Here is a 56,310-nt window from a genome sequence, read left to right as displayed (position 1 = left end):
ACAGCGTCGTGCGGCACATTCGCGACTGCGACAGCTGGCCTGTCCGTGACCGAAGTTTGGGAGCGTCGCCGAGCGAGCGGTATTCGCCCGGAGCGAGGAACGGCTTGACAGCGTGCGGGATCCCATGCTCGTCGTCTTCGACGAAGAAGATCTCGTGGTGCGGCACCGTTGCGAACGTCAGCGTGCCGCCCGGCAGCCAGCGAACACCCCCAGTTGACTGGAGTATCGCCGTGAGACGACTTAGGAACGCGCAGGCTGAACAAGATCGACTACGGCACCTTTCGGGCCCGTCACTGTCCGTGGCGGGCCGCGTGCGGGCTCGTCAGAAAGCGGTCCAGTTCCAGGGCCGGCTCACGTTCCCGCGCAGGCACGCGATCCGGTGCAGGGCTTCCCGCTGGGCTTCGGGGGTGGTGGTTTTGCCGGGGACGAACGCGGTCCAGCGCAGTTCCTCGGCGTCGGCGAGTGTGCGGAACAGCGGTGTGGCGGTGATGTCTGGTCCGCCCTAGGCGGTGACGAACGAGCGGTAGCCGGTGTCGGTGATGCGGGCGAAGCCGGCGTGGTCGGCGGTCAGGGGGACGAGGTCCCATGCCGGGTGGCCGAGTGACGGTGTGCTGCGTGCGGGCATCCTGCCCTCCATCGTCGTCAACGAGCAGAGACTCTCTGCCTGCGGCGGCGACGCCGGATCGGGCAAACACAGCTCAAGCATCTTCTAGAGATCCGCTCGGCAGGCCTGGTGTCCCTAGCTCCGTATTGCCCAGAGCGAGCGGCCCCCACCGGCCTGCGCCCGCGGTCGTCTCGCGCTGCTGGACGGGCGGACCTGATGCCAGGCGGTGCGGGCTTGCCGGAGCCGGCCGCTTGCCGCCGGCCCTGCACCAGCCGTTGGCGCGTGCTCCGGCGATCCGGTCGGTGAGCGTTCAGTCGCCCGGTACGGTCAACCGCGTCTCATAGGCGGCGATCACCGCCTGTGCGCGATCGCGCAGGCCGAGTTTGGTGAGCACCTTGCTGACGTGCGTTTTCACGGTGTGTTCGCTGACCACCATCGCGTCGGCGATCTCCGCGTTGGACAGCCCGCGGGCGATCAGCGCGAGAGTTTCCCGTTCCCGCGCGGTGAGTGCGGCGAGCCGTTCCTCGACCGGGGCGGGCTTGGCCAGGGTGCGCGCGGTGAACTCGCTGATCAGCTTCCTGGTGACGGACGGCGCCAGCAGCGCGTCGCCCCCGGCGACCACCCGCACCGCGTTCACCAGGTCGTCCCGGCGCACGTCCTTCAGCAGGAACCCGCTCGCTCCCGCCCGCAGGGCCTGGTAGACGTAGTCGTCGAAATCGAATGTGGTGAGCATCAGCACCCTGCACCCGGTTTCCGCGCAGACGATCTTCGCGGCTTCGAGCCCGTCGACATTCGGCATCTGGATGTCCAGCAGCAGCACATCCGGCCGGTGCTCGCGGACCGCCGCGATCGCCTCGGCCCCGTCGCTCGCCTCGGCCACCACGGTCAGGTCCGGTTGCGCGTCCAGGATCATCGCGAACCCCGCCCTGACCAGTTCCTGGTCGTCGGCCAGCACGATCCGCACGGTCATCTCATCCCTCCGGTCGTGAATGGCAGGGCGACGAAGACCCGGAACCCCGGCGAGTCCTCGCGGGGCCCGATGTCGGCCGTGCCGCCGCAAGCGGCAGCGCGTTCCCGGATGCCGATCAGCCCGTGGCCGCCGGACACCGGGGACGGCACGAAATCGCCACCGTCGTCGGTGATCTCGATCGTCAACGCGTCGGCCCGCCACGTGAGCCTGACTTCTGCCTTCGCCGTGGCCGCGTGCTTGACCGTGTTGGTGAGAGCTTCCTGGACGATGCGGTAAGCGGCGACCTCGGCGTCCTGCGGGAGCGACCGGGCTTCGCCGTCCTCGGCGTAGCGGACGGTCAGGCCCGCACCGGACACCTGCGCGGCGAGCGCGGGAAGGTCCGCCATCGTCGGCTGCGGCGCTCTCGCGTCGTCGGTTTCTTTGAGCACACTGAGCATCCGGCGCAACTGGGTCATCGCGTCCCGGCCGGCGGAGGCGATGGTGTCGAACACCCGCTCGGCTTTCGCCGGGTCGCTGCGCACCACCACCGGGCCCGCCTCGGCTTGCACCACCATCAGACTGACCGCGTGCGAAAGGATGTCGTGCATGTCCCTGGCGATCCGGGCCCGTTCCCGCTCCGCGGCCCGCTCGGCCTCCAGCCGCCGCTCCTGTTCCAGCCGGACCGCCCGCTCCTCGAGCGCCGCCGCGTAGGCACGGGACACGCCGGACGCCCGGCCGATCGCGTAGGCGCTGACGAACAGCACCGCGGTGCGCAGCGCGGTTTCCGAGGAACCGGCCAGCAGAAGGCCGCCGCCGACGGTGAAAACCAGCATCGCCAGCCCCAGCCGCCGGGAGGTGTGCGCGGCGACCGAGTACATCGCGACCAGTCCCGCGTACCAGATCGGTTGCGCGGGAACATCACCTGCCGCGTCATAGCAGGCGGTCGCGATCAAGCTGGCCACCAGCGCGACGACCGGGGCCCGGCGGCGGAACAGCAGCGGCGCGGCCGAAGCGAACACCACCAGGTAGCCCCATCCGTCCCACGGCGTGCCCAGCACATTGGCCCTGGAAAAGAACGGCCAGAGCTGCACCACCAGAACCAGGACGGTGAGCGCCGCGTCCACCCCGGACGGGGGCAGGGCACGCACCAAGACCCGTAATCGGGCGACGACCGGCGGTTCGGACACGGAGTTCATCTTGCCTTCTCGCTTGGCCGGCCGACGGGACCGGGCGGTGCCGGTTGTCTTTTCGCGTCACACCAGGGCGGGGGCCGGCTTGGCGCCGGGCCGCCCGGCGGGCAGCGTCCTGGCGATCGAGACGAACGACACCAGGAGCAGCACCGAGCCGAGCGGGATCAGGTCCTTGTCGACGAAGGGCATGGCCATGTCGACGAAAACCAGCGCGGGCGTCCAAATCTTGACCTTGCGGCCGACCGCGAGCTGGATCACCAGCGCGAGCTGACCGAGGTAGAAAAGGTACGGGCCGGCGTCGTAGGCGAACAGCGTCAGTCCCGGGAAGTTGCGGAGTTGCGCGGTCAGCATGCTCATTTCCGCGTGATCCGCGGCCTGGAAACCGGAGATCAGATCGATCGCGAACTGCATGGCCAGCGCGACCGCGCCGGTGATCGCGGCGACCGTGGCGACACTGGCCAGCCGGGTCCGCCCGGCCAGACGCCGCATCCGCAGGAACACCGGAACGAACATGGCCAGTGCGCCGAGGAAAGCGAGGTGCCCGGCAGTCCAGGCCGGACCGGGACCCCTGCTCCCGTCCAGACCGTCCAGGATGCGGACGATCCCGTATGTGAGGACAAGCAGCGGCGCGGCGATGAAGGGGAGACGAGGGTTCATTGGCAGAGGCTCCTTGCTGTGCTTTTCTGTCGCCTCTGATCTTGGCTGTCCCCACCGCCGAGCAAATCACCGTCACGACCGATCTTCGCCCTCACTCTCAAGGACTACTTTCAGCGCTGCCGCGGTGCCGCAGCCAGGCGATCGGCATTCCTTGCCCCGTACTTCAAACTAGGCAAGGCGGCCCGCGTTCGGGTGCAACACCGCCGAAGACGGGGAGTTGTAGTGCGTGGTCAAGGCCGGCCAGGCTGGGCGGTAGCGGCACGAAAGGCTCGTGGCTCCGGGCCGAACGGTGGATAGCCGCGTTGGCGGTCGGCTGGGTTCGGGCTGCCAGACCCATATCAGTCGTGTGTCAGTCTGACCGGCTTCGTCGACTCCGGCGAGAGTCCACGCTCGAAGATCGCCACTTGCCGGGCGGACGCGGCGTTGGCGCTGAGGTCGACGTACCTGCTCGGAGTCTTGTTGGTAGTCCAGGCATCGGGCGGTCCGCGAGAACCAGTGCCTCCGGCGGCAACGAAAATCTGGCCTGTGGTGCGAGGAATGCGGTTGCCTGTGGTCAGATGATCGTGGTGGTCTGATGCTGTGATCGAAATCGGGTGGGAGCGGCCGCTGCACCAGCGCGGCGTTGCCTCGGGTCTTGCGGTGACGAACGGTCATGTCATCGTTCACGAGCGCGGCACCAGGCTGGTGAGTCTTGACCCGGAAGATGGTTCTGTGCGGTGGGATGTTCCCGTCGGCACGTGGCCGCGCGGGGTTGTCATCGCCGGTGATCGGTGTTTGGTGATCCCGCAGGACGACCCTCGACTGTCCTGTTTGGATCTCGCGACCGGACGGCAAATCTGGTCCGCTGACGTTCCCGCTGTCCCCGGGCATCTGGTCGTTTCAGCGAACGTGGTGCTCGTCGGCGGCTGGCGCGGATACACGCCGCTGCGCGCGTTCGATCTCGCGACGGGGCAGCTTCGCTGGGAAACCGAGCGTCGAATCCACACCGTGCTGCCCGTGCCCGCCGGAGACGGTTTCCTGATCGGTGAACCGGGAGACACCCGGGTTCGCTTGATCGATCGGCACGACGGCTGGGAGCTGTCCGCGTGGCAGTTGCCGCAGCCGCTCGCGGACAACGACGCCGGAGCCAGCGTCTCAGAGGTCGGGCCCGGCCGTTTCCTGCTGCGCTGCGGCCCGCGCGCACTGGCTGAGATCGTCCTGTCAGCCGACACCGTCCGCGAGTTCGTCCGGGCCGAGACCGACCTTGCGGCCGTAGCACCGGAATTTGCCGGAGGATTGCTGTGGTTGCCCGAGGTCCGTGGCGGCTACACCGTGGTGGATCCCGCGGTGGGACGCCTGCGGTGGCGTGTCGATGTCGGGCAGCGACTGGTCGGCCAGGTCGCCCCGGCAGCCGACGGCTTCCTGGTCGCCAGCGCCTCCGGGTCGCTGTTTCACCTGAATTCCGACGGCCGAATCACCAAGCGCACCAGCGTGGCACGGCGAATCTGGGCACTGCGCGGAGCCGCGACTGACCAGGTGTTCGCTGTAACCAAGGGTGCCCTGCTCGCCATCACGATCGGGAGCAGCGTGTGCTTGGAATAGGTGCGCTTGACCCGTAGCGGGGCAAGGTCTTCTGCCCGCTCTTGCGGAGTGTGCGGTGGTTGGCACGCGACCACACCGCTCCCGAGCACAGCGGCCCCTGACGCCCACGAGCGACCCGTGCCCGACCGGGCCCTGGAATCGTGCGCGGCGGGTGCGAGCAGGTTGTGGCCGCGTGAGGGAACCAGAGGCGTGATGGAGCGGCGGACCGGTTCGTCGTGCGGAGATCCCGTTTCAGGACGTCGATCGTGGGGTGGCACGGCGCAGAGCCGGTAGCCGTCGCGCCGGATACGGGTCATGGTCGCCGCGGTCATGGAGATCTTCGTGGCTGACGAGGGTCGATGCGCGTTGTCGCGAACCGAGATCAGGTGCCGACTTGTGCCGGATGGGCGCGACGACCGTGCTGTCGGTGCTCGGGGAGCTGTGCTCGTGGTACCGCGACGTGATCCACGGTTTCTGGGGTGAAGTCCCGCTCGGTGCTGCTGTTTACAGGCTTCCGGAATAAACGGCAGCAGCCTGGGCGAAGTCTGCGAGTGTGGTTGCTCATTCGCTTGGCAGGGCGGCGCGACGCGCGATCACCTCCGCGGTTCCCCCTGTCGCGTCGAGGAGGTGGGCCAAGACTTGGCGGGCTGCTTCGGCGGCGTCCTTGCCCGCCGATTTCGTCAGCCGCTCGTTCAGTTGCTGTCGTATCCGCCGGCTGTCGTCGACGAGCTGCCAGCCGTGGTCGGTGAGCTGGGCGCGTCGCACTCGACTGTCGGCGGGATCCGGCACCCTCGCGACGTAGCCGAGACGCTCCAGTTCGAGAAGGTGCTTCGAGGCCGCTTGCTGGGTGATGCCGAGAAGACCGGCGAGTTCGGAGACTGTGGGCGCCCGGTCGATCAGGTGCTGGACAACGTACCCATGGGAGTTGCGCACGCCGGGGTGGCCCGCCTTGTGCAGTTCCGCCAGGATCGCCCTGTTCGCGGAAGCGCCCGCCAGCCAGGCGAGGGTGGCGAGGTCGAGGTCGGCCGGGTCCAGTGGAGTCACGGTGCCACCATGCAATTGACAACCCAGGTTGTACAACTATGGTTGTTCTTATGGTTGGTGACCCGGTTGCCGTTGCGACCTTCCTGCTGCGGGCGCTTGAGGGCGGGCAGTGCGGCGAGGATCTCCGGAAGTTCTTCGCCCCGACGGCGTTGACCGTCGAATATCCGAACCGGCTCAAGCCCGAGGGCGCTCGCGCGACTCTGGACCAGATGCTCGCGGCGTCCGAGGTCGGTGCCGGGCTGATGTCCAGCCAGCGGTATGAGGTGCGCTCGGCGGTCGCGGTCGGGAACACCGCGATCCTTCGCCTCACCTGGAGCGGGGTGATCGCGCGTGACGCGGGCCCTTTCCGGCGCGGCGACGAACTCGTCGCGCACATCGCCCAGTTCGTCGAGACGGCCGACGGCTTGATCACCTCGATCGAGACCTTCGACTGCTATGAACCATTCGACATCCAGTCGTGAACCTGCTGCAGCAAAGTGGTCGGGAGCGCGCAAACGCTGAAAGCGGCGCTTTCCGGTGTCTGTGACTACGCGGCACGGAACGGTAGAAGAGAACCCTATCCGCGTTATCGGGTGAATACTGCGAAACGGCGTCGATCTTCTTGTCAAATTGCGTGCGTACGTGCCGATGCGGGACGTGGTGGGCTACGGGCGGGTCTCCGACTGCTCCGGTGTCGGTTACGTCGGCGAAATGCGCACCAAGCACGGTCCGGGTGTGATGATCCCCGCTACTCCTTGCAGCCGCCAGTAACAATCCGCGGCACCAACAACAAGTTTTACCGCTGAGCGCAACACTAGGGAGTCGTTTCAGTGCTGACGGTGCACTACTGCCGGGCGTGGGGCGGTGACGACCGCGCCATGTGGCAACCGCTCACGGAACGGACCGCGAAGCGTCGCTACGAAGGCGGGGGAAAGTGGTTCAGCGCGGTCATCGGGGACGTGTCCGATCCGGACTGCGTGCTGGAGATCAATCCGCAGTCCCCGTACCGGATCACCGTCAAATTCTTCGACGGCCGCGGCAGCACGCGATTGTCCTACGGATTCTGGCTCATGGAACCGGGAAAGCTGTTCCTGAAGCACGTGGTGCGGTGAGAGTATCCCGAGGACGGCGGTTTCCACAGCATGAACGAGGCTACGCTCGTCGAGGATGTTTTCTGGGAGAAACCTGACGGTGTCGTGCGCCGCGAGTTGCACCAGGGGAACTCGGTGAGCGCCGCGGATTACCGGGAGGTGTCGATCGACGCGAACTGGGAACCGTATCCTGTGTTCGGAGACTTTGCCTCGATCGCCCGCGAGGACCGCGGCCAGCCGCCCGGGCAGGCGTGACGCGGCTCTCTTCCGTCCCGCCCAGAACAAGGAAACATGATGAGCGACCAGGACTCCGGTGTGGAGCAGGAGCCCGAGAGACCGGAGGCGACGGCCCCATCGTTCTCTGTGACACCGCGCACGGCTCGCCGGTACCGGCTGGCGACGGCGACGGCGACGGTGACGGTGGCGTTGGCCGCCGTCGCCGTGCTGGCCGTATCGGGCTGGTGGCTGTTCAGCGGACGCAACGTGGGCGGGTATGCGATCCCGGAAGGTGCGGTCCCGATCGGTGATCGTGACGTCTGCGCCAACACCGTGAGCGTCATGCTCAGCACGGATGCCGAGATGGCGGCCGTCGCCCGGGAGTTGCGCGGCGATCCTCGGGTTTTGCGGGCCTACACCGAGACCAAGCAGGACGGCTACGCGAGGTTCCGGAAGATGTTCGCGAACGAGCCGGAGCTGCTGGAGATGATGTCGGTGGACGCCATGCCGGCCTCGGTGACCGTGGTGCCGAAGGACCAGACCGACACCGAGGGCATCGCCGAGCAGTTCCGCGTCCAGTTTCCCGCTGCGCGGAATGTCAACGACAGCACCTATTTCAGCAGCAGGATCACCGGGCCGGGTTACCGGGACCCGACTTGCCCGCCTAACGGCGAGCGCTCCCCTTGACCACGCGGGCGGCACATCGAACTGCACCTGTCCCCGGATCTCGCCGGATTTCCCGCGCTCGACGTTGCCGGTAGCCGAGAGATGACACCGATTCTCCTGATCTGGCGGCAACGGAACTCGACCGCGGTGCGGTGTCCCGCTGATCCGCTTCGGTGGTTCCGTGCACCGGCCAGGGACCACGCCGCACGTTCAGGCTGCGGTCGTCGGGGTGCCGGAACATCGCAGTACAGCCTGGCTTTGTCGTCGTGGGGGAGTCGTTGCGCCGCTGGGTGCCCTGGCGTTGCCTATCCTCGCAATGCGTGAGGAGTTGGCGCAGGCGACCCGCTGGGCGCCGGGATCCTTGTGCTGAGCCTGATTGTCCGGGCGCGCAGATCTTCCTCGGCGGGATGGGTCCCGGTATCGGACTGGGCAGCGTTTTGTGTGGCAGGCATCACGAGCGAGATGACCGTGGAAGGCAAAAGAGAGTGGTTCGATCGACAAGTGCGACGTGAACGACCCGGCTGGAAAGAGGCCGTGACCTACGCCCTGCTGGGAATCCTCATTTTTTCGACAGGGTTCTTGTGGAGCGTGGGCATATACCCGCCCGTGCTCGGCGCGATAGCCCTTGTGGCGCTTGTGGGAACTTGGCTCTGCAGCGCGGTCTACTGGAACAGAAAAGCTCAGCTGCGGAAAGAAGAGAACAAGAAATAACCGCGGTTCTGTCGCGCCATGCCTGCGGGCTCACGCCACTTCCTCGGCCGACCTGGTGCGCTTCAGCTCCAGTGGCTGTGAGCGGCCGTGGAATGTCCACCGCCGCTCCGTTGACGAGGGGTTCGCGGTCACGATGAAACCGGCTCGCCGACGTGCGCTCTCCTAGCGGCCCAGGAAGCGCAGGTGTACCAAATCGAAACCAGCAGCCAAAATGCGTAGAAGACTGAGCTGAGGATCGGCGGCGGAGGGTCTGAAGGGGGATCGGCGACCACCGCGGCGGCGATCATCGCGGTGGCCGCGGTGAACAATGCGGTCGCGGCCGGGCTTTGCCCGGGGCGCAGTCTTCCCTCGCGGCGACTGGCGAGGACCAATGTCGGCAGCAGGCTGGCGGCCAGCGCCATGGTGAGCAAACCCCTGGGGTCGTGGAGCAAACGGCTCGCGGCAAGGATCACCAGGCACGAAATCGCGAACACCGTGATCGCGTACGCCGCCAGCCCGCGTGCGGAGATTCTTGGGTAGTGGCGTGCGCGGTGGGCGAAGCACAGGTACAGCAGGAGGGATTCGATCACGAGGAAGCCGGGCTGGAGAAGGTAGTCGAATTGGTACCTTTCCAGGAAACCCAGGATTTCCACTGAGTCCCAGGCTGCGCAGACTGCCAGGACGGTGATCGGGAAGGGCGCACAGCGCCGGGCGAATCCGGTGCGCAGGTAGAGCCCGCCGGCTACCGCGAACAGCACTGCGGCGAGACCGAAAAGCGCAGCGAACAGGGACATGGCGACTCCGAAGTATGGTCCGCGTCGGTACTTTCTCCTGGAACCGGCTGGCCGGTGCCGACCTGGTCAGCGAGCCGAAGGCCGGACCTTGCGGGTCACCGCGAAATGCATCAGGCCGGACAGGTCGTGATGGATCTTCGCGGGGAGACCGATATCGTCCAAAGTAGACTGTGCGCGTTCGAGATATTCGCGTGCGGTGCTTTCGGCCGCGCTCCTGCCTCCGCAGATGTCGAGGAGTTCGGCGATGCGCGTCAAGTCCGCTTCGCTGCGGGCGGGCTGCTCGAGGAGTTCGACGAGGCGGCCGGTCTCGGGATGACCCGACTGTGTCGCGGCGATGACCGGCAGGGTGTTCTTGCGCGTGCGCAGGTCTTGGAAGCCGGGCTTGCCGACGAGGGCCGCGTCGCCCCAGATGTTTTCGAGGTCGTTGACGGCTTGCCAGGCGATGCCGGCGTAGTGGGCTGCCTGGCGCAGGCCGTCTGCGTCTTCGGGCGGTTTTCCGGCCAGGACTGTTCCCAGCGTGGCCGCTGTCCCCAGGAGCGCGCCGCCTTTTCCCTCGCAGACGCTCAGGTAGTCGTCGAGGGCGACGTCCTGAGGGCGGGCCCTGTCGAACGCCGGTTCGCCGAACCACGCGCGGATCAGGTTCGCGATGCCGTCGGTGAATACCGTGATCGCGGTGAGAGCGGCAGGTCCTGGCACGGACGCGAGGGTCCGGACCGCTTCGTTGAGCAGGGCGTCTCCCGCGACGAGGGCGGGGCCGGTGCCGAACGCTACCCATGCGGTGGGACGGTCGCGCCGGACATCGTCGCCGTCGGCGATGTCGTCGTGCAGGCAGGTGAAATTGTGGGCTAGTTCCATCGCGACGGCACCAGGCTTCGCGAGCAGCGGGTCTGCTCCCGCGGCTTCGGCGGCCAGCATGACCATGGTGGCTTGCAAAGTCCTGCTGCCGCGGCGTTGCGCGGGGCTTCCGTCGGCTTCGCACCATCCGAAGTAGTAGCGGCAGATGCGAGCGGCGTCGGGGTGGAGGCCGTCGAGCACGTCCTCGAGACCTTCCCGGGTGTAGTCGCGGGCACGATGGTTCACGTCGGGCAAGGGCGGGGGACCGGCGGGTTCCGTTTCGCCGGTAGCGTTCTCAACGGCCATTTCTGCTTCCTTCGTGCGAAGGGGTGTCGGCAGCGAGTTCTCGGGCGGTGCGGTGCGGGAGCCGGGTGTCATCCGACTTCGACGGGGACAGCCAGAGGGCTGTGCGAGAGCCACAGGCCGGGGTCGCGGGTGACGGCGTAGAGAAAGATGTCAGTAAGATCTTTTCGTTGCGGTGCTGGCACAACAGGGTCGTTCAACGCTTGCAGGGCAAGGCGGACTTGCTGGTGCGCCACCTGTTCGGCTTGCTCCCGGCCGCCGGCTTCCTGGACGAGGTCGGCGGCTGCGGCTAGGTCGGCGGTGGTGAGGCGTGGTGTTTCCAGGAGCCGGGCGAGCTTGCCGGCGAGCGGGTGACCGCTTTGCAGCGCGGCGATGAGGGGGAGGGTGTGTTTGTGCTCTCTGATGTCCTGCAGCCCGGGCTTGCCTATCCGGACGGGGTCTCCCCAGATGTCTTCGAGGTCGTTCGCGATCTGCCAGGCCGCGGCGATATGGCCGGCTGCCTTGGACAGGCAGGACGCCGCCTTCGGGTCGGCGTCGAGGAGGGTGATGGTCGTGGTCGCGGCAGCGGGAAGGAACTCGACTTTCGCGGCGCAGTTGGCGACGTAGTCGTCGACGACGATGTCTTCCGCCGGAGCCCGGTCGAACACCGCTTCGTTCGCCCAGGCGTAGGTGACTCGCTTCACGACCGCTGTCAGACTCGCGGCAGCGGCCAGGGCGCCGGGAGCTCCGGATCGCGCCAGAACGTCGAGCGCGCTGGCGAAAAGGGCGTCGCCGGCCAGTACAGCCGGCCCGGGACCGAAGGTCTTCCACGAAGTGGGCCGGCCGCGGCGAAGTTCGTCGCCGTCGATGAGATCGTCGTGCAAGAGCGTGAAGTTGTGCACCAATTCGATGGCGACTGCCGAGGGGACCGCGTCGGCGGGGGCGGCGCCGACTGCCTCGGCCGTCAGAACCGCCGTGCAGGCGCGGACCATCTGACCCGTGCGGCTGGAGACGGGGTGCCCCTGAGCGTCCGCCACGCCGAGGTGGTAGAGACAGATCGTCCGCAGGTCGGGATGAAGCTCGTCGATTTCCCGCAGCATGCTCTCGTGAACGGACGCGGACAGCCGCTGGAGGCACGGCGGGGGAGGTGTCTTCGCCATCGCTGTTTTCGCCATTGTTCAGACGCCTTTGCGCGACACGATCCGGATGTAGCCGAGCCGGCCGCTTCGATAGCCGTCCAGGAAGGCGGTTTCGACCCCGGTGGCCAGTTCGGATTCGACGCGGAGCTCCCAGTACGGAATCGCCGCGGTCGTGAGGTCGTCGACCTGGTAGGGGTGCAAGTTGGCGTCCCGGAGGCGCCGCAGGTACGTGCTCCGCCGGTGGGTGTGGCAGTCGTAGTGCTTGTCGATCGCCGCGACTTCGGGCGAAGTGGCGGCCACCGCGTCGTCGTGGCACCAAGTGACCAGAACGTAGCGGCCTCCCGGCTTCAGCAGCCGCGCGAACTCGGTGAATCCGTCGATGAGCGGATCGAGGTACATGGTTGTCTCATTGGTGACCACGTAATCGAACGACTCCGGCGGGAGCCCGGTGTCGACCATGTTGCGGTCGTGGAACCGGACGCTGTCCGCGCAGCCGTGCTTGACGGCTTGGGCGCGGGCGAACTCGTTGTGGTGCGCGCAGAAGTTGATTCCGTCCACCTGACAGCCGAACGCCCGGTGCAGCAGAAGGGAAGTCCCGCCGCGTCCGGAGCCACCGTCGAGGATTCTGGCGTCCTCGGCGACCGGCGCGAGCGCTTCGATGAACAGGTCGACCTGGCGGGTTTCCATCCGGTGGATTTCGGCCTGGACGGCCCGCTCGCGCGGGTGTCCGGGCAAGGAGAGGATGCTGCGGTCGAAGTCGCCTACGGCGAAATGATGGTGGTAGAAGCCGTCGGCGTGGCCGAGGTCGAGATTGATGGTGTCGTCGCGCTTGGTCTCGTACGAGAGATAGGCGCGGCGCTCGAATTCGTTGCGTGCGAGCGTGATCTGGGCGTCTGTCGGGATGGTCGAGGTGCTCACAGGTATCACCCTTGTCAGTAACGAAAGCGGAGTGGTTCGCGGTCGTCCGGGGCTACGAGCATGCGGCGGCATAGCGGTCTGTGACGTCGTACCAGTCGTAGGCTCCTCGAACCCACCGTTGAAGGACGGCGACGTGTTGTGCGATCGCTGCGCGCGCGGTCCGGGAAAGACCCAAGCGGGAAGAGAACGGCGCGATCTCGCAACTCAGTGCGCGGAACTGGTTCATGTGCTGGTCGGCTTGCCGTGCGATAACGCTCAATGCGCTGTCGAAGGCGATTCCTCTTTCCTTGGCGAGCAGCGCGACGAGATTGTCCCGGTGTGCGGCCGAGTCCTGGTCGTAGGACTGGATTTCGTTCGCCAGGATGATGTGCCGGGTGGCGTGGTGGCGCAATTCGGCCAGATAGCCGGAATGCCAGACGTCGGAGGGGACCTCGAAACCGTTCGTGCGCTCGGAGACCGCGAACATCACGCCGGCGGAGACGGACGTGTCCTTGATGCGAAGATGTTCGTCGCTGGTCGGTTCGCGGCCCTCCCGCCGATTGACGGTCTCGGTGAAGTTGCCGTAGAAATACTCTTGCCACAGCCAAGCCGCCCGATGGCGCCAGTCCTCCGACATGCCGGACCTGAGGTGCGCCCAGAGGTCCGAGAACGCCGATGCCAGCGGATGGGCCGACGTGGACGGGCGATGCAGAATAGCCACGAGTTCCGAGGTCACCGCCAGATCCGCGGCGCCGTCCGCCGCGACGTCCATCCAGTCGTCGTGCAGGAAAGTCCACCCGAGCACATGGTAGGAAAGGACAAGATCCCTGCTGGCCGGGTCGCAGTAGGCGGCGACGTCCGCGAGCCGGGATTTCACGTACCGGTCAGTCGCGGCGCCGGAGGCCAGAAGCTCGTGCCGACGCAGCCAGGACAGGTGTGCGTTGCGCGCGTCGTCCATGCCAGGCGGCAACGCGTGCTCGGCGATCGGCATCGTCAGAGGGACTGGCCACGGCATGGCTATTCTCCTCTCGCTGGTCTTTCCGGGGAATTCCGGCCGCTGCGGAGTTTCGTTGAAGAACAGTCAAGTCCTCGGTGCACCTCCGCGGAAGCCCTTGGCACGCATGGGTTTGTTGAAGCCGTCGTCATGTTGAAGGCCCGGCCCGGCCGGTCCTGGCGAGTCCGACGCTGTTCCGCCAGGGTGCGGACCGAGTTCTGTTTCCGGTGGTGCGGGGCCGCTTTCAACATGACGCTGTCTTCATCAAGTCGATCACCGGGAACGGGTTGGCCTTTCGCGTCCGGGGAAGCTCTACTGGACCGATGGACAACACCCGGCCGTGAAGCGGAAAGAAGGCCGGTCGTGTTCGCCTTCGCCAGAGCATCGCTTTCGACGCGGAACCTGGAGGTGAGTTCGTTGACTGTGCCAGCGCCAGTGCCTCGCGAGGCGGGTGCTAGCAGCGGTCCGGCCGGATCGGGACGTGCGTGCGCGAAGGTCATTCTGCTGGGGGAACACGCAGTGGTGTACGGCGCTCCCGCGTTGGCTGTTCCGGTTCCGGAATTACCGGTCTCGGCCACAGCGACCTGGTCCGCGGCGCGTCGGGACGAGATAGCGTTCGTGCTTGAAGAACCCGTCGACCCGTTGGTGATGGCGCTCGCGACAGCCGGGCTTGACCGCCTCACCGGGAAGTTCAAGGGACTCGCCGGTGTCGACGACCGTGCCTCGGTGAATGTTCGCATCGACTGCCGCATCCCGCTGGGGCGTGGACTCGGCGCGAGCGCGGCCCATGCGAGGGCGGCGGCTCTCGCACTGGCCGATCTTTTCGGCTGCCGCCTGGAGCCCGGAGAGCTGTATGAGCTGGTGCAGACGGCGGAGATGGTGGCACACGGGACGGCAAGCGGAGTCGACGCCGCCGCGGTCGGGGCGACGGCACCGATCCTGTTCTGCAACGGCGCTGCCGAACGAGTGCGGGTCGGCGTGCGGTGCACGGTGGTGATCGCCGACAGCGGGGTTGCCGGAGGGACCAAGGACGCGATCGACCTCCTCCGCCGAGGATTCGCCGGGGCGGCCGACCGGCGAGCGGACTTCGTGCGCCGTGCGGCGCGGCTGACTCGTGCCGCGGTGCGCGATCTGGAAGCCGGGCGGGCGTGGGATCTGGGCACGTGGCTGACGGCCGGTCACGAACTGCTGCGTGCTGCGGGCCTGAGCACGCAACCGATTGACCGGCTGGTCGACGCCGCCCTCGACGCCGGGAGTCTCGGCGCGAAGATCACCGGCGGCGGATTGGGCGGATGCATGATCGCGCTGACAAGCGGACCCGATGCGGCGCAGGCGATCGCGCGGAGACTGGAGAACGCGGGCGCGGTCCGGACCTGGACCGCGCCGCTGGGGAGGTGTTCCGCGGATGCCGGCTGACTTTGGCGTGACCGCGGTCGCGTATCCGAACATCGCGCTGGTCAAATATTGGGGCAAGCGCGACGAAAACCAGATCATTCCCTGGGCCGACAGCCTGTCTGTCACGCTTGACTGTTTCCCGACGACCACCACTGTCCACGTGCGACCGGAGGCGGACGCGGATTGTCTGACCTTCGACGGGCGACCCGCCGACCGCGGAGCGTTGCAGCGGGTCACGGCGTTTCTGGACGTGGTGCGCAAGTTGGCCGGGCGCGCCGAACCGGCGATGGTGGCCACCGTCAACGCCGGTCCGACCGCGGCGGGGCTGGCGTCCTCAGCGAGCGGCTTCGCGGCGCTGGCGGGTTCGGCTGCAGCTGCCTACGGCCTGGAACTCGACGGGATCGGTCTGTCGCGCTTGGCCCGGCGAGGGTCAGGCTCGGCGGCCCGGTCGGTTTTCGGAGGCTTTTCTCTTTTGCACGCCGGCGAGGACGACCACAGCTCCTTCGCCGAGCCGATCCGCGCGGAGGTCGATCTCGCGATCGTGATCGTGCTGACCGGCACCGCTCCCAAAACTGTCTCCAGCCGCGCCGCGATGCGACACACTGTCGAGACTTCGCCGTTGTACTGGTCGTGGATCGAGTCCGGCCGCGACGACCTCGCGGCCATGCGGGACGCGCTGGGACGCGGTGACCTCGTCCAGGTCGGGGAGATCGCCGAACGCAATGCGCTGGGGATGCACGCCACGATGCTGGCCGCGCGTCCGGCGGTGCGCTACCTGTCGCCGTCGACGCTCGTCGCCCTGGACGGGGTGGCGCAGTTGCGGCGCGACGGCATTCCCGCCTACGCGACGATGGACGCGGGGCCGAACGTGAAGGTGTTGTGCCGCCCGGAGGACGCCGGCCGAGTGGTCGGGATGGCCCGAGACAAGTTGCCCGATTGCCCGACAGCGGTCGCCCGGCGCGGCCCGGGCGTCAGCGTGCGCATCGAGGAGGCGCGATGAACACGTCGCGGAAAGTGGTCCGGCGGGTGCCGGGAAAGCTGTTCGTCGTCGGCGAGTACGCGGTGGTGGAGCCTGGGCATCCGGCGATCCTGGTCGGCATCGACCGGCAGGCGAGCGTCGCGGTGTCCGCGGCGTCGGAGGACGACGTGGTGATCGCTTCCGATCTGTGCCCGGGTGCCACGCGGCTGCGGCGGGAGGGGAAGAAGCTGGCCGGACGCACCCCGGGCGACGAGCGGCGTGCCCGCGAGGACTTGGCGCACGTGGTGTCGGCGATCGACGTGCTGCACGAGCTGCTGGACGAGCGACGGATGCCGGTTCCGCGGTTGCGCATCGCGGTCAGCAGCGACTTGCACGAACAGGGCACGAAACTGGGGCTCGGGTCCAGCGGCGCGGTGACCGCGGCGGCCGTCGCGGCGGCGGCCGGCTACTGCGGGCTCGCGCTGCCCGATCATGCCTGGTTCCGGTTGGCGCTGCTGGCGACGGCTCGGATCGACCCGAGCCTGTCCGGTGCCGACCTCGCGGCCGGCATTTGGGGAGGCTGGATCGCGTACTACGCCCCGGACCGGGCTGAGGTGCTGGACCTCGCGCGCCGCCGGGGCATCGAGGAATCGCTGCGCGCGGCGTGGCCCGGTTTCGGAGTGCGGCGGTTGACCCCGCCGGAAGGACTGACGACAGAAGTGGGCTGGACCGGGCACCCGGCCAGCACCAGCTCGCTGATCGCTTCGCTCACGGCAAAGCGGAACGGCCCGGAAGACAAGGCGTACCAGGGCTTCCTGGCCGACACGACTGCCTGCGTCCGGGCGTCGCTGCGCGCGCTGGCGCTGGGCGACAACCGCGCGCTGCTGCGGCAGATTCGTCGCGCCCGGACCACGTTGGCACGGCTGGACGACGCACTGGGACTGGGCATTTTCACCCCGAGGCTGACGATGTTGTGCGATGCCGCGGAATCGGTCGGCGGCGCGGCTAAGCCGTCCGGTGCCGGCGGCGGTGACTGCGGCATCGCGCTGCTGGAGGCCGGTGCCGCCCGGAAACACGCGCAACTTCGGGCGCAGTGGGCCGCGAAGGGTGTTCTGCCCGTTCCGTTGCGCGTGCCGGCGCTGCCGCGGGACGCCGCATGATCGGCGGCTCAGGCAGTCCGGGCCGCGGGCAACCCCAACGGCAGCTGGCGAGATCGAAGGGAGCGCACCCGTGAACGAGATGCCCGATGTCGCAGGGATCCCGATGAACTGGGTGGGGCCGGTGAAGATCTCCGGCAATGTAGCGACGACGTGTACCGAGGTCCCGATCGCCACCTTGGAGTCGCCGCTGTGGCCCTCGATCGGCCGCGGCGCGAAAATCTCGATGCTGACCGAGCACGGGGTCGTCGCGACCCTGGTCGACGAGCGCATGACGCGTTCGGTCATCGTGGAAGCTGTTGACGCGCCGACCGCGCTCGCCGCGTCCCGGCAGTTGCACTCGATGCTGGCCGAACTGCGCGAGATCACCCGCAGCCGCAGCAGGTTCGCCCAGCTGGTCGGCGTGCGCCACGAGCTCACGGCGAATCTTTTGTTCATCCGGTTCGAGTTCACCACTGGCGACGCGGCCGGGCACAACATGGCGACGCTGGCGGCCGACGCGCTCCTGGCGCACCTGCTGCGCACCGTCCCGGGAATCTCCTACGGGTCCATCTCGGGAAATTACTGCACCGACAAGAAAGCGACCGCGATCAACGGCATCCTCGGCCGCGGCAAGAACGTCGTGACGGAACTGCTCGTGCCCCGGCGTCTCGTCTCCGACCTGCTGCACACTTCGGCGGCCAGCATCGCGCAGCTGAACGTCCGCAAGAATCTTCTCGGCACCCTGCTCGCCGGCGGAATCCGTACGGCGAACGCGCATTACGCGAACATGCTGCTCGGGTTCTACCTGGCGACCGGCCAGGACGCGGCCAACATCGTCGAAGGCTCGCAAGGCGTCACCGTCGCCGAAGATCGCGACGGGGATCTCTATTTCTCCTGTACGCTCCCGAATCTGATCGTGGGGACCGTGGGCAACGGCAAAGGGCTCGGCTTTGTCGAGGCCAGCCTGACGCGTCTCGGCTGCCGTGCCGACCGCGCCCCGGGCGACAACGCGCGCAGGCTCGCGGTCATCGCGGCCGCGACTGTGCTGTGCGGCGAACTTTCCCTTCTGGCGGCGCAAACCAACCCCGGGGAACTCATGCGCGCCCATGTCCGGTTCGAACGCGGTCCTCTCTCGGCGAAGGCCGAGGTGTGAGCCACGCCGGGCGGGCGCGTCAGCCGGCTCCGGTATCAGTCACCTTCGGGAGACTTCGGACCCGCCGCTCTTGTCTTTCCACGGTTCGCTGCTGTCGCGAGTCGCTGTGTCTCCTCGAGTACGCCAGATCGGCAAGGCGGAACCCGCTTTCTATCGCGAGCGCGACGACACGCTGGGCCGGGCGGGTTGTGCCGGGCCGGAAACTTCGGAATACCCGGGACGATGGTGTTTGATCCGGATCGCGCGGAGTTCCGCGGCATTGCCGGACGAATGATCGGAAATGCCCCGCCGGTTCGATGTGTCGATCACGGGTCCTGCCGGCAATGCCAGGGAGTCCGGCCGTGCGCGGTGTGCTCGGGAACTTCCGGTGCCGCCGTGTTCGTGCGGCCAGGAGACCGCCGGGAGCAGAGGATCCTGGCAATCGGCTCGGCCGGGCCGCGCCGGTTCTGCGGCCCGGCGGGGTCACGGGCAGAACATCGCGGTCAAGATCCGGCCTTCCGTGCCGTGTGCCGGGTTTTTGTCGGTGGTGACGGAAAACGCGCCCTGGCGGGTGCCGTCGGCGGTGGCGAAGGCGTGGGTCGCGTATCCAGGAATGCCGCCGGTGTGGCCCCAGACCGTGGTCCCGCACGGCATCGCGATGCTCATGATGCCCAGGCCGTAGCCGATCCCGAGGTTCGTTTCGCGGGGCGTGAGCATCTCGGTCAGCTGCTCGGGCAAGAGCAGCCGTCCGCTCAGCAGGGCGCGGAAGAAGTCGTCGAGGTCGGCGGTGGTGGAGATCATCGACCCGGCGGCGCCTGCCACGGTGGGGTTCAATTCGGTCACGTCGACGGTTTTGCCGTCGAGCCGGGAGTAACCGCGCGCGTACGGCCACGGCAGGGCGGGGTTGTCGCCGGGTTCGCTGGTGGCGTGCAGGCCCAGCGGCCGGATGATCCGGTCGGCCACCTCGGTTCCCCAGGTGCGCCCGGTGACCTTCTCGACGAGCAGGCCGGCCACGATGTAGTTGGTGTCGGAGTACGACCAGTCTTGCCCCGGCTCGAACAGCAGCGGTTTCGCGGTCGCCATCGCCACGAGCTGCCCGGGAGTGAAGTGCCGGAACCGGATGGCGGGGAAGCCGTGCGCGATCTGGGTCGCGCCTTCTCCGAACGGCAGGTCGTCGGAGTAGCTGTACAGCCCGCTCGTGTGCTGCAGGATCATGCGCACGGTGATCCGGTTTCCGCCGGGCAGCAGGCCGGGCAGGTAGTGGTTCACCGGGGTGTCGAGCCCGATTCTGCGTTCTCCGGCCAGTTGCAGGACCACGGTGGCCACAAAGGTTTTGGTGACGCTGCCGATCCGGAACCTTCCGTCGGCCGAGGGCGGCTGGTTGCTGCCGAGCGCGCGGACTCCGGCGCTGGCGGACCAGTCGCCCTGGCTGTCGCGTATCCGCGCCTGGACTCCCGCGACCCCGCTGGCGACGACTCGGTCCATTGCCTGCCGCAAGGGTGTCTCGTCCCAGCCGGCGGCGGACGCGGCGGGTGCGGCGAGGACGCTGAACGTCAGAACGCCGGCGGCCGCCGACGAGAGAAATTTCTGCCATCTCTGTGCGAGCACGAACAACTCCTGCGGAATCGGTGGGAAGCAACGATCGCTGCCGACTCAAGGATGTCCGGACGCGGCTGCCCGTGTCGTTGTCCCTGGCCCCCGTTTTGAGGTAGTGCTACCCATACCGGGTTCTGCCTGCCTGCCCGCCGCGCCGCCGGAGTGTTCGCTCGAGCGGCGAAATTCGCGTGACCGACAGCTTTCTGACGCTGGGCTGCCGGGCAAACAGGTGCTGGGTAACGAAGAGTGTTGGTTCCGGTGACTGGGTGTACCCGTTTGGCGCTGCTTGCTGGCTGGGGGCAGTGGGTAAGCGATGACGTGAGGTTGTTACTTCCGAGTCTGTTTCACGGCTCGTCGGGGCCGGTCGGGAGGCGGGCCCGGGCGTTGGGGCGTGGCGTGTGGCGGGAGGGAGCGGTGGTGTCGAATCAGGGTTTGCGGCGGTTGATCGAGGAGGCGGGGTGGACGGGTCAGAAGCTGGCGGAGCGCACCAATGAGCTGGGCGCGGAGATGGGGTTGCGGCTGCGTTATGACCGCACCGCGGTGGCGCACTGGCTTTCCGGGACCCGGCCCCGCCCGCCTGCTCCGGAACTGATAGCCGAAGCCTTCACCCGTCGTCTTGGCCGGCGGATCACCGTTGCGGACACGGAACTCGGACCAGCTCCGTCCGCGGAACTCGCCCCTCGGTGGTGCACCGACGTTCCTGCCGAGCTGGCGGAGCTGGCCCGCAGCGGCGCGGCGGGCCGTCGTGCGGTCGCCGGGTGCGTCTACAGCTTGGCGGCGCTGTCCGTGCCGGGCTGGACTGAGCTCGCGGGCACGGTGGCGCGGGCGGGGGACGGGCCGGGCAGGATCGACCGGGTCGAACTGGATGCCGCACAGTCGATGCTCAAGCTGTTTTCGGCTGCGGATATGGCGTACGGGGGAGGTCATGTCCGTCCGGCGTTGGTGCGGTATCTGCACACGACGATTGCTCCGTGGTTGCGTTCGGATGCCGCGCCGGCGGTGCGCGCCGGGTTGTTGGATTCGGCGGCGCAATTGTGTTATCTGTGCGGCTTTTTGTGCTTCGACGACGAGATGAACGGAGTCGCGCAGCGCTACTATCTCGCCGCTCTGCAGCTGTCCCGTGCCGCGGGCGATGCCCTGCACTACGCGATCACGTTGCGCGCCTTGAGCGTGCAGGCTCGGATGCTCGGCCACCGAAGACACGCGGTGAATCTGGCGATCGCGGCGACCCGGGCTCTTCCCGGGGACGCTCCCGCGCGGGTCCGCGCGTTCTTGGCGGGGCAGGCGGCGGTGGCCGAGGCCGCCGCCGACGATCGTCGTCAGGCTCTCGTGCATTTGCGCGCCGCCGAGAATTACCTCGAGCATGTTGACGCCGAGACGCCTCCGGTGGGGGCTTATCATCGCGCGGCGCTGTCGCATCATCACGCGGCGGTCGAGGCGTGCCTGGGCAAGCGGCGTGCGGCGATCGTCGCGTTGGACCGCTCGTTGCGGGAGCGTCCCGCTTCGGAACGCCGGGCGCGGGCGATCACGCGGGCGCGGCTGGCCGAACTGCACCTGGACGCTGGTTGCCTGGACGAGGCCTGCCGGACGTGGAACCGGTTTCTCGGCGATTATCCGCATCTGGTGTCGGGGCGGGCGGACGCCGCGCTGGCGGCTCTGCGCGCCCGGTTGCGTCCGCACACCGCGCACCCGCCCGCACGCGCCGTGGCGCTGCGGGCCGCGGAACTCCGGCGCACCCCGGCTTCCAGTGCATGAGCGGCACACCGGATCCGTGCGTGGGCGCTGGTCAGCCTGGAAGACGCAGGACGCCCTCGTCGCCAGTGCCGGGCAGCATCAGGAAAACCGCCGATCCGAGGTGCTGGATGAAGTCGTTGAGGGCGTCCTGGCGGGCGAGCCGGGTCTGCACCCTGGCGAACAGCGCCGGGTCTTTCATGAAGGCCAGGAACAGCAGTCCGTGCTCGTCGCCGGACGAGTAGGTGAAAGCCCGCCGCAGCATCTGGCGGCCGCCGTCGAAACGCGCGTGTGCCCGCCTGCTGTGCGCGTCGACCGGCAGCACGTAGGTGCCGTCGGGGTGTTTGGCGAACAGGTCGATCTCGTCGAACTCGCTGTGGCCGGTCAACGGAGCCCCGCTGTCCCGCCGGCGCCCGATCACCGCCTCCTGGCGTTGCTTCGGCAACGCGGCGAAACGCCGGATGTCCATCGAGATCCGGCGCACGACCAGATAGGTGCCGTGGCGCCATGGGCCGTCCGGTATCCACACGGCGTCGTCGACGTCGGCGGCCGCGCGCGGGTTTCCCGTTCCGTCCTTGAAGCCGAACGCGTTGCGCGGCGTCGCCGGCCCGGGCTGGCTGAATCCGGGCAGCTGCCACCGGGCGGTCAGCGTGTCCTGGCTCAGCCGGGCGAGTGCCTGTGCGGTCTGCAACGAGACCAGCGGGTCGGGCGAACAGATCTGGACGGCCAGGTCGCCGCCGCAGAAAGCGGGCCGCAGCCGGTCGTTGGGCAGGGCTGGGATCGGCGCGAGTTCCGGGGGAGCGTTCAGGCCGATCCGTCCGGGCAGGCCGGGCCCGACACCGATGGTCACGGTCAGCCCGGCGGTGTCCAGATCGGCGAGTTCGGGAACGCCGGGGTTGCCTCGCGTCGCGGGCTCGACGGCCCGCGACCAGCCGGCCAGCACCCGGTCGACAGCCGCTCGGTCCGCACCCTCGGCCAGGTCGAGCGCGACGAACAGAAGGCTGCGCGGCGCCGGGTCGGTGATGCCGGCCTGGTGCGTGCCGCGGAAGGACGGCCGGGCGGCGTCGCTGGCGCCGGGGGCAGGCGCCCGCGGTGGCGGCGAGGCGCAGGCGCTCAGCCCCCATCCCGCGGCGGAAGCGGCCGCACCGAGAAGAAAACTCCGGCGGCCGGTGGCCGCCTTGTCCGGTGAATCGTGCGACATGAAGGAATTTCCTGAAATCGGGCCGGGAATGCGCGTCGACCGGACATTGTGCGGAACGATCGGCACGGGACGGCCTTGAGGCCTTTCGGCAATGCTATCCGACCTGGCGCGGTCCGGTCCGGGCACGCGGGTCCGGCGCGTGCTTGACCGGTTGCCAATTGCTGGTTCCGTCCAGTGTGGACCGCCACCGTCGGCAAAGCCGATGCCCTGCCGCGAGATCTGTGCGCGCGGTGCCCGGAGCCAGGGGATGCTTGGCCGGCTGGTTCGGCTCCGGCGGATATCCGCGAGACAATGCCCGCGGGCCGGCCCTACCCATTCGGGTGTTCGTGGCCCGTTGACCCTAAACCCGGAGACTTCTCCGGCCGATTTGGAGAACGGTGCCCGCACGACAGCATTTCGCGGGCCTTTGTATATCGCGGAGAGCGGGAGATCTCGGATCGACATGTTCAGGTCTGGCCATCGATGGCACCGTTCCGTGGCAGCTGGCCTCGCCGCGCTCGGCGTCGCGTCGGCCGCCGGATGTGCCGGCGGTGACGCCGCTCCGCTCACGCACTCGAGCCCGGGAGTCATCCGTGTTCCGGCGGACGCCAAGACGATCCAGGAAGCGGTGGACGCCGCCCAGGCAGGCGACCTGGTCCTGGTTTCGCCGGGGGAGTACCACGAAAGCGTCACCATGACCAAACCGCGAGTCGTCCTGCGGGGCACCGACCGCAACACCGTGGTCGTGGACGGGGATTTCGCGAAAATCAACGGCATCACCGTCACCGGATCGCAGTCGGCGGTGGAAAACCTGACGGTGCGCCGGTTCTTGGCCAACGGCGTGCTGTTCACCGGCGTCACCGACAAGAAGCTGCAGGGCCCCGGTGCCGGCGGCATCCGCTACGACCCGCTCAACCCGCAGAAGTTCCCGCCGCTTCAGGGTTTTCGCGCCTCTTTCGTGACGGCGTACAACAACGCGCTGTACGGAATCTATTCTTTCGACGCCCGCGACGGAGTCATCGAGAACTCCTACGCCTCCGGTCAAGCCGACTCGGGGATCTACGTCGGTCAGTGCCGGCCCTGCAACACGCTCGTGCGCGGCAACCTTGTCGAGCACAACGCGGTGGGCATCGAGATCACGAACGCGTCGGAGAACCTGTGGTTCCTCGGCAACCGGGCGGTGCGCAACCGGGTCGGAGTGACCGTCAACTCCAACGACTTCGAGTCCCTCGCCCCGCAGCACGGCGCGGTGCTGGCCGGCAACGTGGTCGCCGACAACAACGATCCGCACAGCCCGGCGCAGGCCGACGGAGGGTTCGGGATCGGCGTCGGGATCGGCGGGGGAAGCGCGAACACCCTGGTCCGCAACCTGGTCAAGGACAACAAGGCCGCCGGGGTCATCATCAGCGATGTCCAGGGCTACGCGGCCGACGGAAACACGGTCGCCGACAGCCTCGTGGCGGGCAACGGCGCGGACCTGGTCCTCTCCGCGGCGGGCAAGGCGAACCAGATGGGCGGTCGGCCCGGCACGGCGCCTGCCGCGATCGCCGCTCCGCCCGGGGCGGATTTCCGCGGGCTGCCGCGGCCCCCGGCCCAGCCTCGGCTCCCGGGCCCGCCCGGCGCGCCGGCCAAAGCCGCCGCGGGATTGCCCGGTCCGGTGGATCTCGGCGGCTATCCGCTGCCCGCGGCGCCGTGACGCCACGCCGATCGGAATGAGGTGCGCATGATCCGGGGATCTCGACGAGCCCGGTGGCTGGCCGGCGCGCTGGTCGCCGCCGCGGCAGTCGGCTGCGGGGCGTGGGCGCTGACGCCGAAAGCGGAGCCGGAGGCCCGGCCGGTCACTCTCGACGAGGCCGGGCGAATGGCGATGGCGCGATACACCACCTACCAGAACAGTCCCGCGCGAATACGAGTGCGAGCTCCGATGGCGGGCAGCGTCGTCGTGGTCGATGCCGTGGTGGACTACCGGCAGCACCGCGCGGTCGGGTCCTACGAATTCGCCGGTTCGGCGAAAGGACTGGTGGCGTGGGACGACCGGGGCCTGGCAGTCGCTCCGGGCCGGCAGGCGGACCCGCTCGCCGCCGCGGGAACCCTGCGGCCGGCGGACTGGTCGCCGCGCTCGTTCACCACCGATCCGCTGGACGCCGCTCTCCGGCTGTCCATGCTCATGGGCCAGGACCGGCCGGACAACGCGCAAGTGCTGGCCGAACAGGGGCCGCGGTGGCTGCGCGGCGACGAGATCGACGGCAAGCCCTGCGAAGTGTTCGCCGGCCCTCGTCCGAGGTCGGCGGACGGCTCCCGGCAATCGCCGCTCACTTACTGGATTGACGACACCGGCGGGCTGCGCAGGGTGACCGCGCAACTGGCGGGCGTCGACGGCGTCCTCGAACTCGATTTCCCCGGAGGACAGGCGGGACCGGTGCCGGGCACTCCGTGGCAGCCCCGGTAACGCGCCGCGCGGAAAACCGAATCGACGCGCGGAAACAGATTCATAAATCTTCCCGGAAGCGTGAACCCCTGTTCTTCTGCCTGAAAGTTATTCGGTTCAGTCCGGTGTCAGTTCCCGGGAACCCGTCGGCGGAATGAAGATTCGGAACTGTCCGATCTGACTCTATCGGGTGGGCTTGCCGATTTCCGGTTGATTCGAATAGCGAATTTATCTGGTTTCGGGGCATGCTGCCTACGCGTGCCGCGTCCGGGGAGTTATCGCGCCTGCGCATGCGTCCGCACTTTCTTGCCCGAAGTCAGACCCCTGACCTGATATCGGATGTGATGCGATGTCCCGCTCCGTACCCGCGTCGCGAATCACGGCGTCGCGCCGGAAACCGCGTCAGCTGTCGTGGCTTCAACGGTTCGGGATCATGGCTCTGTCTCTCGCGGCGGTCGCCGCGCCGGGCCTGGCCGGCGGAACCGCCGCCGCCGCGAAGCCGGCCGCCGCTCCTCGGGCGGACGGCGACGGCACTGTGACGGTGCGGGTGGTCCGGGCAGTGGACGACTCCGGCAAGTACACCCCCGTGCTCGAGCCGGGAATGGCCGGGATCACGGTGAACCTGACCGACGACGCGGGAGCCGCGATCTCCGGGACGACCGCCGCCGACGGCACGGTCACCTTGTCGCCGGCGGGCAGCCCGCTGTCCGGCGGCAAATATCGCGTCCAGGTGATCAACCCGAAGCCGGGCCTGTTCTTCTCGGCGTTCGCGGACCGCGCCGGCCTGGACGGCGCTCCGGACAACCTGAGCAACACCGAAGAATTCGTGGATCTCTCGGGCGGCAAGAACGTTTCGTACACCACCGCGTTCTGGAACCCCGGCGACTACTGCCAGAAGAACGCGACACTGGTGACCGCTTGTATCCGCAACAACGTCACCCCCGAGCCGTCGTCGTCGCGGACGCTGGTTTCCTTCCCGTACAACGCGCGCGGGGTCAACAACCGGACGACGGACCTCGCCACGCAGGCGGAAACCGGCGCGCTGTACGGCATCGGGTACAGCAAACAGAAAAAGTGGGTCTTCAGCGGTGCGACCGCGCACCGGGGATCGGCCTACGGGCCGTCCGGCGCCGGCGCGATCTACCGCACGGACATGAAGACGAACGCCACGTCGCTGTTCACCACGGTCCCCGGCGCGGGCGGCTCGCCGCACGACTTCGCCACGGACATGGACCTCGCGTTCGCGCCTCATGTCGCCAAGGAGTCCCTCGGCGACGTCGAAGTCAGCGAGGACGGCAAGGACCTGTACGTCGTCAATCTGGCTGACCGCAAGCTTTACCGCTACGACGCGACGCAGCCGGCCGCTTCCGCGCCGAAGGCCAGCTACGCCATTCCCGGGCCGGACACTCCCTGCGCGGACGCCGGGGATTGGCGTCCTTACGGTCTCGGGATTCAGGACGGTGTCGTCTACGTCGGCGGCGTGTGCTCGGCCGAGTCGAGCCAGCAGCGGTCGGACCTGCGCGCGATCGTGCGCAAGTTCGATCCGGTCGCGGAGTCCTTCGGCCCGGTGGTGATGGACCAGAAGCTGGACTACCCCCGGCCCGTCACCTACACCGTGGCCCCGTGCAAGGGCGCGGCCTGGTATCCCTGGTCGGACACCATCCCGCTGAAGCAGGACGGCGTCACGTGCGGCAACACCTACTCCTCCAACCCGGAACCGATGCTCGCCGACATCATCGTGGACACCGACGGCTCGCTGATCCTCGGTTTCCGCGACCGCTACGGCGACCAGATCGGGAACGCCCAGCGCGCGGTCGCCGGCGGCGGCCTGGTCACCCCGTCCGCGGGCGGCGCGCTGAGCCGGGCCTGCCCCGATTCGACCGGCATGTTCGTGATGGCGGAGAACACCGGCTGCGGCAAGACGACCCGCGGCGCGGGGTTCTACGACCAGCAGCGCACTGCTTACCACTTCAACGCTTTGTTCGCCGGCGTCGCGTTGTCGAAGGTCGAGACCACGATCGCGAGTTCGGCCATCGACCCGGTCGGGGCCACGTTCACCGGCGGCACGGCCTGGACCAACCGGGACGGCAGCCGTCCTCCGGAAGCCAGTTCGGGCAACCAGTTGAGCAGCAGCTTCGGCAAGGGCGCCTCGATGGCCGACCTGGAGGTGCTGTGCGACGAGGCTCCGCTGCAGATCGGCAACCGGGTCTGGTACGACGTCGACAAGAACGGCGTCCAGGACCCCGGCGAGCCGCCGGTGCCCGGGGCGACGGTGCGGCTCTACGACGCGGACGGCAAGCTCGTGAGCACCACGACGACCACCAGCCGCGGCGAATACTACTTCGACAATTCCAACGTCCCGGGCGGCCTTCTGCCGCACACGCAGTACACGATCAAGGTGGACAATCCGGAGGACTACCAGCCGGGCGGCCCCCTTTACCAGTGGTACGTCACCAAAAACGACGCCGGAACGAACCGGTTCGTCGACAGCGACGGCGTCGTGCCCCAAGGGGGCTCCTACCCCGAGAAGACCGTCACGACGGGCGGCCCCGGCGAAAACAACCACACCTACGACTTCGGGTTCCACCAGCCCGAAGGCAAGGTGAGCGTGCTGAAACAGGACAGGACGGCAAACCCTTGCCCGGCGCGGTCTTCCAGCTGTGGCGAGAGTCCAACGACACGCCGGGCCTCCAGCCGGACGGGACGGAGCCCGACACCAAGGTCGGCTCGCCTTGCACGACAGGAACGGACGGCGTCTGCGGCGAGACGGTTCCCCTCGGCACCTACTACTGGCAGGAAACCGCGGCGCCGGACGGGTACCTGCTGCCGGATCCAGCGGTCTTCGGGCCTCTGGACCTGACGGCCGCCAACCACGCCGACGGGGTCAAAGCGACTGCCGTCAACCGGTTGATGATGGGCGACGTCAGCGTGCTCAAGCACGACGAGGCCGGGAAACCGTTGCCGGGTGCGGTGTTCCAGTTGTGGAAGAAGACCAATGGCGACGGTGGCGGGCTGAAGGTCGACGGCCCGAACCCGGACACGAAGATCGGCGACCCGTGCACGACGGGCGCGGACGGTGTGTGCGCTTCGCACCAGCCGCTCGGCGAGTACTACTGGCAGGAGACCGCGGCGCCGGACGGGTACCTGCTGCCGGACCCGGCGATCTTCGGACCGTTGACGCTCACCAAGGACAACTATTCGCAAGGCGCCCGGACGACTGCGGTCAATAAGCTCGGCACCGGCACCGTCAGCGTGCTCAAGCACGACGAGGCCGGGAAACCGTTGCCGGGTGCGGTGTTCCAGTTGTGGAAGAAGACCAATGGCGACGGTGGCGGGCTGAAGGTCGACGGCCCGAACCCGGACACGAAGATCGGCGACCCGTGCACGACACCGGCCACCGGCCTCTGCACGGAGACCGTGCCGCTGGGCGTCTATTACTGGCAGGAGACCAAGGCTCCCGACGGATACGTCCTGCCGGAACCGGCGGTGCTCGGACCGCTCGCGCTGACCAAGGAAAACTTCGCCAAGGGCGTCAGCGTCACCGCCGTCAACAAGCCGAAGACCGGCGAGATCCGCCTGCTGAAGAAGAGCGAGGGCGACGGGAAACCGTTGGCGGGCGCGGTGTTCCAGTTGTGGAAGAAGACCAATGGCGACGGTGGCGGGCTGAAGGTCGACGGTCCGAAACCCGACACCAAGGCCGGCGACCGGTGCACGACGAACGCACAGGGCGTCTGTGACTTCCGGGGCCTGGGACTGGGCGACTACTACCTGCAGGAGATCTCCGCGCCTCCTGGCTATCTCCTGCCCGCCGACCCGATCAGCGGCCCGCACACGGTGAGCGAGGCCAGCATCGGGCACGTGGTGGAAGTGACCCGGCTGAACCGGAAGACGCCTCCGCCACCGCCGCCTCCGCCGCCGTTGACGCCGCCCCCGCCGGCGCCTCCGGGCCCCCGGCCGGCCCCGCCGCTGGCCAAAACCGGTTTGACCATGCCGTTCTCCGGTCTCGCCGGACTGTGCCTGTCGTTCCTGGGCGCGGGCGTGGCGATGCTGGTCGCGGCAGCTCGCCGCCGCCGACGGCGCGCGTGACCGGCTGAGGGTGTCTCCCCGTGCTTCGGCCGGGGAGACACCCTCGCCCGGGCGACCTCCCGGAACGTCCGGCCCGGCGAGCCCGGGGACGACAAGACCCTCGTGTCCGCACATCCATCTCGGAACGGAGAGTTCAGCAATGCCAAGCACCCGGTCGCACACCGACGGAGGGGACCGGCGGCGAACGGCGAGCGCGTGCGTGGCGGCCGCGTTGCTCGTCGCCGGTGCTGTCGCTTCGAGCCAGCCCAGCGAGCCGAGCCGGCCCGGCCGGACCGAGGACAGTGCCGTTGCCCGCCACCCGCTGGGTGCTGTGCAGCCGCCGCGGGCTCCTGAACCCGTGATCGCCAGCCCGCTGCCGCCTGGTGAGCTGCCCGTGCCCGTCGCACCGCGGGTGCAGCTGGTCGCGGCGTCCCGGTCCGGCTCTTCCGGGTCGCCGAGCGGATCGGCGACGGGCATCCCCGCCACCGCACTGGCCGCCTACACCAACGCCGCCTCAGTGCTGGCCCGCCGCGACTCGTCCTGCGGCCTGCCCTGGTCGATCCTGGCCGGCATCGGGCGGGTCGAATCCAACCACGGCCGGTTCGGCGGCGCGACGCTGAGCGCCGACGGATACCCCAGCCCGCCCATCCGGGGCATCCCGCTGGACGGCAGGCCGGGCGTCGCGCTGATCCGCGCCACCGACGGCGGCACCTGGACCGGCGACCCCGTGTTCGAGCGAGCGGTCGGTCCCATGCAGTTCCTCCCGTCCACCTGGCGGGCGGTCGCCGCCGACGGCAACGGCGACGGCGCAGCCGACCCGAACAACATTTACGACGCCGCACTGGGCGCGGGCGACTACCTGTGCTCCGGCGGCGGAGACCTGCGCGCCGCTGCCGGAGCCCGCGCGGCGGTGTTCCGTTACAACCACTCCGAGTCTTACGTGGACACCGTCCTCGCGCTGGCCCGCGACTACGAGCACGGCATCGCTGCCCAACTGCCGGACAACCCCGTGGGCAACGTGCCTGAGCCTGGCCAGGTTCACGACTTGCCGCCAGCGTCGGTCACCGTCGTCGATCCGGAACCTCCCGCGGCCGCGGTCCTTCCGCCGTCAACTCCCGCTCCCGCGCCGCTTCAACCCAAACCGGCCGACAGCCCGCGTCCGTCGCCCGGCGACCGTCCCGCGGTGCCGTCCTCCGCCAACCACCACACCGCTGGCAGGCCGACGACCGGAGCCACTGTGGCTGCTTCGCCCGCGTCATCGGCCGGAAAACAACTCTCGCAGGACATTCAGAGCACAGTCCACGCGGCGATCTGCGAGATGACCGCCAACCTTCCCCGGCCTGAGCACGAGGCCATCGGCCAGATCTCGGTCGCCGCGCTGCGTCAGCACGGGCTGAAGCTGGTCAAACCGGCGGCTGCGGCTCCGTGCCGGGCTGAGGGGCCTCCGCCGAGCCCGCAGCTGAACGGTGCGGCCGCTGCGTCCCCGGGCGAACCAGCTGAGCGGCGGCAAGGTGCTGACGTGTCGAAGACGGAGGAGTAGGAGCGGTTTTCGTTCGGTGTCGCGGGGTGGTCGCGGGCGTGGTGGATTCGTAGTCGCTGCGGCCGGTGCCAGGCGAGAGGGGAGGGCTGGCGGAGTGCTGGATCCCGCCAGCCACCTTCCCGGTGGCAAGCTGAACGGGTGTTTGGCGATAATCCGGCCGTGTCCGTCCTCTGGCGGGAGAACCGATGACCGAAGCCCGTGCCGCGTCCCTCGTCGACGAGATCGCTCGGCTCCTCGGCTGGCGCGAAGAGTTCACGCCGGAAAAAGAGTGGGCAGACGTGGAACGCGAACTCCGTACGCCGCTGCCATCCGACTACAAAGAACTGTTGAATCGCTTCCCGGGCGGGATATTTCGCGGGATCATGGTTTGCAGTCCGGTTGCGACTGAGCATGAATGGGTTGACTACAAGCGCGATCTTGACGAACTCCTGAACATCCTCGGCGACGAGGACCTCGAATACCTCGCCGGCGTCGACTACGGCCTCTTCCCCGAACCTGGCGGCTTGCTGCCTTGGGGAACCGACGGTCAAGGCGGAACCCTCTGCTGGATCACCTCCTCGCCCGATCCGGATGCCTGGAGGATCGCGTACCACAGCCAAGGCGCGGACGAGTGGCGCGAACATCCGGGCCCCGCCACGCGGCTTCTCCGCGAAATCCTGGCGAACACCGGCGAGGGCAACCTTCTGAAGTGGGATTTCGCCAGCATCCCCGTGGAGTTCATCCGATCGTATTCGCGCTAGGCGGGGCTATTCCGGACGCGGCTTTTCCTTCACCGCTGTCTGGCGACGGCGATAACCATGCTCAGGCGACTGGGCCGCAAGAGTTCAGTGCGAACGGTCTGAAGCGCAGGACTCCGCGACGACCTCCGCTGGCTCGGCGAGCCGCTCGGCGCGGCGCGGCGGCCGCGTGCGTACGAAACCGGGTCGGGCGGCCACCAGGCCGCATCCGAGTTCGGGCACCAGCAGCAGGACGAGCAGCCAGATCGACGCCTCCCAGCCGCCGGTGAGAGTGTGCAGCATTCCGAAAGCCGCCGGGCCGCACGCGGCGAGCAGGTACCCGCCGCACTGGGCCATGCCCGAGAGCCGTGCCGTGACGGTGTGCGTGGCTGAGCGCAGGTTGAGGAGTGTGAGGGCGATCGGGAACGCGCTGCCCGTGGCGAGCCCGAAAATCGCGACCCAGAGCCATCCGGCCCGCGGAACCAGCAACAGGCCGAGGAGCCCGATCGCCATCAGGGCGACGACGCCGAAGACGAGCGGCCTCTGGTCGCGCAGCCGGGCGGCGGCCATCGGCACGACGAAGCCGAGCGGGATGCCGATGACGATCACGGCCGAGTTCATCGTCCCGGCGGTGGCGGGGGCCACTCCCTGGCCTTGCATGATCTCGGGCAGCCACGACGTCAAGGTGTAGAACATCAACGACGCCATGCCCATGAAGATCATCACGCACCACGCCAGCGGCGAGCGCAGCAGCGAGCCCCCTTCGGCTCCGTCAGTAGCCGCGGTGGACGGGCTTTCTGGCTGTCGCGTCCGTCCGCGCAGCCCGAGCGGGCCCCACACGAGGACCGCGATCGCGGCCGGGACCGTCCACGCGGCCAGAGACAGCCGCCAGCCGCCCAGGTGTTCCAGCGGGACGGCCAGGCCCGCCCCGGCGGCACCGCCGACCGACAGCAGCATCATCGACAGGCCGGTGAGCGATCCCACGCGGTCGGGGAAGAACCGCTTGATCACCGCGGGTAGCAGCACGTTGCCGGCAGCGATCCCGGCTCCGGCGAGCACGGTCCCGGCGAACAGCGCCGCCTGGGCGGAAACCGCCCGCAACAGCAGCCCGAACGCGATCGCCAGGAGAGCCGCGGCGATCGCCGCCTCGGTGCCGATCCGGCGGGCGAGCACGGGGGCGAGCGCGGAGAAGGCGCCTACGCAGAGTTCCGGCAAGGCGGTGAGCACGCTGACCCCGAGCCCGCTCAGCCCGAACTTGTCCTGGAGTTCGCTCAGGACCGGGGGAACACCCGTGATGGCTGCCCGCAGGTTGACGGCAAGCAGCACCAGCCCGAGGAGAGTCCAGGCCGCAGTGGAGCGAGTGACGCCGGAAGCCGGACCGCGGCGTCGGGCTCTGGCGACAGGGCCTGGCCAGCGGGCGGCCCAGCGGGCCAGGCCGGCGGCGACACCCGTCGCGACAACGGCTTCGGCGAACAAGGACAGCCACACCGTGTTCATCGGCACTTCCTTTCCGGTCGGCCTCGCTTCCAGCGTCGTCCGCCTAACCGCACCGGTCCAGGTTGTGTTTTCCGTCGGCATTGTGAAGAATCGACTACATGATTGATCTGCGGCGGCTCCACGTGCTGCGCGCGGTGCACCACTACGGCACCGTGACCGCGGCGGCGCGGGCGCTGCACTTCACTCCGTCGGCGGCGTCCCAGCAGATCCGTCAGCTGGGCCGGGAACTCGGGGTGACCCTGCTGGAACCGCAGGGCCGCCGGGTGCGGCTCACTCCTGCGGCACAACGGCTTCTGGCCCACGCGGACGACCTCGAGGCGCGCTGGGAATTGGCCGAGCTGGACCTGCGTGCCGACGGCGGTTCGCCCGCCGGGCTGCTGCGCCTGGCCGGTTTTCCCGTCGCGGTGGCCGCGCTGCTCGCCCCGGCCGCCGCCGCGCTGGCCGCGCGCCATCCCCGGCTTGTTCCGAGGATCAGCGAGGCCGAGTCCGCGGCCTGCTTCGACCGGCTGTTCGACGGCGACATCGACCTGGCCGTGGTCGAGGCCGCCCCGGACGAGCCGCCGCGCGACCGGGCCCGATTCGATCAGCAGCCGCTGCTGGACGATCCGTTCGACCTGGTGGTCGCTGAAGGTCACCGGCTCGCCGGTCGTGACCGGGCAGACCTCGCGGAGGCCGCCGACGAGCCGTGGATCGTGCCCAGTGCGGCGTGCACTTGTCGCACGCACGTCCTGTCAGCCTGCGGTGCGGCCGGATTCGCCCCGGACGTCGCGCACGACTCGCTGAACTGGAACGCCACCATCGCTCTGGTCGCTCACGGGCTCGGGGTGGCGCTGGTTCCCCGGACTGTGCAGGCTCCGGAGAACGCTGCCGTGGTCCGGCTTCCTTGCGTCGGCGAGCCACGCCGCAAGATCCTCACCGTCACCCGGCGCGGCAGCCGGACCAGTCCGGCGATCGCCGCCGCGCTCGAGGAACTGGAGCGGCTTGTTCCGGCGTTGCTCGCCGTCTGAAAAACAGTATTCGCCGGTACCGCGGGCAAGATGATGAACATTGCCTGCACCCGCTTGGCGGCGACGCGTTTTCCGAAATGAAATAAGTCCCGCAGCGATGACGGGCCGTCCTTGTTCGTCGGCTGCGAAATATGCCGCGGACGCCTGCCATGGCCGGTGGCGGTCAAGTCACGGGATCCGGCTACCGGGAGCGCGGTGCCGGGTCTTCGGGACTACCAGGCCCGGCCAGCCGGGCTTACGTTGAGGATTCGCGACAAACGCTGAAGAGGAATACCTCGCCGCGGTCGCCCTGAGTCGGCCGACCACGAAATACCCGGCTGGACAACTGAAACCGGAGCAGTGGCGAATGCAGATCAACACCACCCCCGCGCGGTCGTTCGGTTCCGCCTTGCGGGCCGCGCGCCAGGACCGGGGGCTCTCGCTCGTCCAGCTGGCCCGGCTGGTCAACTACAGCAAAAGCCATCTCAGCAGAGTGGAGACCGAGGACAAAGCACCGACCGACATGCTCGCGCGCCGGTGCGACGACGCGTTGCGCACCGGCGATCTGCTGAGCAGCCTTGTCGGCACCGGCAGGCCAGGCCGTCGCGGTCCGTCGGTCAACCAGTTGCCCAGGGCGGTGCCTGGTCTGGTCGGGCGCGAGGGGACGAGGTGCGAACTGGACCGCGCGCTTCCGGGAACGCGGAGCGACTCGGCGCAGAGCACGGTCGTCATCGTCGACGGACCGGCGGGGATCGGCAAAACGGCGACAGTGCTGAACTGGGCGCACGACGCGGCAAGCCAGTTCCCGGACGGGGTTCTGTTCGCCGATCTCGGCGGCTTCGGCCCCGGCGGGCCTGCCGACGAGAGCGATGTCCTGCGCCACTTCATGAATTCCCTCGGCGGGCAGGCGGGGGCCGAAGTGCCCGCGGAACACCTCTCGGCCCGGTACCGCAGTCTGCTGACCGGAAAACGAGTGCTGATCATGCTGGACAACGCGGCTGGCGCGGGGCAGGTCAGGCCGTTGTTGCCGGCAGCGGGCGGGTGCCATGTGGTGGTGACGAGCCGGGACCGGCTGTCCGGACTGGTCGTGCGGGACGGCGCGGAGCGGGTCACGGTGCCGCCGATGGCCGAAGACGAGGCGGTTCGGTTGCTCGAAGTCGTTGCGGGGCCCCGATTCGACCGATCGGCCGCGTCCGAGCTCGCGCGTTCTTGCGGTTACGTCCCGCTCGCCTTGCGCGTCGCCGCGGGGGATGTCGCTGGCTGGCAGCGGTCTCCGCTCGACGGTCACGGCGATGAGACGACCACATTGCGGACCGTTCTGTCGTGGTCCTACCGCAAGCTGGCACCTGCGGCGGCGCGTGCCTTGCCACGCCTGGCGAGCATGGGCGGGGAGCCCTTCTCTCCGACGGCCGCGGCCAGTCTGCTCGGGACCGAAGTGGACGAAGCCCACGTGTTGCTGGACGCTCTCGCCGAAATCCATCTGCTGCAGCAGATTCTGCCCGACGCTTACCGCCTCGACCGGCTCACCGCGGCATTCTCCGCCGAGCTGGACTCGACCGGCCCGCTGCGGCTGGCGTCCGACGGGCTCCGCGCCCAAGTACGCCGTCTGCCGGATTCCCGTGCCTCCCAACCGGCTGTGCGCGCCGGGGACGCGGTCGTCGGCGGCAGCGCCTGACATCTCAGAGCCAACAGAAAGAGGTACGTCATGCCCAGCAGAGAGATACCAGTCGTGTCCGTTGTGGACGAAAGGCTCAGGACGGCGAGCATTTCCCTGGCCGTGGACTACGGCGGGCGGCACGATCCGGCGGAGCGGGGCGGTCTCGCGCACTATCTGGAGCACCTGCTGATGTCGTTGCCGGTCGCGGGCGCCGGGCCGCTGTGCGAGTACGTCGAACGCCGGGGCGGCCAGGCCAACGCCGAGACCGGGCTGGAGCACATGCTCTTCCATGCCCGGGTGCTCGCCGAGGACCTGGACGTGGCGCTGCGGTCGCTGGTGCGCGCGGTCGCCGAACCCGGATACGAGCCGGCGGTGCTGGAATCCGAACGCACCGCGGTGCTCCAGGAGCTGACCGCCGCTGCCGCCGATCCGCTCGAGGTCGTGCAGGACGCGTTCCTGGCCGACCTGTTCCCGGACCATCCGCTGGGCCGTCCGGTCGGCGGGACCGAAGCCGAGATCCAGGGCATGGACCTGGCTTCCGTGCGGGCCGGGCACCGCAGCGGCTTGCTGAGCAGCCAGATGACGATCGCGGTGGTCGCGCCGTCTTCCCCGGGCCCGTTGCCCGCCGTCGACCTGACTGAGGTGTGCGTCCGGAAGCCGGTGCCGCTCAAGTCGGTCGCTGCCACGAAACCCCGGTGGCCCAACGGGTTCGCCTGGGTGTCGGTCGGCGGTCGCTCCGCGGCGCGCGACGATCCCCGGAGCTACGGCTTCGAGGTGCTGGCCCAGTTGCTGGGCGGCAGTTCCGCCTCGCCGCTCTACCGCTTCCTGCGCGGCGAGAAGGGGCTCGCCTACTCCTTCCAGGCGTGGAACCGGGGGTACCTGGAGGTCGGTGCGTGGCGCGTGCTCGTGGGCACGGACGGCGAAAACGGTGCCGCGGTCACGGAGGTCGTCTGCGAGGTGCTGAACCGGCTGGCCAAGGACGGCCCGTACGAATCGGATCTCGCCGACGCCCGGCGCCGAGCTGTCGGCGAGATCGTGTGCGCGACCGAATCGCCGTCGGAACACGCGCGAATGCTGGCCGAGCGGGCGCTCGTGGGCGGGGCCGGGTGGACTGTCGCCGCCGAACTGGAGGCCATTCGTTCCGTGAGCGTCGACGACGTGCGGGAAGCCGCGGCGGAGATCCTCGACGGTCTCGTCGTGACGGTGAGGCCGGAAGCCGCATGAACCACGACAGCGCGAAAAAGGAACCGGCACTGGACCTGGCGATGATCTACGAGGCGTTGGACGTGCCGGAGGAGGACGGGCTGGGCCTCTTGATGGCCCATGCGCGCAATCAGCACTACATGCTCCCGGGTTTGGTGCTGTCGGTGATCGAGCGGGCGGGCGTCGCGATGGGCCCAGTGGCCGCGGCGGCGCTGGCGCGCTGGAGGCAGCGGCAGGACCACTACCGCCGCCTGCTGGCCGAGGTGTCGGAGCACGTGCCGGTCGAGGTGATCAAAGGGCCGAACGTCTCCCGGTACTACCCGGACTGGGCGCTGCGGCCGCAGGGGGACCTGGACCTGCTGACCCGGGACGAACGGGATTTGTGGGCAGCGGCGAAGCTGCTCGCGCGGGACGAACCGCTGCACGTCGCCGTGTCGGTTTTCGGTCGTGCGGAACGGCACCTGATGGTGACGATGACCTGGGACCCGCCGGAGCCGCTGATCGACCCGCGGTTCAAAGTGGAGATTTCGACGGCGGCGCTGACGGGGGATTTCGGCTCCGTGCCGATTCGCCGGACGCTGCCCCGATCGGTGCCGGTCGGGACGCTGCTGTGCGTCGCGGAGGAACGGCTGCAGCGTTCGTTCCACGCGCGGGACGCTTTGGACTTGTCGATGCTTTCCCGCGCCGGAATGACGATCGAGGAGATCGTCGAGGCGGCGGCGGAGTACCGGTTGGCTCCGGAACTCGCCGAATTGGTGCGGTACAGCGAATCTCGCGTCCCCTTGAACGGACTGGCCGGGCTGGAAGACGCCCTCGCGGCCGAGGCTGAACGGGAAAACCGGCGGCGGGCCGCGGCGGACGACCGGCCGGTCCGGACGGACGGGTCCGCCGGAGCGTTCGAAGAGGGCAGGCTGTTGCACGGCATGCCGCTGGGCCGCTCGGCCGGCCAGGCGGAGCGAGAGACGTCGGAAGTGCGCGTTGTCGGAACGGAAGCGCTTTTGCTGACCCCGCTTGGGGATTACCTCCTCGTCGAAGGTGCCGTGGTGGACCCCGAGCGCTACGCGGCAGTTCTTGAGGCATGGGAAGGGGTACGGGCATGACCCTCCCATCCTCTTCTGGCACGGCGACCGCTGCCGTGCAAACCCAGGGACTGACCCGCTACTACGGGCCGCCACGGCGTTCGGCGAAGGACCGGGTCTGCGCGTTGGACAGCGTGGACCTGGTCGTGGAGCAGGGGGAGGTGCGCGGCCTGCTGGGACCCAACGGCGCGGGCAAGACCACCCTGTGCCGGATCCTGTCGACGGTGCTGCTGCCGGCGAGCGGGACCGCGCGCGTGCTCGGCCACGATGTGGTGCGGGATGTGCGAGAAGTACGGCAGTCGGTCGGCATCGTCTTCGGCGGCGAGCGAGGGCTGTACGGACGGCTGACCGCCCGCCAGAACCTGCGTTTCTGGGGCGCTCTCTACGGATTCTCCGGCCGTGACCTCAAACGCCGCACCGACGCGTTGCTGGAGCGCCTCGGCTTGACCGGCCGGAGCGACGACCGGGTCGACTTCCTTTCCCGGGGCATGAAACAGCGCCTGCATCTCGCGCGCGGCTTGATCGCCGATCCGCCGGTGCTGATCCTCGACGAGCCCACGCTCGGCATGGACCCCGTCGCCGCCCAGGATTTCCGGGTGCTGGTCGGCCAATTGCGGGCCGAACGGCGCACGATCCTGCTGACGACGCACGACATGGCCGAGGCCGAGGCCGTGTGCGACCGCGTCACCTTGATCGACCACGGCACCGTGCTGGCCACCCGGTCGCCGGGCACGATCGGCGAGCTGGTCTCCCGCACCGAACGGATCGAGGCGGACGACGTGCCCGCAGCGGCTTTCGAGGCGGTGCGCGACTTGCCGGGCGTGGCCGAGGCTGAGCGCGCGGCGTCCGGTCGGGTGCTCGTGACGACCGACGGTTCCGCCGCGTCCGCCGCCGTGCTCGGAGTGCTGGTCGACGCCGGGGTGACCCGGCTGGTCACCGGCCCGCTGGGGCTGGAGGAGGTCTATCTGCGGCTGATCGGAGACCGGGGCATGGCGGTGAAACAGTGATCAGGCAGCTGCTGGCCGCCTTCCGGTTCCAGTCCGCGCTGGCCCGCAGATCCGTCGACACCCTCCACATCTGCGTCACCACGCCGCTGTTCACGGCGGTCATCCTGATGATCACCCAGTCGGGCGGGCGCACCGATCTCGTGCCCTACGCCGTCGTGGCCCCGACGCTGATGTCACTGTGGACGTTCGGGCTCTCCCTGGCGGGAGAGATCATCTTCGACGACCGCGTCCTCGGAACCCTCGAAGGCCAGGTCGCGGCACCCGCGCCGTTCTCGGTGACCGTGCTGGGCCGGATGTGCGTGGTGACGGTCGCGGGACTGGCGTCGTTCGCCGAGGCGTGGCTGACCGTCGCGGCGCTTTCCGGGCACTGGCCGGAGATCCCGCATCCGCTGGTGCTCCTGGCCGGCGTGCTCGTCACCGGATTGGCCACCGCGGGAACTGCCTGCCTGCTGGCTCCGCTGTTCGTGCTGTCGTCCTCGGCTCGGACACTCCAGAACACCCTCACCTATCCGTTCTATCTGCTCAGCGGCGTTCTCGTACCGGTGTCGTTCCTGCCGGACTGGCTCCAGCCGCTGGCGCGCGCGGTGTTCCTGTTCTGGTCGGCCGACCTGCTCCGGGAAAGCTTCGCGGTGCCTGCGGTCGCGGACGTGCTGCCGCGGCTCGCGACGATCCTCGTCCTCGGCGCGGCGGGCTACGGCATCGGAATGATCCTGCTGAGCCGCGTGGTCGGCCACGTCCGCCGCACCGGCACCCTCTCCCACACCTGAGGTCTATTCCATGCGACCACTCGGCATCATCAAGCACAGCGCCGCCAACGCGTTCGCGGACATGCGGGTCATCTACACCTGGCAGACCTGGCTGTTCGGCTGGCTCGGGCGGATGCTGGCGCAAGTCACCTTCTTCACCTGCCTCGGCAAGCAGGTGGGCGGCGACGCGACGACGTTCCTGGTCATCGGCAACAGCGTGATGACGTCGACGATCGAATGCATGTCGGTCGTCGCGTCGTCCATGTGGGAACGCAAGGCGGGCACACTGCCTCTGCTCGCGGCGGCGCCGGCGCACCTCGCGTGGGTGTTCTTCGGGCGCAGCGTCCAATGGCTCATCAGCGGTTCCGCGACCAGTTTGGTGGCCTTGTTCGCGCTCGGGCCCGTTTTCGGCGTCCGTTTCCATCCGTACCAGATCGTCCCGGTGGCGGTGCTGGTTCTGCTCAACGCGTTGGGCACCTATTGTTTCGGGCTGTTCCTCGCGGCTGTTTTCCTCAATACGCCGGGTTTGCGCAACGTCATCTCCAACAGCGCTTATCTGGTCATGATGGCTATCTGCGGCGTGCAAGTGCCGGTGGACCATTGGCCGCGGGCGGTCGGTCTCGTCGCCGACGCGCTGCCATTGACCCACGCGCTCTCGGCGATCCGGACGATTCTCGGCGACGGCGAGGTGTCCGACGCGGTGCCCGCGGCGGCTGTCGCGGTGCTCTGCGGCGTGTTCTGGTTCGCTGCCGCCTACTTCGCTTTCCGGGCGTCGATGAGCCGAAGCCGTCGTTCCGGCGGGCTCGAACGCTCCTGAGACGTTGTCCTCGACGGGAATTCCGCGGGTATTGCCGCTGAATGCGGGGTTGTCTTCCCGGAGACAACCTTCAGGCACCGGACAACCCATTGTGCCACCGCCGCGGCGGGACGAAACTTAATTGCGAAAGGGCGGCCGGAACCGATCGCCCGAGAACTGAAAACCGAGACCCGCGAGAGGAGGACCCTCATGATGAAGCACAAGTCGAACCTGCGCCCGAAGCTTGACAAGATCAAGACCCGCTGAAGTGTTCCGGGGTTGATCAGCTAGCGCCCGACGCGGCGGGCACGGCCACCGTGCCGCGCCCGCCGCGTCGGACGGACCGGACCTTCGTTTCCTGGAGTTGAACGCACATGAACGCGACATCGGCTTACCTCGAAGCAGCGCGGGACGCTGGTGCGCTTCACGACACCGGCACCGGCGTGTTCGTCGCGGGCGGCTACTCCGACCGGTCTCGCGGCGTGACCCAGTATCTGGTGACCTACTGCGACGACGCCGCGGTACGGGACGGTTCGCTGTTCCGGGCTTTGCCGTCGGTGGCCCGCGCGGACGCGCCCGAGGCGGAGACGGTGGTGGTACGGCTGGCTCCCGAGGTCGCTCCGGAAGCCCCGTGGAGCAAATTCGTCAGCTACGTCCGGCACGCGGGCAAGTCCTCCGATCAGTCCGAAAAGGACGGTGTGACGATCGAACTGGCGGATCTCGCGCGCGACGGCGGCGCGGTCCGCGGCTGGCTGGCCGACGCTCTCGCCGCGGCGGTGACCTCCCAGGGCGACGAACTCCCGCCGGAGGTCCCGGAGTCGATCGCCGACGACCTGATCGCGGCCGAGGGGCGGCGGACGTACGTCGCCCGGCACCGCGGCGAGCCGATCGGGCACGCCACATTGCTGTGCCAGGAGCAGGACGAGGTCACCGGGGCGGACTTCATCGAGCTGTTCGACATTCTGGTGGCCCCAGGGCATTCGCTGCACCGCACGGCGGTCCGCCTGCTCACCGAGGCTTCGCTCGGCTACGCCGCGCACCGCGGGCTTCCCCTGCTGGGAAACGTCGTCCACCCGCTGGCCGGCAACGAGCGGGCGCACGCGGACCGGGTCGTGAGTTCGCTGCTCGCGGCGGGCTGGGAAGCCGATCACGTGCTGTGGAGATGCGCGCTCGGCGAGCTGGCCGATGCCTGAGCGCCGTTTCGTGCCGCCGCACCTTACCGAACCAGGAGCGTTGAGCGTGCATCAAGCCGAAAAAGCCTGCGCCGTACCGGAATGGCTGAGCCGGGAGAGCCGCAAACGGAAGATCTACGCGGGCGACCCCTACTACCGGGACGTCTGGGACGAGCTGACCGCGCTCCCCGGAACCGAACTCGCGGTGGCCGGCCAGCTCTATCGCCTCGCGCCGCTGATTGTGAAGCCGGACGCGATAGCCGTCCGGGGCGGAGCGAGGATGCTGGCCGCGGCGCGGACCGCGGGCTTCGTCCCGATCGCCTGGAGCACGTTCCGCTTCGACCGGCATGTCGTCCGCGAACTGTGGCGGTACCAGCTGAACGTCGCGACCCGCGAGCGGATAGACGTGATGGACCTGATCATGCCGGCGGGGGAGTCGCTGTACGTTCTGCTCCGGGACACGGCGGAGGCGGGCATCCCGGCCACCGCCCGGCTGAGCGATCTGAAGGGGCCGACCCGCCCCGCGGACCGGGAAGAACACCACCTGAGGCGGATCGCGGGCGGGGCACAGGCGTCGGTGCTCACCTACATCCACGTCGCGGACGAACCCGCCGACATCCTCCGGGAGCTAGGCGTCGTCTTCGCGCGGCCGGAGCGGCAGCGCCTCCTCGCTGCTCTCGGCAGCCGCGAGGACGTCACGCAGCAGGTGCTGGCGGCACTGGCCGGAATCGAGGCCGGCACCGAAGCGTCCGACCTGTTCTGGAAGCCGGCGTTGGACCGGCTGGAAGCGCAACTGCCCGGCTGTCCGGACGGCGCGGAACTGGCCGTGCTGCTGCGCCAAGTGCGCCGCGGCCAAAGCAAAGACTGGCAGTCGGTGCTCGTGTGGGCGGACCGGCTCGGACTGCGGTGGTCGCATTGGGACCGGGTGGCGGTGGCGGCCGAACTGAGCGCACAGCACCTCAAAGCCGAACCAGTCATTCCCGACGTGCGCCGGTCCGCTTGGTCGGCCGGTTCGCGAGCACTGGCAACGGACCGCGCGCGTCCGAAGATCCTCCAGAAAGGTGGGGCAGCGTGACTTCGCAGATCACTCCAGCCTCGGTCGAACCGAATACGCCTGATCCCGTGCGGGACGCTCTCGGCCGCCGCTATGCGATCCGGTCGTCCCGGGCGATCGACCTCAATCTGTTCAAGGTCCGCGTTTCCAGCAACATCGAAGACTTCGCCGGATACGCCTACTACACCCGGTTCGCGCCTCCGGAAGAGGCTTGCGCGTACGAGCTGGTCTTCGTGGATCTGGACCGGGACCCGATCGATCTCGCGTCGCTGGAGCCGCTCGCGGACCGCGGATACCGCGCCGACCGTTTTCGCGGCGGCTCCTACATCACGCACCATTTCGGCCCGCCCGCCTATCTGGTGACCCGCGGGAACCGGATCTATGTGTTCGGTCGCGAGCTGGAACGCACTCTCTGGCCGTACTTCACCAAACGGCTGCTCACCAGTTTCGCCGTCGACCACGGCCTGGTGCATTTCAAAGCCGCGGGTTTCGTTCAGCCGCAGGGCGCCACGCTTCTGTTCGGCCGGCAGAAGGGCGGCAAGACGGTCTTCCTTTCCCAGGCTTGCGCCGCGGGCGCGCGGTTTCTCAGCAATACGCACGTGCTCACCCGCGGCTCCACCGCCTACGGCGTGCCGTCCGCGATGCGGGTCCGGCAAGGCGCGGTCTTGGACCGGCTCGCCGGTTCGGGCAAGCTGGAGAAACACTTGGGCGCCGCCGAATACCGGCTCGATCCCAGCGTGGTCTTCGGGCACGAGGTGCTCGCCGAAGCCACGGTCCGCAACCTGTGCGTCATCGACTACAACCCGGATCGCGCCCCGTGTTTCGACGAGGTCGACGAGGAGTCGTTCTGCGCGTTCTTGGACCTGTTCGCCTGCGCGCCCGGCACATACGGGCTGAAGGACGACATGCATGCCCATCTGGGCAACGACTACTACCGATACACAGCCGCTGTCACGGCGATGAAGCGGCGCATGAGCGACCTCGTCCGGAGCTCGCGGCGCTTCTATCTGAACGTCGACATGCTCGACCCCGTCGTCCGCGACGAGACGATGGCGCGTCTCGCGGAGCAGTAAAAAGCTGGTTCTTTGCGGTTCGAGAGAAAAGAAGTTTCCTATGCAGGCAAATGAACTTGTTCGGACGGACACTCGCTCGGCCCGGGTCCGGGAGATCCGCCGGCAGCTGGCGGCCGACGGCCCGGCCCGGACACGGGCTTGCGAAAACGACTTCGAGTACATCACCCTTCCCGAGCGCGACTGCGATCTTCTCCGCGACCTCTTGATCGCCGAACGCGCCTCGACAGTGGTCGAGGTCGGGCTCGCCTACGGCAGTTCGGCCCTCGCGGTGGGCGAGGCTCTCGTTTCCGGGGACCGCGTCCGCGCCCGGCACATCGTGATCGATCCGTTCCAGGACACGATGTGGGCCAACACGGGCTGGGAGCTGCTGTGCGCCGCCGGTCTCGACTCGATCGCCACGCTGGTCCCGGACCTGTCGTCGGTCGCGTTTCCGCGGCTCATCGCGGAAGGGCTGATGGCCGACGCGGCTTTCGTCGACGGAAACCACGTATTCCACGAGGTCTTCCTCGACTTCTACTATCTGCGGAAGATCGTGAAGCCGGGCGGGCTGGTGATCATCGACGACGCCGACAAGCCCTCGGTCCGCACCGCGGCGCACTATTTCGAAACGAATCTGGGCTGGACCGCGCTTCCGGAGCCGTTCGCGGCCGGGACGTGGCGCCGCGACGATCCGGGCGTGGAAGCCGTGCCGCGGTGCCGGGCCTTCCGGCTTCCCGAAGTCTTCCCGGAGCCGCGCTCCCGCGACTTCCTCCCTTTCTAGTATCCCGCCGGGAACCGTGCTCAGGCGGGAAGGGCGTCGATGAAGACGGGTGTCGAGGACACCGGGATCCGCAGGATTCCATTGTGGACTTCTGCGGGGACACCGGTTCCGAGGGCGTCCACCGCCTGTGCGCCGGGACAGGGCCATTCCCAGGCGAGTTCAGGCGGCTCTTCGCTCGGGACGCCGCCGGGCCGCCGCCAGGCGATCAGCAGCGGTGTGCGGCCGGTTCGCCGGGCTTCGAAAAGGTAGAGGTCCGGCTGGCCGGGCACGGCTGTCCGGTCGACCCGGCCGACGTCGCCGAGGCGGCTGGCCATCAGCTCGAACGTGTCAGCGGCGGGATACCGGTGGCAGAGCGCGCCGCCGGCGTAGTCCATCAGTTTGAGCTTGCCGAACATCAGGATCGGAGTGATGCGGAGTTCGCGTTCCAGCTGCCACTCCGGCCCGAGCGCGTAGTAGAGGTTGCGCCGCACGCCCGCCGACAACGCGAGCACGGTGCGGACGACCAGGTCTTCGCAGGCCAGGCGATGGCGTTCGGCGTCGAGTTCCGCCGGGCACCCTTCCAGGAACATCTGCAGCGCGGGCGGCAGCTCGTCCCGGCGGGCGTAAAGGGCGGCCACGGCGGGATCCTCGGTTTCCCGCAGTTCCTCGATCGTGTCCGGTAGCGGCTCTTCGCCGAGGAACTGCCGCTGATGCGCCGCGAGCGTCTCGGCCAGATACGGAAGATTCTCCGGGAAGTCCGTAGGCAGGGGACCGGCGTGCTCACTGGCGACGACGGGCTGCCCGCACCCGTGCGCGGCCAGCTGGGTACGGCAAGCCTCGATCAGCGCCGGAACTTCGTAGGCGTCGCCGTACGGGTGGATGTCGAAGACGTCGAAGCGCTCCGACCCGCCGCGCAGCACCTCGCCGAAGAATTTCGCCCAGGTGCTCGCTCCGGCCGCGCCGTCGCCGAGCATCGCGCCCGGCACCGCGCCGCCGAGCACCACCAGCGCGGCGGGGTCGGCGGCCTTGACCGCGCTGTGAAACACGCCCAGCTGCGCCACATAGTCCTCGGCCGTGCCCGCCCAGAACAGCGGCAGGCAAGGTTCGATCTCGCACTGCCAGAACCGGATCGCTCCCGGGCGGCGGCCGGCCAGTTCGGCAACGAACCGGCGGTACTGCCCGAGGTCGAGCGCCGGCGACGCGGGCAGCCATCGAGTCTTCCGCCGCGTGGCCCATGGCGAGCTGGCACAGACCGTCACCCAGGCCTCGTCGTCCTCTCCGAGCTGGTCCAGCAGCGCGTCGACGGCTTCCCACGCGAACCGGCCGGGTTCGGGTTCCACCTGCGACCAATAGAGGTTCACCCGTACGATGCCCGCGCCCAGCGCGCGGGCCCGCGGCACGAACCGGTCCGGCGGGCCGAACATTCCGTAGGTCGTCGCCCGGACGACGCCGAGACGGGTGTCGCGCAGCACGTTCCCCTCCGGTGCGGCGGTCGTCATCGCACCCTCCTTCTCCGGTCGATAGGAGACTGTACGTCCCCTATACTCACTGCCACGTTAGCGATAAACAAGGGTTTTAGGGTACTTCTAGTACCCTAAAATGGAGAGGGAGTGCAGGCGTGCCCGCTTCGGACCGTGCCGAGGACCCGCGAAAAGGGCCGCGGCGCCGCGGAAAAGTGCTGGAAGAGGCGATCCTGCGGGCCGCGCTCGACGAACTGGCCGAGGTCGGCTACCGCGGCCTGACCATCGACCGGGTCGCCGCCCGCGCCCAGACCAACAAGACCGTGATCTACCGCCGCTGGCCCAGCCGGACCGCCCTCGCGGTCGCCGCGTACCTCCACGTCGCGACGGCCGGCGAACTGCCCGACACCGGCGATCTTCGCGACGACGTCCTCGCGCTGCTGCGCGCCGCGGCCGAGCGGATCAGTTCCCCGCAAGGGGAGATCCTGCACATCCTCGCCGCCGACATGGGCGCCGAACCCGATCTCGTCGGCGCGGTCCGCGACCAGCTGGCGGAAACCAGTCTCGCGCGCTGGCTGACCGTGCTCGGCCGGGCGGTCGCGCGCAGACAGGCGCGGCCTGAAGCGCTTTCCCCGCGGATCGCCACGGTCGCGGTCGACCTGCTCCGCCACGAATACCTGTTCCGGGGAGCCGCCCCCATCGCTGACAGCGTCATTGTCGAGATCGCCGACACGATCTACCTGCCTCTCGTGCGAACGGACGTTTCCGCTCAGTCTCCGGAGGCCGCGGTTCCGCCGGTTCGTTGACGATCTGGCGCCGGGGTCATTCCCGTACCTGGTAATCGCGTAGCCGACCGGGTGGGAATTGCTTGCGCGGGTTGTCCCAGACCTGCGATTTCACAAGAATTTCATCGGCAGGGGACACTATTGCGCGGCACGTCCACGAATTGCTCACACTGGGCAGAAAGCGAAGGGGGCTCATGTATTTCGGGCGAAAATCTCGCGCCGCGGCAGCGGCGCTGATGCTCTGGAGTGTGGTCGCCGCGACCGGCGCCGCCGCTGCGAGCGCCGCTCCGGCCAGGGCGGCGAACGCGTGCGGGCCGGTCATGTTCGTGGTCCCGGGTTACCGGGACGGCGGCCACGAGATGCTGGACCACGCTCCCCCGGGGGTCAATCCGGTGCGGATCCCGTATCCCAACGCGGAAACCGACATCAACCTCTATACCGATGTGGACGCCGGCGTCGCGAACCTGCGCACCGCGTTGTACAACCTGTACGTCACCTCTGGCTGCGACCTCGACACGAAGGTGTACATCGCCGGGTTCAGCCTCGGCGCGCTGGTCGCGGGGACCGTGCTGGAAACCGAACCGCCCGGGCGCAACATCCAGGGCATCCTGTTCTCGGACGGCCGCAGGCAGGCGCAGGAATCCAACTGGCCCGGCGACCCGGGCGGCCTGATCGGGCACATTCCGGTCCCCGGCCCCGGCGGATCCGGGCTCCGGCCGCTCGACGGTTTCAAATACCCGACGCTCAGCCTGTGCAACGGCCCGCGGGCCGGCGGCGGTGCCGACGGCATCTGCTTCATGAGCACCATTACCGACCTCGGCGGTTATTTCAGCTCGCACCCGTTTTACACCTTCGACGTCGCCAATGAACTGAATATCCACGGCGAAGGCCCGTACCCGAACAACTTGCGCAACCGCGTAATCCCGTAACGGGGGAGGCGGTCGGAAAGCCGTCTGTTGTGCCGGGGTTGTGGTTCGCGCCTCGGCACGACAGGCGGTGAAGTGTTTCTGGGGGGCTGGGGCTTCGCGGCGACGCCCGTTTCATGAGCCGGGTCGCCCCGCACCCGCGGGGATGATCCAGAGCTGCCCGTCGCTTCGGAAACGGCAAGGTCGTCTTCCCTGCGCACGAGGGTGTGCCGGACCGGCGGTGATCGGCCAAGCTGGGCGGGTGGCGACGTATCGGCAGGTGTTCGGCAGAGCCGAGTTCCGGGCGCTGTTCGCGAGCATGGTGGTTTCGGTCGCGGGCGACCAGTTCGCCCGGGTGGCGTTGTCGCTGCTGGTTTTCGACCGGACCCGGTCGGCGGGCTGGACCGCCGGCGTTTACGCCCTGACCTACGTGCCGTCGATTTTCGCGGGACCGCTGTTGTCCGGCCTGGCCGACCGGTGGCCGCGACGGCGGGTGATGGTGGCGGCCGATCTCCTGCGCGCCGTGCTCGTCGTGGTCATGGCGGTCCCGGGCCTGCCGCTGCCCGCCGTCGCCGCGCTGCTGGTAGCGGTCCAAGCGGCAGGCGCGCCAGGCAACGCCGCTCGCGCCGCGACCGCCGCGGCGGTCCTGCCGGGCGAGGAATTCGTGCTGGGCAAGGGCGTTCTCGACATGGTGGTGCAGCTGGCCCAGGTGGTCGGGTTCGCGACGGGCGGCACGCTGGTCGCGTTTCTCGGGCCGGGCCAGGCGCTCGTCGCGGACGGCGTGACGTTCGTGGTGTCGGCCGCGGCGGTGCGGTTCGGGATCCGGGCTCGGCCCGCGCCGGGCGTGCCGGATTCCGCGGCCGGCACGCGGCTGGGCCGGTGGCGGGCCGACCTGCGGGCCGGGACGGTGCTGGTCGCGCGGACGCCGCGGCTGCGTTCGCTGGTGGGCCTGGCTTGCGTGGCCGGGTTCTACGTCACGGTCGAGGGCCTGGCCGCGCCGTACGCCGCGTCGATCGGCGGGTCCGCGCAGGCGGTGGGGGTGCTGCTGGCGGCGAGCCCGGCCGGAACGGTCCTCGGGATGGCGATCGTGTCCCGGCTGCCGTCGCCGGTGCGGATGCGGCTGCTCGGCCCGCTCGCGGTGGCGGCGAGCGTCCCGCTGGCGGTGTGCGCGCTCCAGCCGGGCCTGGCCGTCACGGCTGTGCTGTGGGGACTGTCCGGAATGGCGAGCGCGTACCACCTGCCCGCGTCGGCGGCGTTCACGCTGGCGGTTCCCGACCACCGCCGGGCGCAGGCCTACGGTCTGGCCGCGACCGCGTTGACGACCAGCCAAGGCGCTGGGATCGCCTTGGCCGGTCTCGCGGCGACGGCGGCGAGCCCGAGCACGGTCCTCGCCGTGTCCGGCGGCCTCGGCGTGGTGACGGCGCTGGCGGCGGGCGCGGCCTGGAACCGCGCCCGCCGTGCTCCCGGACCGGGGTAGCGGATCAGCGGCTCCACTCGTTCCCGAAGCGAATCCACTCGTTGCCTCGGCGGGTCCATTCGTTGCCCTGGAAGCGGGTCCACTCGTTGCCGCGGGTCCATTCGTTGCCGTGTGCGTTGTTCATGGCGGTGCCTTTCTCCTGGGTGGTCCAGCTGGCCTATCGACTGCTAGTGACAATGCGGGTTATCGTGGTGACTCTTGGTTGACAGAGGGCGGTTACCAGCGTGACTGGTGAGAGTGGCAGACGCATGACGAGGTGGGGCTTGTGGTCCTTGCCGCGTCCCGCGCTGTGCCTGGTGCTCGCGGTCGACGCCGCCGCCGTGGCGCTCGCCGTGCTCGCGCCGCTCTCCGTCGAGGTCACCCGGACCCAGTGGCTGTGGTTCGCGGTCCTCACCGCTGCCGCGGTCGCGCACCTCGAAGCGGTCCGGACGATCGAGCGCCGCCGGGAGCAGGCGTCGAAGAAAGCGCCGTACACGAACCTCAAGAGCCTGTGGGTGTTCGCCGCGCTGCTGGTGCTGCCGTTGCCGCTGGTCATCGCGCTGACCGCGGTCTCCTTCTGGTACTGCTGGTACCGCGTTTACGGGCCGACGGTGCTGTTCCGGAAGATCTACTCCGCCGCGACGTTCGTGCTCGCGTCGGCCGCCTCCTCCGTCGTCCTGCAGGGAGTGGAGCCGTCAGCCGACGTCGGTGCCCGTCTGCCGCACGACGCGTGGTCGCTGCTGCTCGTGACGGCCGCGGCCGCCGTCTGGTGGCTGGTCAACTACGCCCTGGTCGTGGTCGCGATCGGGCTTTCGTCGCCCGGGGAGCTGACCGTCCGGCAGGCTTTGGGGCATCCCGGCGATCAGCTGGTCGTCGCCTCGGCGCTGGGGCTCGGCGCCACCATGGCCGTCCTGCTGGTCCACGAGCCGTGGGCGCTGCCCGCCCCGATGATCGCCGTGCTGTGCGTGCACCGCGATCTGCTGCTGCCCCAGTACCTGCGCGCGTCGCGGACGGACCAGAAGACGGGCCTGGCGACGCCGGTGTACTGGGCCGACGTCGTCACCGCCGCGGTCGAGCGCGCGCAGCTCAGCCGGACGGGCATCGGCGTGCTGTTCCTGGATCTCGACAAGTTCAAGACGATCAACGACACCTACGGCCATCCCGCGGGCGATCAGGCCATCCGGGCGGTCGCCGATCTTGTCCGGGCCGAGGTCCGTTCCCAAGATCTTGTCGCTCGCTACGGCGGGGACGAGCTGGCGATCCTGCTGCCGGATCTCGATCCGGACCAGCTGCTGGCGGTCGCGGAGCGGATTCGCTCGCGGCTCGCGCAGACTCCGATCGTGCTTACTGCCACTGACGGGCAGCAGCACACTCTGCCTGGGGTGAGCACGTCGATGGGCGTGGCGTCTTATCCGGGCGATGGTGTGTCTGCCGATCAGTTGCTCACTGCCGCCGACGGTGCGTTGCTGCAGGCTAAGCAGAACGGGCGGAGCCAGATCAGGCGGGCCGGGGTGGCGGGTAACCCGGTGCTGGCGCGCAGGCGTTTGCACTCTTGAGCCGGATCTGCGGCGCTGATCCACGGTCGACCGTGACGGAAACGGACTGGATGTGACGAACCGCGATTCCCGTTGCTGAATTCCCTGGGGCGGCGTTCTCGGCGGTCATTCTGGTGATGTGGCTGGTGCGTTGTTGATCCGCAAGACGGCGTGAGCGGTCAGCGGAAAGCTCAAAACCCGGAAGGATAAGCGGACAACCAGCCGGTGTGACGGAGTTTCAAGGCGTCGCGTTCGCCAGTCGTAGGCAGCAGAATATCGGCGCCCCCGTCGTATGGATGGTGAATGCGGTCGAGTGCCAGGCTGGTGATCATCGCGTTGCGAGTGGCGTCGTCGGCCGCGGCACGGAGCAAGTCGTCCACGAGTCCGGTATGCCAGGGCCTTCGGCTGGCATACAGATGGATATAGGTGATGAAAGCCGGGTCGGTTTCGTTCTCGTCGGTGCGCATGGACATCCAGTGCCGGGCGCCCGGATTCCAGCGTGCGTGCTGCGCTGGGGGTTCAGGCGTGTCGGACCAGTTGGCGGTGATGACCCGGACCTCTTGCCCGTGGAACAGCTCGTCCAGCACCGTGTTGTAGCGGTGGAGCACGATGTCGTACTCGGCGTCGGTTTCGGGGTAGCGCTTGGATTCCGGCAGGCTGTGGAACCGCACCCATCGGTCGGGGTAGGTGTGTTTCAGTTCGTGGGCGTGGGGAGGGCCTTCGGGCCAGTTCCGCCGCCACAGCGCTGACAGGTCGTCGTCCGGCATGCGATCGTCACTTTCTGCGGGATCCGCTGAACCTACGCGCGGAGCCCGCCGTGCGCAGCTGGTTTGTTCGTCCGCGACGCCTGCATACATGAACACAGCGACCGAGGAGGAAGCATGAGCGAACCGTGGCAGTGGGAAGAGCAAACCTGGCGCGGGCACGTCGAACGCGTGCGCGCCGGACGCCCGTTGCGGCCGGAGTCCTGGCCGGGCGGAGCCAAGGCGGCGGTGGCGTTGTCGTTCGACTCCGACCACGAGACGATCCCGTTGCGGGACGCCGAAGTGTGGCCGGGCAAGCTGTCGCAGGGGGAGTACGGCGCGCGGGTCGGCGTGCCCCGGGTGCTGAAACTGCTCGACCGGTTCCAGGCTCCGTCGACGTTCTTCATGCCCGCCGTTTCCGCACTGCTGCACGAGGGCGAAGCGAAGTCCTATGTGGACGCCGGACACGAGATCGCGCTGCACGGCTGGATCCACGAACGCAACACCCAGCTGCCGCCCGAAGCCGAGCGCGACCTCGCCTTCCGGTCCGCGGACACCCTGGAACGGCTCACCGGCGCCCGGCCGGTCGGCATCCGGACGCCGTCGTGGGATTTCTCCGCGCATTCGCTGCGGATCATCCGGGAACTGGGCCTGGTCTACGACTCCTCGCTGATGGCCGACGACGATTGCTACGAGATCGTCGCCGACGGCGAGCCGACCGGCATCGTCGAACTGCCGGTCGAATGGATCCGCGACGACATGCCGTACTTCATGATGGAACGGTTCGGCGCGCAGCGGCCCTACACGCCGCCGCGCGGAGTGCTGTCGATCTGGCGCGACGAGTTCGACCTCGCCTACGCCGAAGGCGGCGTCTTCCAGCTCACCCTCCACCCGCACGTCATCGGGCACCGGTCCCGCATCGCGATCCTCACTGAACTGCTGGAGCACATGGCCTCGCACGAAGGCGTCTGGTTCGCCACCCACGCCCAGATCGCCGAGTACGTCTCCCGGGGAAAGGAACTGGGTCGATGAACGGCCCGGGTGCGGGCACGACGTCATCGCGGCTTCCGCGATCGCTGCGGGCGTCCCGCTCCTGCCAGGTGGCGTTCACCGGATCGGCCCTCGTGGCGTACACCCTTCTCAGTGGCAACTCCGCTATCGGCGAGCGATCCCGTTAGCGCGCAAAGACAATCGAGGGCATGGGTTCCTTACGCCGGGCCGGCGCCGTGCTCGCCGCCGCTCTCCTGAGCTTCGCCCACTGCCCGGCCGCTTCCGCGGCCAGCACGCCACAGCTCCTGCTGGGACAGGACTTCCCGGACCCCGACGTCGTCAAGACCGGCTCGGGATACTTCGCCTTCTCGACGACCACCGGTTCCGGGAAGATCCCGGTGGCCAGCGCACCCGCGCCGGAGGGTCCTTGGCGCATCGTCGGCGACGCGCTCGCCACCGTGCCGAAGTGGGCGAAGCCGGACGGCGGGTTCTGGGCGCCGGACGTCGCCGCTGCGGCGGACGGAACCTTCGTGCTGTACTTCGCCGCGACCCGCCTCCCGAACGGGCCGATGTGCCTCGGTGCGGCGACTTCCGCGCAGCCGTCCGGTCCGTACCAGCCGGACGGTGACGAGCCGCTCGTCTGCGTGCCCGCGGACGAGGGCGACATCGATCCGCAGACGTTCCTCGACTCCGACGGCACCAGGTACCTGCTGTACAAGGGGAACGGCGCTGCCTCCGGCCCGCCCGCGGCGATCTGGTCGCAGAAGCTGAACCCGGACGGGCGGACGCTTTCCGGCGCCCGCACGGAACTGCTGCGCGCCGACCTCGGCCCGGAGAAGAACGTGGTCGAGGCTCCTTCGATGGTGAAGACACCGTCCCGGTACGTGCTTTTCTACTCCGCCGACACGTTCCAGAGCACGGGCTACCACACGGGTTACGCCACGGCACCGACCCTCGCGGGCACGTTTGTGAAGGCAGACACCCCGTTTCTCTCCACCGAACGGCTCGGCGGAACCGTCGACGGGCCGGGCGGCGCGGACGTGGTCGACGGGAACATCTACTTCCACGGATGGCTCAACGGCGGGCGTCAAGCGCGTGGCCTGTACCGGCTGCCGATCGGTTTCCCCGGCGACGTCCCTCAGCTCGGCTGACGCTCGTCGCGTCACCGGCGTCGATCGCGCTTGACCGCCGTGGTTACCCGCTGCTCGCGCCAGTAAACGTGCGGAGGCGTCAGGCCGGATGGATCGCCTCGGGCCGGTGGACTGCGGTCTTGCCGGATTTCTCGCTGCGCACCAGGTACTGCGGGTCCTCCGGCGACGCCTTGACCTTGCGGCCGCCCGCCTCCGTGTCGCTGGTGATCTTCTTCTCCACCACGCCGATAGAGCTTTGGTTGCCCGCGTCCCACCGCACGCGGTCGCCCTCGCGGAATTCCTTCGTCATACTGCTGGGGTTCCCGTTGCGCGCCGTTTCACTCGCCCGAGGCGAACCAGGCACGTTTCGCGCTCCCGCCGCCCGGGCATCCGGCGGGCGGAGGTGGTGGGATGTCCTCGAAGGACCGGCTGGCCGAGTACCGTGCCAAACGCGATCCACGCCGGACACCGGAGCCGGGCGGGGGCCGCCGGAACGCCGAGCCGGTGTTCGTCGTCCAGCGGCACGACGCGAGCAGCCTGCACTTCGACTTCCGCCTGGAAATCAGCGGCGTGCTCGTCTCGTGGTCGGTGCCGAAGGGCCCGTCGCTGAACCCCGCCGACCGGCGGCTCGCCATCCGCACCGAGGACCATCCGCTCGACTACGCCCGGTTCGAAGGTGCCATCCCCGCCGGCCAGTACGGCGGCGGCACCGTGATCGTGTGGGACACCGGCACGTTCGACGTGCTCACCGACGACTCAGCCGAACAAGCTCTCGAAGACGGCCACCTCAAGGTCTGCCTGCACGGCAAGAAGCTGCGCGGCGCATTCTCCCTGATCCGCCGCGGTTCGTCCGCCCAAGAGCAGTGGCTGCTGATCAAAAAGGACGACGAGGGAGCCGACCGCCGTCGCAAACCCGCGAAAACCCAGCTTGAATCCGTGCTCACCGGCCGCACCAACCGGGACCTCGAATGACCCGTCCCGGCTGGCGCGAGCCGACCCTCGCCACGCTCACCGACCGCCGTTTCTCCAGCGAAGACTGGATTTACGAGCGCAAGCTCGACGGCGTACGCGCGATCTGCGTGCGCGACGGCGGCACTCCCACGCTGTACTCCCGCAACCGCAAGGCGATGGACAACGCGTACCCCGAGATCGTGGAAGCCCTTGCCGCACAAGGCGGGCCACGGTTCGTCGCGGACGGGGAGATCGTCGCGTTCGACGGTGCTCAAACCAGTTTCGCCGCGCTTCAGCCGCGCATTCACCTCACAGATCCGGCGCGGGCCCGCGCGACCGGCGTGCGCGTGTACTACTACCTGTTCGACCTCCTGTACTACGACGAACAGGACACCACGCCGCTCCCGCTGCGCGAGCGCAAGTCGATCCTGCGCGACGCCTTCGTCTTCGACGACCCGCTCCGTCTGTCCGCACACCGCAACACCGAGGGGGAGAAGTACTTCGAGGAAGCTTGCCGGCGTGGCTGGGAGGGCGTGATCGCGAAACGCGCCGACGCGCCGTACCATCACGGCCGCTCGCCGGACTGGCTGAAGTTCAAGTGCCAGCAGGGGCAGGAGATGGTGATCGGCGGGTTCACCGCCCCGCAGGGCAGCCGCCACGGCTTCGGCGCACTGCTGCTGGGCTACCACGAGAAGGGGCAGTTGCGGTACGCGGGCAAGGTCGGCACCGGCTTCGATCACCAGCTGCTGACTTCGCTGCACGCGCAGCTGGCCCAACGTGAGACTGATCGCTCGCCGTTCGCCGATCCGGTGCGCGAGCCGGGTGCGCACTGGGTGCGGCCCGAATTGGTCGCCCAGATCGGTTTCTCCGAATGGACGCGCGACGGCCGGTTGCGCCATCCGCGGTTCAGCGGCCTGCGAGAGGACAAGAAGCCCGCCGACGTGATCCGGGAGCGCCCGTGAAGATTTCCCATCCCGACAAGGTTTTCTACCCCGGCGACGGTCTCACCAAGGGTGACGTCGCCGAGCACTACCGCAGGGTCGCGCCCGCGATGCTGCCGCACCTGCGCGGCCGCCCGCTCACGCTGCGGCGGTATCCGGACGGCATCGAGGCCGAGGGCTGGTTCCAGAAGCACCCGAGCGAGCACTTCCCGTCGTGGCTGCGCACTGAGCGCGTGCCGCGCCGGGACGGCGGGGCCGACGAGTACGTCGTGTGCGATGACGAGGATTCCCTGCTGTACCTGGCCGACCAGGGCACAGTGGAGTTCCACGTCTGGCTGTCCACAGTGGACGCACCGGAGAAACCGGATCTGCTGGTGCTCGACCTGGACCCGCCGGACGGCACCGATGTCGCCGACCTGCGCACCGCGGCCCGCCGAATCCGCGACCAGTACGCCGAAGCCGGGCTCGCCGCGTATCTGCAGGCCACCGGAGGCCGCGGCTTCCACGTCGTCGCGCCGCTCGACGCCACGGCCACCACGGACGTGGTCCTGGAACTCTCGCGAGCCTTGGCGGACCGCGTCGCGTCGGCCGATCCGGATCGCCTGACCACCGCCCAGCGCAAGGACCAGCGCGGCGACCGCGTCTTCGTCGACGCGAACCGCAACGGCTACGCCCAGACGTTCGTGGCCCCGTATTCCCTGCGCGCCCGCCCCGGCGCGGCCTCGGCGACCCCGCTGGACTGGGCGGAACTCGGCAAAGCCGACCCGGACGGCTGGGGACCGGACAAGCTGCACCGGCGGCTGGCGCGCAAGGCCGACCCGTGGCGCGAGATGACGAAAGACGCTGTGTCGGCGGAGAGCGCGCTGGCGAAACTCAGCTGAAGCTCCACCCGCTGTGGTCCGTGAGGGGAACCCTGAGGGAATCTGATTCCCTCAGGGT

Annotated in this window: 53 protein-coding genes and 1 pseudogene (1 of these 54 cut by a window edge); 37 read left to right on the top strand and 17 right to left on the bottom strand. The window is 68.8% G+C overall.

The window, feature by feature from the left end:
* From ACWGIC_RS02550 to ACWGIC_RS02530, 5 genes are all read right to left on the bottom strand, one after another.
* Window positions 1-166: the start of a hypothetical protein gene (locus tag ACWGIC_RS02550; RefSeq protein ID WP_452074120.1), read on the bottom strand. Its footprint begins 179 nt before the window's first position; the window shows 166 of its 345 coding nt (coding positions 1-166); it begins with the start codon at window positions 164-166; the stop codon falls past the left edge of the window.
* A 336-nt stretch (window positions 167-502) separates the two neighbouring features.
* A complete protein-coding gene (locus ACWGIC_RS02545) occupies window positions 503-625 on the bottom strand; it encodes a hypothetical protein (protein ID WP_452074119.1) in 123 nt (40 codons plus the stop codon).
* A gap of 289 nt (window positions 626-914) precedes the next feature.
* Complete coding sequence (locus ACWGIC_RS02540; RefSeq protein WP_452074118.1) at window positions 915-1,574, bottom strand: response regulator; 660 nt, start codon at window positions 1,572-1,574, stop codon at window positions 915-917.
* Window positions 1,571-2,749: a sensor histidine kinase gene (locus ACWGIC_RS02535; protein WP_452074117.1), complete on the bottom strand. Its 1,179-nt coding sequence runs from the start codon at window positions 2,747-2,749 to the stop codon at window positions 1,571-1,573. The genes ACWGIC_RS02540 and ACWGIC_RS02535 overlap by 4 nt, the downstream gene beginning before the upstream one ends.
* A 57-nt stretch (window positions 2,750-2,806) precedes the next feature.
* Complete coding sequence (locus ACWGIC_RS02530) at window positions 2,807-3,400, bottom strand: hypothetical protein (RefSeq protein WP_452074116.1); 594 nt, start codon at window positions 3,398-3,400, stop codon at window positions 2,807-2,809.
* A 579-nt stretch (window positions 3,401-3,979) separates the two neighbouring features.
* On the opposite strand from ACWGIC_RS02530, the gene ACWGIC_RS02525 reads away from it, so the two are divergent.
* Complete coding sequence (locus ACWGIC_RS02525) at window positions 3,980-4,981, top strand: outer membrane protein assembly factor BamB family protein (RefSeq protein WP_452074115.1); 1,002 nt, start codon at window positions 3,980-3,982, stop codon at window positions 4,979-4,981.
* A 540-nt stretch (window positions 4,982-5,521) separates the two neighbouring features.
* Here ACWGIC_RS02525 and ACWGIC_RS02520 read toward each other — a convergent pair.
* On the bottom strand, window positions 5,522-6,004 hold the full coding sequence (locus tag ACWGIC_RS02520; RefSeq protein ID WP_452074114.1) for a MarR family winged helix-turn-helix transcriptional regulator: 483 nt from the start codon (window positions 6,002-6,004) through the stop codon (window positions 5,522-5,524).
* 50 nt (window positions 6,005-6,054) lie between these two features.
* Here ACWGIC_RS02520 and ACWGIC_RS02515 point away from each other — a divergent pair, with 50 nt between their 5' ends.
* The 5 genes from ACWGIC_RS02515 to ACWGIC_RS02495 all read left to right on the top strand — a co-directional run bounded on the left by ACWGIC_RS02515 (window position 6,055) and on the right by ACWGIC_RS02495 (window position 8,667).
* A complete protein-coding gene (locus ACWGIC_RS02515; protein ID WP_452074113.1) occupies window positions 6,055-6,465 on the top strand; it encodes a nuclear transport factor 2 family protein in 411 nt (136 codons plus the stop codon).
* A 348-nt stretch (window positions 6,466-6,813) separates the two neighbouring features.
* Window positions 6,814-7,095 carry a hypothetical protein gene (locus ACWGIC_RS02510; RefSeq protein ID WP_452074112.1) on the top strand — a complete coding sequence of 94 codons (282 nt, stop codon included), beginning with the start codon at window positions 6,814-6,816 and terminating at the stop codon, window positions 7,093-7,095.
* A 30-nt stretch (window positions 7,096-7,125) separates the two neighbouring features.
* Window positions 7,126-7,329, top strand: coding sequence for a hypothetical protein (locus ACWGIC_RS02505; RefSeq protein ID WP_452074111.1), 204 nt, complete (start codon window positions 7,126-7,128; stop codon window positions 7,327-7,329).
* A gap of 39 nt (window positions 7,330-7,368) precedes the next feature.
* Window positions 7,369-7,977 (top strand): permease-like cell division protein FtsX, encoded by a 609-nt coding sequence (locus ACWGIC_RS02500; RefSeq protein WP_452074110.1) that lies wholly within the window; start codon window positions 7,369-7,371, stop codon window positions 7,975-7,977.
* A gap of 420 nt (window positions 7,978-8,397) precedes the next feature.
* The gene (locus ACWGIC_RS02495) at window positions 8,398-8,667 is read left to right on the top strand and encodes a hypothetical protein (RefSeq protein WP_452074109.1); all 270 of its coding nucleotides are present in this window, start codon (window positions 8,398-8,400) and stop codon (window positions 8,665-8,667) included.
* Between the two features lie 128 nt (window positions 8,668-8,795).
* Here the strand turns inward: ACWGIC_RS02495 and ACWGIC_RS02490 are convergent, their stop codons facing one another.
* The 5 genes from ACWGIC_RS02490 to ACWGIC_RS02470 all read right to left on the bottom strand — a co-directional run bounded on the left by ACWGIC_RS02490 (window position 8,796) and on the right by ACWGIC_RS02470 (window position 13,583).
* A complete protein-coding gene (locus tag ACWGIC_RS02490) occupies window positions 8,796-9,440 on the bottom strand; it encodes a hypothetical protein (RefSeq protein ID WP_452074108.1) in 645 nt (214 codons plus the stop codon).
* Window positions 9,441-9,506: 66 nt separating this feature from the next.
* Entirely contained in the window at window positions 9,507-10,580 is a 1,074-nt protein-coding gene (locus ACWGIC_RS02485) for a polyprenyl synthetase family protein (RefSeq protein ID WP_452074107.1), read from the bottom strand.
* Window positions 10,581-10,648: 68 nt separating this feature from the next.
* Window positions 10,649-11,656 (bottom strand): polyprenyl synthetase family protein, encoded by a 1,008-nt coding sequence (locus ACWGIC_RS02480; protein WP_452074106.1) that lies wholly within the window; start codon window positions 11,654-11,656, stop codon window positions 10,649-10,651.
* Between the two features lie 78 nt (window positions 11,657-11,734).
* Window positions 11,735-12,613 carry an SAM-dependent methyltransferase gene (locus ACWGIC_RS02475; RefSeq protein WP_452074105.1) on the bottom strand — a complete coding sequence of 293 codons (879 nt, stop codon included), beginning with the start codon at window positions 12,611-12,613 and terminating at the stop codon, window positions 11,735-11,737.
* Between the two features lie 52 nt (window positions 12,614-12,665).
* Complete coding sequence (locus ACWGIC_RS02470; RefSeq protein ID WP_452074104.1) at window positions 12,666-13,583, bottom strand: terpene synthase family protein; 918 nt, start codon at window positions 13,581-13,583, stop codon at window positions 12,666-12,668.
* A 153-nt stretch (window positions 13,584-13,736) separates the two neighbouring features.
* Between ACWGIC_RS02470 and mvk the strand changes: the two genes are divergently transcribed.
* The 4 genes from mvk (at window position 13,737) to ACWGIC_RS02450 (ending at window position 18,231) form a co-directional block, all read left to right on the top strand.
* A complete protein-coding gene (gene mvk, locus ACWGIC_RS02465; RefSeq protein WP_452074103.1) occupies window positions 13,737-15,002 on the top strand; it encodes a mevalonate kinase in 1,266 nt (421 codons plus the stop codon).
* Window positions 14,992-15,981, top strand: coding sequence for a diphosphomevalonate decarboxylase (mvaD, locus tag ACWGIC_RS02460; RefSeq protein ID WP_452074102.1), 990 nt, complete (start codon window positions 14,992-14,994; stop codon window positions 15,979-15,981). The genes mvk and mvaD overlap by 11 nt, the downstream gene beginning before the upstream one ends.
* The gene (locus ACWGIC_RS02455) at window positions 15,978-17,099 is read left to right on the top strand and encodes a phosphomevalonate kinase (protein WP_452074101.1); all 1,122 of its coding nucleotides are present in this window, start codon (window positions 15,978-15,980) and stop codon (window positions 17,097-17,099) included. The genes mvaD and ACWGIC_RS02455 overlap by 4 nt, the downstream gene beginning before the upstream one ends.
* Before the next feature lie 79 nt (window positions 17,100-17,178).
* Window positions 17,179-18,231, top strand: coding sequence for a hypothetical protein (locus ACWGIC_RS02450; RefSeq protein ID WP_452074191.1), 1,053 nt, complete (start codon window positions 17,179-17,181; stop codon window positions 18,229-18,231).
* Between the two features lie 462 nt (window positions 18,232-18,693).
* Here the strand turns inward: ACWGIC_RS02450 and ACWGIC_RS02445 are convergent, their stop codons facing one another.
* The gene (locus ACWGIC_RS02445; RefSeq protein ID WP_452074100.1) at window positions 18,694-19,818 is read right to left on the bottom strand and encodes a serine hydrolase domain-containing protein; all 1,125 of its coding nucleotides are present in this window, start codon (window positions 19,816-19,818) and stop codon (window positions 18,694-18,696) included.
* Window positions 19,819-20,223: 405 nt separating this feature from the next.
* On the opposite strand from ACWGIC_RS02445, the gene ACWGIC_RS02440 reads away from it, so the two are divergent.
* Complete coding sequence (locus ACWGIC_RS02440; protein ID WP_452074099.1) at window positions 20,224-21,561, top strand: hypothetical protein; 1,338 nt, start codon at window positions 20,224-20,226, stop codon at window positions 21,559-21,561.
* 31 nt (window positions 21,562-21,592) lie between these two features.
* Here ACWGIC_RS02440 and ACWGIC_RS02435 read toward each other — a convergent pair whose 3' ends face one another.
* Window positions 21,593-22,738 carry a Dyp-type peroxidase gene (locus ACWGIC_RS02435; protein WP_452074098.1) on the bottom strand — a complete coding sequence of 382 codons (1,146 nt, stop codon included), beginning with the start codon at window positions 22,736-22,738 and terminating at the stop codon, window positions 21,593-21,595.
* Between the two features lie 475 nt (window positions 22,739-23,213).
* Between ACWGIC_RS02435 and ACWGIC_RS02430 the strand changes: the two genes are divergently transcribed.
* The 6 genes and pseudogenes from ACWGIC_RS02430 (at window position 23,214) to ACWGIC_RS02405 (ending at window position 31,490) form a co-directional block, all read left to right on the top strand.
* Window positions 23,214-24,413, top strand: a complete 1,200-nt coding sequence (locus tag ACWGIC_RS02430; protein WP_452074097.1) for a right-handed parallel beta-helix repeat-containing protein — start codon at window positions 23,214-23,216, stop codon at window positions 24,411-24,413.
* A 27-nt stretch (window positions 24,414-24,440) separates the two neighbouring features.
* Window positions 24,441-25,166 carry a hypothetical protein gene (locus ACWGIC_RS02425; RefSeq protein ID WP_452074096.1) on the top strand — a complete coding sequence of 242 codons (726 nt, stop codon included), beginning with the start codon at window positions 24,441-24,443 and terminating at the stop codon, window positions 25,164-25,166.
* Between the two features lie 328 nt (window positions 25,167-25,494).
* Window positions 25,495-27,669, top strand: a pseudogene (locus ACWGIC_RS02420) (SdrD B-like domain-containing protein); the annotation flags it as partial.
* A gap of 113 nt (window positions 27,670-27,782) precedes the next feature.
* On the top strand, window positions 27,783-29,231 hold the full coding sequence (locus tag ACWGIC_RS02415; protein ID WP_452074095.1) for a SpaA isopeptide-forming pilin-related protein: 1,449 nt from the start codon (window positions 27,783-27,785) through the stop codon (window positions 29,229-29,231).
* A 139-nt stretch (window positions 29,232-29,370) separates the two neighbouring features.
* Entirely contained in the window at window positions 29,371-30,750 is a 1,380-nt protein-coding gene (locus ACWGIC_RS02410; RefSeq protein WP_452074094.1) for a lytic murein transglycosylase, read from the top strand.
* A gap of 185 nt (window positions 30,751-30,935) precedes the next feature.
* Window positions 30,936-31,490, top strand: a complete 555-nt coding sequence (locus ACWGIC_RS02405; protein WP_452074093.1) for an SMI1/KNR4 family protein — start codon at window positions 30,936-30,938, stop codon at window positions 31,488-31,490.
* Window positions 31,491-31,574: 84 nt separating this feature from the next.
* On the opposite strand, the gene ACWGIC_RS02400 is transcribed toward ACWGIC_RS02405, so the two are convergent.
* The gene (locus tag ACWGIC_RS02400; RefSeq protein ID WP_452074092.1) at window positions 31,575-32,963 is read right to left on the bottom strand and encodes a CynX/NimT family MFS transporter; all 1,389 of its coding nucleotides are present in this window, start codon (window positions 32,961-32,963) and stop codon (window positions 31,575-31,577) included.
* Between the two features lie 98 nt (window positions 32,964-33,061).
* Between ACWGIC_RS02400 and ACWGIC_RS02395 the strand changes: the two genes are divergently transcribed.
* The 11 genes from ACWGIC_RS02395 (at window position 33,062) to ACWGIC_RS02345 (ending at window position 44,496) form a co-directional block, all read left to right on the top strand.
* Entirely contained in the window at window positions 33,062-33,970 is a 909-nt protein-coding gene (locus ACWGIC_RS02395) for a LysR family transcriptional regulator (protein WP_452074091.1), read from the top strand.
* A 346-nt stretch (window positions 33,971-34,316) separates the two neighbouring features.
* Window positions 34,317-35,624 (top strand): helix-turn-helix domain-containing protein, encoded by a 1,308-nt coding sequence (locus tag ACWGIC_RS02390; protein WP_452074090.1) that lies wholly within the window; start codon window positions 34,317-34,319, stop codon window positions 35,622-35,624.
* A gap of 30 nt (window positions 35,625-35,654) precedes the next feature.
* Window positions 35,655-36,830, top strand: a complete 1,176-nt coding sequence (locus ACWGIC_RS02385; RefSeq protein WP_452074089.1) for a M16 family metallopeptidase — start codon at window positions 35,655-35,657, stop codon at window positions 36,828-36,830.
* Complete coding sequence (locus ACWGIC_RS02380; RefSeq protein ID WP_452074088.1) at window positions 36,827-37,909, top strand: nucleotidyltransferase family protein; 1,083 nt, start codon at window positions 36,827-36,829, stop codon at window positions 37,907-37,909. The genes ACWGIC_RS02385 and ACWGIC_RS02380 overlap by 4 nt, the downstream gene beginning before the upstream one ends.
* Window positions 37,906-38,895 carry an ABC transporter ATP-binding protein gene (locus ACWGIC_RS02375; RefSeq protein ID WP_452074087.1) on the top strand — a complete coding sequence of 330 codons (990 nt, stop codon included), beginning with the start codon at window positions 37,906-37,908 and terminating at the stop codon, window positions 38,893-38,895. The genes ACWGIC_RS02380 and ACWGIC_RS02375 overlap by 4 nt, the downstream gene beginning before the upstream one ends.
* A complete protein-coding gene (locus tag ACWGIC_RS02370) occupies window positions 38,892-39,662 on the top strand; it encodes an ABC transporter permease (protein WP_452074086.1) in 771 nt (256 codons plus the stop codon). The genes ACWGIC_RS02375 and ACWGIC_RS02370 overlap by 4 nt, the downstream gene beginning before the upstream one ends.
* 10 nt (window positions 39,663-39,672) lie before the next feature.
* Entirely contained in the window at window positions 39,673-40,458 is a 786-nt protein-coding gene (locus tag ACWGIC_RS02365; protein ID WP_452074085.1) for an ABC transporter permease, read from the top strand.
* A gap of 353 nt (window positions 40,459-40,811) precedes the next feature.
* Window positions 40,812-41,630: a hypothetical protein gene (locus tag ACWGIC_RS02360; protein ID WP_452074084.1), complete on the top strand. Its 819-nt coding sequence runs from the start codon at window positions 40,812-40,814 to the stop codon at window positions 41,628-41,630.
* Entirely contained in the window at window positions 41,623-42,684 is a 1,062-nt protein-coding gene (locus tag ACWGIC_RS02355; RefSeq protein ID WP_452074083.1) for a hypothetical protein, read from the top strand. Before ACWGIC_RS02360 ends, ACWGIC_RS02355 begins: the two co-directional genes overlap by 8 nt.
* Entirely contained in the window at window positions 42,681-43,736 is a 1,056-nt protein-coding gene (locus ACWGIC_RS02350; RefSeq protein ID WP_452074082.1) for a FomB family phosphonate monophosphate kinase, read from the top strand. The genes ACWGIC_RS02355 and ACWGIC_RS02350 overlap by 4 nt, the downstream gene beginning before the upstream one ends.
* Window positions 43,737-43,776: 40 nt before the next feature.
* On the top strand, window positions 43,777-44,496 hold the full coding sequence (locus tag ACWGIC_RS02345) for a class I SAM-dependent methyltransferase (protein WP_452074081.1): 720 nt from the start codon (window positions 43,777-43,779) through the stop codon (window positions 44,494-44,496).
* A gap of 20 nt (window positions 44,497-44,516) precedes the next feature.
* Here ACWGIC_RS02345 and ACWGIC_RS02340 read toward each other — a convergent pair whose 3' ends face one another.
* Window positions 44,517-45,974: a hypothetical protein gene (locus ACWGIC_RS02340; protein WP_452074080.1), complete on the bottom strand. Its 1,458-nt coding sequence runs from the start codon at window positions 45,972-45,974 to the stop codon at window positions 44,517-44,519.
* A 119-nt stretch (window positions 45,975-46,093) separates the two neighbouring features.
* On the opposite strand from ACWGIC_RS02340, the gene ACWGIC_RS02335 reads away from it, so the two are divergent.
* The 4 genes from ACWGIC_RS02335 to ACWGIC_RS02320 all read left to right on the top strand — a co-directional run bounded on the left by ACWGIC_RS02335 (window position 46,094) and on the right by ACWGIC_RS02320 (window position 50,637).
* Window positions 46,094-46,741, top strand: a complete 648-nt coding sequence (locus ACWGIC_RS02335) for a TetR/AcrR family transcriptional regulator (RefSeq protein ID WP_452074079.1) — start codon at window positions 46,094-46,096, stop codon at window positions 46,739-46,741.
* A gap of 215 nt (window positions 46,742-46,956) precedes the next feature.
* Window positions 46,957-47,649: a hypothetical protein gene (locus ACWGIC_RS02330; protein WP_452074078.1), complete on the top strand. Its 693-nt coding sequence runs from the start codon at window positions 46,957-46,959 to the stop codon at window positions 47,647-47,649.
* 238 nt (window positions 47,650-47,887) lie between these two features.
* Window positions 47,888-49,102: an MFS transporter gene (locus tag ACWGIC_RS02325; protein ID WP_452074077.1), complete on the top strand. Its 1,215-nt coding sequence runs from the start codon at window positions 47,888-47,890 to the stop codon at window positions 49,100-49,102.
* A gap of 248 nt (window positions 49,103-49,350) precedes the next feature.
* Window positions 49,351-50,637 carry a diguanylate cyclase gene (locus ACWGIC_RS02320; RefSeq protein ID WP_452074076.1) on the top strand — a complete coding sequence of 429 codons (1,287 nt, stop codon included), beginning with the start codon at window positions 49,351-49,353 and terminating at the stop codon, window positions 50,635-50,637.
* Between the two features lie 170 nt (window positions 50,638-50,807).
* On the opposite strand, the gene ACWGIC_RS02315 is transcribed toward ACWGIC_RS02320, so the two are convergent.
* Window positions 50,808-51,383, bottom strand: a complete 576-nt coding sequence (locus tag ACWGIC_RS02315) for a DUF3885 domain-containing protein (protein ID WP_452074075.1) — start codon at window positions 51,381-51,383, stop codon at window positions 50,808-50,810.
* Between the two features lie 114 nt (window positions 51,384-51,497).
* On the opposite strand from ACWGIC_RS02315, the gene ACWGIC_RS02310 reads away from it, so the two are divergent.
* Both ACWGIC_RS02310 and ACWGIC_RS02305 read left to right on the top strand, forming a co-directional pair.
* On the top strand, window positions 51,498-52,391 hold the full coding sequence (locus ACWGIC_RS02310) for a polysaccharide deacetylase family protein (RefSeq protein ID WP_452074074.1): 894 nt from the start codon (window positions 51,498-51,500) through the stop codon (window positions 52,389-52,391).
* Window positions 52,392-52,558: 167 nt separating this feature from the next.
* Complete coding sequence (locus ACWGIC_RS02305) at window positions 52,559-53,500, top strand: glycoside hydrolase family 43 protein (RefSeq protein ID WP_452074073.1); 942 nt, start codon at window positions 52,559-52,561, stop codon at window positions 53,498-53,500.
* Window positions 53,501-53,579: 79 nt separating this feature from the next.
* Here ACWGIC_RS02305 and ACWGIC_RS02300 read toward each other — a convergent pair whose 3' ends face one another.
* On the bottom strand, window positions 53,580-53,789 hold the full coding sequence (locus ACWGIC_RS02300; RefSeq protein ID WP_452074072.1) for a DUF2945 domain-containing protein: 210 nt from the start codon (window positions 53,787-53,789) through the stop codon (window positions 53,580-53,582).
* 101 nt (window positions 53,790-53,890) lie between these two features.
* On the opposite strand from ACWGIC_RS02300, the gene ACWGIC_RS02295 reads away from it, so the two are divergent.
* The 3 genes from ACWGIC_RS02295 to ligD (ACWGIC_RS02285) are packed head-to-tail and all read left to right on the top strand — an operon-like array spanning window position 53,891 to window position 56,252.
* Window positions 53,891-54,451 (top strand): DNA polymerase ligase N-terminal domain-containing protein, encoded by a 561-nt coding sequence (locus ACWGIC_RS02295; protein WP_452074071.1) that lies wholly within the window; start codon window positions 53,891-53,893, stop codon window positions 54,449-54,451.
* Window positions 54,448-55,392, top strand: coding sequence for a non-homologous end-joining DNA ligase (ligD, locus tag ACWGIC_RS02290; RefSeq protein WP_452074070.1), 945 nt, complete (start codon window positions 54,448-54,450; stop codon window positions 55,390-55,392). The genes ACWGIC_RS02295 and ligD (ACWGIC_RS02290) overlap by 4 nt, the downstream gene beginning before the upstream one ends.
* The gene (gene ligD / locus ACWGIC_RS02285) at window positions 55,389-56,252 is read left to right on the top strand and encodes a non-homologous end-joining DNA ligase (protein ID WP_452074069.1); all 864 of its coding nucleotides are present in this window, start codon (window positions 55,389-55,391) and stop codon (window positions 56,250-56,252) included. Before ligD (ACWGIC_RS02290) ends, ligD (ACWGIC_RS02285) begins: the two co-directional genes overlap by 4 nt.
* Window positions 56,253-56,310 lie beyond the last annotated feature (58 nt).

The sequence above is a fragment of the Amycolatopsis sp. NPDC054798 genome (genome assembly GCF_053611505.1).
Note: the sequence above shows the minus strand (reverse complement) of the source record. Positions and strands in the feature narration are given on the sequence as shown.

Coding starts and splice junctions, on each gene's coding strand:
- ACWGIC_RS02405 (WP_452074093.1), top strand. CDS start 30,936: ATGACCGAAGCCCGTGCCGCGTCCCTCGTCGACGAGATCGCTCGGCTC.
- ACWGIC_RS02340 (WP_452074080.1), bottom strand. CDS start 45,974: ATGACGACCGCCGCACCGGAGGGGAACGTGCTGCGCGACACCCGTCTC.
- ACWGIC_RS02425 (WP_452074096.1), top strand. CDS start 24,441: ATGATCCGGGGATCTCGACGAGCCCGGTGGCTGGCCGGCGCGCTGGTC.
- ACWGIC_RS02375 (WP_452074087.1), top strand. CDS start 37,906: ATGACCCTCCCATCCTCTTCTGGCACGGCGACCGCTGCCGTGCAAACC.
- ACWGIC_RS02390 (WP_452074090.1), top strand. CDS start 34,317: ATGCAGATCAACACCACCCCCGCGCGGTCGTTCGGTTCCGCCTTGCGG.
- ACWGIC_RS02400 (WP_452074092.1), bottom strand. CDS start 32,963: ATGAACACGGTGTGGCTGTCCTTGTTCGCCGAAGCCGTTGTCGCGACG.
- ACWGIC_RS02485 (WP_452074107.1), bottom strand. CDS start 10,580: ATGGCCGTTGAGAACGCTACCGGCGAAACGGAACCCGCCGGTCCCCCG.
- ACWGIC_RS02295 (WP_452074071.1), top strand. CDS start 53,891: ATGTCCTCGAAGGACCGGCTGGCCGAGTACCGTGCCAAACGCGATCCA.
- ACWGIC_RS02345 (WP_452074081.1), top strand. CDS start 43,777: ATGCAGGCAAATGAACTTGTTCGGACGGACACTCGCTCGGCCCGGGTC.
- ACWGIC_RS02355 (WP_452074083.1), top strand. CDS start 41,623: ATGCCTGAGCGCCGTTTCGTGCCGCCGCACCTTACCGAACCAGGAGCG.
- ACWGIC_RS02450 (WP_452074191.1), top strand. CDS start 17,179: ATGCCCGATGTCGCAGGGATCCCGATGAACTGGGTGGGGCCGGTGAAG.
- ACWGIC_RS02360 (WP_452074084.1), top strand. CDS start 40,812: ATGAACGCGACATCGGCTTACCTCGAAGCAGCGCGGGACGCTGGTGCG.
- ACWGIC_RS02380 (WP_452074088.1), top strand. CDS start 36,827: ATGAACCACGACAGCGCGAAAAAGGAACCGGCACTGGACCTGGCGATG.
- ACWGIC_RS02515 (WP_452074113.1), top strand. CDS start 6,055: ATGGTTGGTGACCCGGTTGCCGTTGCGACCTTCCTGCTGCGGGCGCTT.
- mvk (WP_452074103.1), top strand. CDS start 13,737: ATGTTGAAGGCCCGGCCCGGCCGGTCCTGGCGAGTCCGACGCTGTTCC.
- ACWGIC_RS02300 (WP_452074072.1), bottom strand. CDS start 53,789: ATGACGAAGGAATTCCGCGAGGGCGACCGCGTGCGGTGGGACGCGGGC.
- ACWGIC_RS02320 (WP_452074076.1), top strand. CDS start 49,351: ATGACGAGGTGGGGCTTGTGGTCCTTGCCGCGTCCCGCGCTGTGCCTG.
- ACWGIC_RS02455 (WP_452074101.1), top strand. CDS start 15,978: ATGAACACGTCGCGGAAAGTGGTCCGGCGGGTGCCGGGAAAGCTGTTC.
- ACWGIC_RS02545 (WP_452074119.1), bottom strand. CDS start 625: ATGCCCGCACGCAGCACACCGTCACTCGGCCACCCGGCATGGGACCTC.
- ligD (WP_452074070.1), top strand. CDS start 54,448: ATGACCCGTCCCGGCTGGCGCGAGCCGACCCTCGCCACGCTCACCGAC.
- ACWGIC_RS02535 (WP_452074117.1), bottom strand. CDS start 2,749: ATGAACTCCGTGTCCGAACCGCCGGTCGTCGCCCGATTACGGGTCTTG.
- ACWGIC_RS02530 (WP_452074116.1), bottom strand. CDS start 3,400: ATGAACCCTCGTCTCCCCTTCATCGCCGCGCCGCTGCTTGTCCTCACA.
- ACWGIC_RS02305 (WP_452074073.1), top strand. CDS start 52,559: ATGGGTTCCTTACGCCGGGCCGGCGCCGTGCTCGCCGCCGCTCTCCTG.
- ACWGIC_RS02505 (WP_452074111.1), top strand. CDS start 7,126: ATGAACGAGGCTACGCTCGTCGAGGATGTTTTCTGGGAGAAACCTGAC.
- ACWGIC_RS02435 (WP_452074098.1), bottom strand. CDS start 22,738: ATGTCGCACGATTCACCGGACAAGGCGGCCACCGGCCGCCGGAGTTTT.
- ACWGIC_RS02470 (WP_452074104.1), bottom strand. CDS start 13,583: ATGCCGATCGCCGAGCACGCGTTGCCGCCTGGCATGGACGACGCGCGC.
- ACWGIC_RS02540 (WP_452074118.1), bottom strand. CDS start 1,574: ATGACCGTGCGGATCGTGCTGGCCGACGACCAGGAACTGGTCAGGGCG.
- ACWGIC_RS02365 (WP_452074085.1), top strand. CDS start 39,673: ATGCGACCACTCGGCATCATCAAGCACAGCGCCGCCAACGCGTTCGCG.
- ACWGIC_RS02410 (WP_452074094.1), top strand. CDS start 29,371: ATGCCAAGCACCCGGTCGCACACCGACGGAGGGGACCGGCGGCGAACG.
- ACWGIC_RS02500 (WP_452074110.1), top strand. CDS start 7,369: ATGAGCGACCAGGACTCCGGTGTGGAGCAGGAGCCCGAGAGACCGGAG.
- ACWGIC_RS02385 (WP_452074089.1), top strand. CDS start 35,655: ATGCCCAGCAGAGAGATACCAGTCGTGTCCGTTGTGGACGAAAGGCTC.
- ACWGIC_RS02315 (WP_452074075.1), bottom strand. CDS start 51,383: ATGCCGGACGACGACCTGTCAGCGCTGTGGCGGCGGAACTGGCCCGAA.
- mvaD (WP_452074102.1), top strand. CDS start 14,992: ATGCCGGCTGACTTTGGCGTGACCGCGGTCGCGTATCCGAACATCGCG.
- ACWGIC_RS02490 (WP_452074108.1), bottom strand. CDS start 9,440: ATGTCCCTGTTCGCTGCGCTTTTCGGTCTCGCCGCAGTGCTGTTCGCG.
- ACWGIC_RS02330 (WP_452074078.1), top strand. CDS start 46,957: ATGCTCTGGAGTGTGGTCGCCGCGACCGGCGCCGCCGCTGCGAGCGCC.
- ACWGIC_RS02480 (WP_452074106.1), bottom strand. CDS start 11,656: ATGCTGCGGGAAATCGACGAGCTTCATCCCGACCTGCGGACGATCTGT.
- ACWGIC_RS02395 (WP_452074091.1), top strand. CDS start 33,062: ATGATTGATCTGCGGCGGCTCCACGTGCTGCGCGCGGTGCACCACTAC.
- ACWGIC_RS02310 (WP_452074074.1), top strand. CDS start 51,498: ATGAGCGAACCGTGGCAGTGGGAAGAGCAAACCTGGCGCGGGCACGTC.